Origin of the sequence: Kribbella sp. VKM Ac-2568 (genome assembly GCF_004345365.1) — a bacterium.
GTDB classification, from domain to species: domain Bacteria; phylum Actinomycetota; class Actinomycetes; order Propionibacteriales; family Kribbellaceae; genus Kribbella; species Kribbella orskensis.
In genome coordinates this window covers 1-54641 of sequence record NZ_SLVF01000007.1, presented here as the reverse complement: position 1 = coordinate 54641, position 54641 = coordinate 1, and the positions used below count along the sequence as shown (strand labels likewise).

Below are 54641 nucleotides of genomic sequence, written 5' to 3'. Positions count from 1 at the left end.
ACAAGTACGGCCTCGGGTCGGACGTCGCCTTCCAGGTACTGAAACGCGGCTCGCAGAACGCCAACGTGAAAGTCCGGGAAGTGGCCGCGCAGTTCATCGTGGCCCAGGAGCGCGGAACCCTTCCCGAAGCCCTCACCAGGTACGGCCTGGCACTCCACCACTAGGTGGTTCCGCACCAGGTGACTCCGCTGCGCTTGGTGAACGGTTCGCGCTCTCGTCGGAGCTGGGCTTCGCAACCGGACAAACCCGTCCCTTGCGCACAGGACCGCCACCCAGGCGCCGGAGCTTCCACTGCCGCTCGTCGTAGTCGTAGTACGTGTCGACACCGCCGAAGGTCATCGCTGATCCCTCGCTTCCGCACAACAGTCGACTTTCGCCTACTGCCAGACGAAGCCACCACTCCGGTACCCCGACTTCAGCCCCCTGAAGCCTCGGGAGCTCGAGGCGGGTCAGGCCGGGTCGACGGTGCGGGTGACGACCCAGCGGTGCGGGGAGATCGGGCGCGTGCGGGTGAAGCCGTGGTTCTCGAAGGCGGCCATCGGGCCGGTGTGCAGGAATGAACCGGAGACGGTGCGGTCGTCGGTCTCCTCGGGATAGCCCTCGACCGTGCCGCCGCCGAGGCGGGCGATCTCGACCAGCGCCCCGCCGAGCGCGGCATCCGCGACCCCGCGGCGGCGCAGGCCTTTGCCGGTGAAGAAACAGGTGATGCGCCAGTCCGGCAGGGCCGTGAGGCCCTTCTCGTACAGGCGCCGGCTCTTGACCTCCGGCAACTCCTCGGGGGACCCGAACTGGCACCAGCCCAGACATTCGTCGCCGGCCAGCACCAGCGCGGCGTGGGTGCGGCCCTCGGCGACGCGCTGCTCCTTCTCGGCCCGGTTGTCCGCAGCGGTGCGTCCCTTGCCCAGCTTGACGTGGAAGCCCATGCACCAGCAGCCGCCCCACACGCCGTTGTTCACCTCGACCAACCGCGCGAACGCAGGCCACGTATCCACGTCCAGGGCCCGGACAACGAGCGGTTCGGACGCCTTCTCTGTCGTTTTCGAGTCGCTCACGAACACCTCCTGAGCACGCGTGCGGGACTCTCGGGGTCGACAGTGCAGATCATGCCACGGTCGGACTCTCCGGCAGCCTCGATCATCGGCGGATGAAGACGTGTAGGAGGAACTCCTGGTCGACGTGTTCGATCAGTTGCTCCAGTTCAGGTCGGTCGCGGAGTGCCTGGTGCGCGGCTGTCGCGTCTCGGGGGCCTTCGGGCGGCCAGGGGCACCAGTGCGCGGCGAGCAGGTGGCCGCCCGGTTCCAGCAGTTCCAGGAGGCGATCCAGGCTGGCTTCGAGGTCGGCATCGCTCAGGTAGTAGAGGATCTCGCTCAGGACGATGAGGTCGACCGACTCGTACGTCGGGGTGGTCGGAAGGGCGGTGACGCTCAGTTCAGCGGCCGGTGCTGTGGACTTTGCGCGGAGCACGGCCCCTTCGACCGGGTCGAAGGCGATGACGTGGTCGCTGCGATCGGCCAGGTGCCTGGTCAGTTCGCCGATGCCGCACGCGGGTTCGAGCGTCCGGCGGTAGCGCTCCTTCGGCAGACTCGCCAGGATCACCGCCTGCTTGCGGCGTTCGTACCAGCTGTCGGCGGTGTGCCACGGATCCGCCTGGGCCGCGTAGAGGGAGGCGAACCGCTCGATCGGTGCGGACGTGGTCGCCGGTTCACGGAACAGTACTTCGAACGGCCGGTCGAAGTGGGTGAGCATCGCGCTGTCGACGATCGGGTCCTCGCCGTTGGGACCGGTGGTCAGCTGGGACTCGAAGGTGTTGATGGCGTTCTGCTTACGGATGTGCTGGTCGTCGCCGAGCGGGCAGATCACCGCGTGCTGCCACGGAATGGCTGGGTCGTCCGTGCCCATCCAGTGCCACATCCAGACCGGATAGGACCAGCAGTGCGCCTGCACGGGAGCGGCGGCCAACCCGGCGCGCCCTACGGCGGCATGGTCCGGATGCGGATCGCCGGGCCACGGCACGATGACGCAGTCGGCGTCGCGCAGCGGTACGTCGAGCCGCTCGACCAGCTCGGCCTCGTAGTCCGCGATGCCCGAGTCGGGCAGTCCGAGCAGCAGGACAGCGCCCGGATCGAGGCCCAAGGCAACTATTGCGGCTGTGAGTTCCTCCCGGCGCGTGGCGGCCAGGTCGACGCGTTCGGCTGGGTCAAGCGCCGGGAAGGCGGCTTCGCCATCGCTTGCGACGATCAGCGAGACCTCCGCTCCGGCGGCGTGCAGGACCTGCACGAGTCCGCCGGCACCCAAGGTCTCGTCGTCGGGATGAGCGGCCAGCACCATCACCCTCTGCAACCCGGTGGGATCAAAGGTCGGCAGGTCGCGCGCGTCCAGGAACGTCCGCCAGTCCAGTTCATCCGTTACCGGGCGGGCCATGCGTCGTCCTTCCCTTCGCTGATCAGGCGGCCGAGCGCGGCCAGGTCGCGCTCGGCGTGATGCTGGCGCACGTAGACCTGGAGATCCGCCAGCGCCTGGGCGAAGGCGCGATCGCGGGACAGCGGAGTCGGACCGGTGATCCGCGGAACCTGGTCGATCGTGGCCCGGACCGCGCGTTCGACGGCCGCCCGGAGTATCCAGATCTCCCGCAGGACGTCGGTGTCCGGCGCCTCGTCGATCAACCGGGCGGTTGCCTTGAGCAACGATGCTGTCGCCGCGAGCGTCGCCTCGAGATCACCGAGATGAGCCAGTTGATGCTCGTCGGGGCCCTGGCCCGAACGCAGGTGTTCCACCGCGCGATCCACCAGGCCGCGAGCCCCGCCGTACCAGACCGCGGCCACGCCACCGCCACCCCACCAAAAGCCCGGACGGCCGACGTAGAACCCAGGCGGTCCGACCTTGTCGCCCTCGGCGATCGGCACGCTGTCGAGAACGACGTCAGCGCTGTCCGACGCGTCCATACCGACTGCTTGCCAGGTGTCGGGCTTGCGCTGGATCCGCGAGTCGCGCAGATCCACGTCCACTAGCACCGAATCGCCTGAAGGCGTGAGGGCGGCCACGAGAGCCCGGTCGAGGCTGTGCGCCCCGGAGCAGAACCTGACCGTGCCGGACAACGCATCACCAGTCAGCACCGCGCCGGTGCCGCCTGATCGAGCAGCCCACACGCCGTACAGAGCTCCTGGTACTGCGGTACGGCCTGCCTGGTGCAGGATCGAGATCGCGTCGAGGTGGCCCTCGCCCAGCCGCGCGAGGGTCAGGTCCCGGGAACCGAGCGAAGCCAGTGCGGCCCACCGCTCCACGGTCCGTCCGAGCCCCGGATCCGGAATCTCGAGGGATCCGTTGTCCACCAGCCGCCTCAGCTCACGCGCCACTGCCGCGGCATCTCGAGGGGGAGTCATGTCGCGCCGGTACCCGGGAAGGAAACAGGGCGAGGACGGCTTCGCCTTCGACGATGCGGGTACCGGCGGGCGGCATGAAGGCATTGACTTGGCAGGGAAAGCGGAAGATCGAGTACTCCGAGGTGCCGGATCCGGTGATCCAGGAACCGACCGACGCCATCATCGAGGTCACCTCGACCGGCATCTGCGGCTCGGACCTCCATCTGTACGAGGTGATGGGTCCGTACCTCGAGCCGGGGGACGTGCTGGGGCATGAGCCGATGGGCATCGTGGTCGAGACCGGCGCGGCGGTGACGAACCTGAAGGCGGGGGACCGGGTGGTCATCCCGTTCGGGATCGCGTGCGGCCGGTGCTTCATGTGCGACCGCGGTCTGCAGTCGCAGTGCGAGACGACCCAGGTTCGTGCCGAGGGAATGGGCGCGGCCCTCTTCGGCTACACGAGGCTCTATGGACAGGTTCCGGGTGGACAAGCGGAGTACCTGCGCGTGCCACAGGCGCAGTACGGCCCGATCGTCGTGCCTCCTGGGCCTGCCGACGATCGGTTCGTCTTCCTCTCGGACGTGTTGCCGACCGCTTGGCAGGCAGTCGAGTACGCCGCTGTGCCCGACGGCGGGACCCTGGCCGTCATCGGCCTGGGCCCCATCGGTGACATGGCCGCCAGGATCGGGCTACACCGCGGGTACAGGGTGATCGGCATTGAGCTGGTGCCCGAGCGGCTCAAGCGAGCCCAGGAGCGCGGAGTGGAGATCCTCGAGTACTCCGACCAGGTGGCTGAGCAGGTGCGGGAGCTCACGGACGGTCGTGGAGCGGACTCCGTCATCGATGCCGTCGGCATGGAGGCACACGGATCGCCCAAGGCGCAGGCTGCCCACAAGCTCGTCGGGTTGATGCCGGATGGTGTCGCCGAGAAGATGATGCAGACGATCGGCGTCGACCGGCTTGCCGCGTTCTACCTCGCGATCGAGGTGGTCCGTCGCGGGGGCACGATCTCGCTGAGGGGCGTGTACGGCGGCGCGGCCGATCCGTTGCCGATGCTGACGATGTTCGACAAGCAGATCCAGCTCAGGATGGGGCAGGGCAACGTACGTCGCTGGGTGGACGACCTCCTGCCGCTGTTGACCGATGACGACCCTCTCGGTGTCGGCGGCTTCGCCACTCATCGGCTGCCTTTGTCCCAAGGTCCGGCGGCGTACGAGATGTTCCAGAAGAAGCAGGACGGTGCCGTGAAGGTGCTGCTGACGCCGTGACGCGTGTCGTCGTGCCGGGATCCCACTTGAAGAACCGCAACCGCTGCCGGACGCGGTACGACAGGTCGTCCCGGGGGATCAGGTGACCGTAGAGAGCGCAGCAGCATGGATATCCGGTACCCCGCGGCGGCGCCGGACGCCTGTCCCAGACCCGGCTGACCGCGGCGCGATGTCCGCGTGCTGCGAGTTGGTTGCCAGTAGCAACTTCGGGGCCTCGCCCGCGAACCGGCTGTCGTTCACCGAGCGGACCGGGCCGATGAGGAGTTGCAGACGCTTCAGTCCCCGTGGACCCAGCAGGTGGCGGAGCAGGTCGACGCCTGCTCGGACCGGAGGGAACGGAGTGAGCAGAGCTTGGGTGATCGCCGGGCCGACGCATTCCCAGTCGGAGTACAGGTCCAGCCAAGCCTGTCCATCGCCCGCGGTGTGCGCATCCAAGGCGGCCGCGGTGTCGGCCGGATCAGGGTGGATCAGCGCCCAGCCGCCGGTTCTCAGCGGGTTGCCGACCGGCGAGGGCGCGTTGGACCACTCCAGGCCGTGGGATCTCCAGGCCGCCCCGGTACCCGAGCCCGAAGTGCCCGACCCGGTCGAGCCGTAGACTGGGCCCGAGCCGGATGGCAGGAGTGAAACGGTGAGCCAGAGCGGGGACGACCCAGCGGAGCTGCCGGGTGAGATTGTGCTGTCCACCGCCGGGGAGACCGTGACGGTGACTGTGGCGGGCACCATCGACGTCCGGCTGGTGCTGGCGCTGCGCAAGGTGCTCCACGAGGCAACCAGCTTGGCGCCGGACACGCTGCGACTGCATCTGCTGATCTCCGTCGACGGCGCAGAACTGCTCGCGCGGGTCGTTCGCGAGACGCAAGGCCGCTTCCAGGCCAGTTGGCGCCGGTTCCTGGTCGCGGCGTCCGATCCTGCTGTCGTCAGACTGCTGGCAGGCGCGAGGGTCGAGGCGGTTTTCCAGCCGGGACTCTCTGCCGGCTAGCGCGCTGAGGGACCTTCACAGAACCCGGCGTGATTTCTAACCGTGTAGTTCTCGAATCCCCGGCCATCCGGAGTAACAATGGTTCCGTGGTCGACTGCGCGTGAGTAGAGCCAACTCCCCCCAGGCTCCCCCGCGCGGCCGGCCACCCTGCGGTGTCGGTCGACCGACAGTTGCTGGTTGGCGCGGATCAGTCGCCGGTCTGGTGGTTGGGTGCGTGGACCGGTTTGGACTGTGGAGATGAGCGTTGGCGGAGGTAGATCGAGCCGCCGATGATCGCGGCGACGGCGAGGAACTCGCTCTGCCAGTTCTGGAAGGACTCGAACCAGAACTGCGAAGTACGGATGTACTGCCAGGTAGTGACGGCCTGGCCGCCGTGGAGTTGCTGGTCCTCGCTGTAGGCGCCTGCGCCGGTGACCGCGTGCAGCCAGATGGAGAGGGCGAAGCAGATCCCGAAGGCGATGGCGAGTGAGTTCTCGTAGAGCTTGAGGACCAGCGTGGAGCCGTGCCGGACCGGCCAAGGCGCGTCCGGGTCGTTGCGGTGCTCGCGGGGGTCCTCGTCCTGCGGTGACGGTTCGTCGACCGGCTTCGACTCCGCCGAGCCTTTCTGGACCAGGAAGGCGGTGAGCAGCACGTAGGAGCCCATCTGCAGGAACTCCGACTCCCAGTTCTCGAAGACGGTTTCCCCGAACGACGACGACCCGGCGTACTGCGCCAGGGTCTGCGGTGGTTGCCCGTGCTCGGTCAGTTCGTCGTTCTCGTGCGCGTGTCCGGTGAGCAGTACGCCGATGAAGAAGAGCGCGAACAGGCCGAGGTTGACGAGAAGTAGCGCTCTCAATCTGATCCATCGCACCAGACCATGATCAGCCCCTGATCACCTATGCCTTCGCCAGCCCAGCCGTCGGCGTGGCGTCGCCGGGATCGTTGTCGTCGGCATTCCTAGACTGCTGGGCATGCGGCATCACGATGTGGTGGTCATCGGGGCGGGTTCGGGCAACATGATGGTCGACGACTCGTTCGCCGGGCTGGATGTGGCGATCGTGGAGGAGCGCGCTTTCGGCGGCACCTGTCTGAACGTGGGGTGCATCCCGTCCAAGATGCTTGCGTACACGGCCGAGGTCGCCGAGGTCGTTCGTGGGGCCGGGCCTCTCGGTGTCGATGCCACCTTGCGCGGGATGCGCTGGACCGACGTACGGGATCGGGTGTTCGACCGGGTGGACGCGGATTCGGTTGAGGGGCGCGCGGCTCGGGAGGACAGCGATTTCGTCACTGTCTACTCGGGGCACGCGCGATTCGTGGGCCCGCGCAGTCTGCAGATCGAGCTGGGCGCGGAGTCCGTTGCGGTGGAGGCCGATCAGATCGTGATCGCCGCCGGCGGCCGGCCGACAGTGCCGCCACCTGTGCTGGAATCGTGCCTGCCGTTCGAGACTTCGGACTCGATCATGCGGATCGACGCACCGCCCCGTCGGTTGGCCGTGCTCGGTGGCGGCTACATCGCCGCGGAACTGGCCGAGGTGTTCGCCGCGGCCGGGAGCGACGTGGTCATCATCGAGCAGGCCGAGCAGCTGCTGGGTCCGCAGGACGAGAGCATCACCGGGGAGTACACGGAGTTGGCCCGGCATCGGTTCGAGCTGCACCTTGGGCGTGAGCTCACCCAACTCGAGGGCGAGGCCGGGGCTCTTCGATTGACACTGGACGACGGGACCAGGCTCACGGCGGACACGTTGTTGGTCGCGGTCGGCCGGACTCCGAACAGCGACCGGCTCGACCTCGGCGCCGCAGGCATCAGCACGCACGACGACGGGCGCATCGTGGTGGACGAGTACCAGCGCACGGATGTCGAGGGTGTCTTCGCGCTGGGCGATAGCTGCGCGCCGTACCAGCTGAAGCATGTCGCGAACCGGGAGGCCGAGGTGGTGGCGCACAACCTGCGCCATCCCGACGACCTGATCGCGACGGACCTCGACGTCGTACCGGCGGCGGTCTTCACCAACCCGCAGATCGCGTCCGTCGGCGCGACCGAGCAGGATTGTCGCGAGGCCGGCGCTGACTACGTTGTCGGCACCGCCCGGTACGCCGATGTCGCGTACGGGTGGGCGATGGAGGATCGCACCGGCTTCTGCAAGGTCCTGGCCGAGCGGGGGAGCGGCAGATTGCTCGGGGCACACCTGATGGGTCCGCAGGCGGCGACGCTGATCCAGCCGCTGGTGCTCGCGATGACGCTCGGTATCGACGCTCGAACGCTGGCCAAACGGCCCTACTGGATCCACCCCGCCCTCACCGAAGTCGTCAGCAACGCCCTCCTAGCACTCGACGACTGAGCCGCACTGTCACCGGCCCGCGATCAGGTAGCACAACGTCGTCCCGTGGCGAGCTGGTCGGTGGACCGGTACCCGTCCCGATCCTGGCTGACGCGGAATTTGTGCAGCGGGCGAAACTCCTTGCAGTGCTGGCTTTCGGCTGTTCGTGCCGGCGAAGAATAGTTTCCGTGTTGTCGGTTTCGGGATGGGTACCGGCAGCTCAATTCGGCAGTGGTACGGAAGTGTGCCATCCGCGACGTCAGGTTGCGGGGGGAGAGCGATTGCGCTCTTTTCCTGACGAACTTCCCTCTCATCGACTCCGCGAGCAGCGGGCAACGTTCGCGAGCAGATCGCGAACCCTCATCACCCGGGCTTCGGCACCCATGATCGACGGCTGCCGGGTCCCGTCCATCCTCCTGGAAGGAGACCGTCAGATGACCTCCACGACGAATCACTGGGACGCCGACAGTCCACCCGGACCGCAGCACGGCGCTGGGAACGGTGTGACCGGTACGGCCCGGGAAGAAGCCGGGCAGCTGAAGGAGACTTCCGCCGACGCTGCTCGCCAGGTCGCCGGAACCGTGAAGGAGAAGGCCTCCGACGTGACGTCGGATGTTCGTCAGCAGACCCAGCGACTGGCGGGCCAGACGCGCGACCAGTTGCTGGATCAGGCGAGCCAGCAGAAGGAGCGGGCCACCAAGAGCCTGCGCTCGGTAGGCGACGAGTTGCGCGGGATGGCGGAGCACGGTGACTCCGGGCTGGGCGCCCAGTTGGCGCAGCACGGTGCGAAGTTCACCGACCAGGCCGCCGACTTCCTGCAGCAGCGCGAGCCGGGAGACCTGCTGGACGAGGTTCGCGGCTACGCACGGCGCAAGCCGGGCACGTTCCTGCTGGTTGCAGTGGCCGCGGGCGTTGTGGCCGGCCGCCTCACGCGCGCACTGGCCGCAGGCGCCACCGACGCGCCGAGCGGTACCACGAACGGGCGTAGTACGCGCCGGGAGTCGGTCGCCTATCCGGTCTCCGACGAATACCTCGTCCCGCCGCCGTCAACGGACGCGCCGGGCTCAACCGCGCCGACGGGTGACGCATGGTCCGACGTACGGCCCGGCGCCACGCCCAGGTCAGCGCCGCCGGTGGCTCCGACCACGGCACCGCCGCCGATGCCCACGCCGGTGGCGCCCGATCCCAACCCGGGAACTCCGGTGACGCCAGAGTTCGGGCCCGGATCGGAGCGCTGAGATGACGCTCGACGGATCGCTCCCCGGTAGCAGACCGGACCAGCTGTCGATGGACGAGTCGGTCGGTCAACTGGTCTCCCAGCTGACCACCGATCTGGGGCAACTGACCCGCCAGGAGCTGGCCTTGGCGAAGGCCGAGCTCCAGGCGGAGGCGAAGAAGGCCGGCAAGGGCGCGGGCATGCTCGGCGGCGCCACCCTCGCCGGCTGGATGGTGGCTCTGTTCCTCTCGTTCACGGTGATGTGGGCGCTGGACGAAGCCATGGACCTGATCTGGGCAGCGCTCATCGTCGCCGCCCTCTGGGCGGTTGTCGCGGCCGTGCTCGCGACGAAGGGGCGCAAGGAGCTCCAGGACGTCAACCCCAAACCCGACCAGACGGTCGAATCCCTCAAGGAGGACGCGAAATGGCTGACCCGGAAGAGCTGAAGCGGGACATCGAAGAGACCAGGCGGAACGTCGGCCGTGACGTGGATGCCCTGACGGAGAAGGTCAGCCCGAGCCGCGTCGTCGGCCGGCGGGTCGACCGGGCCCGAGGCGGTGTCCATCGGCTGAAGGACCGCGTGATGGGTTCCGCGGAGTCCGTGGGTGGCTCGGTCACCGACTCGGCAGGCTCGGCGATGTCGTCGGTGCAGGACGCGGGCAGCAAGGTCGGTGACGTTGTCGGTTCAGCACCCGACCTGGCCCGCGCCCGAACCCGCGGTACGCCGCTCGCGGCCGGGCTGATCGCCTTTGCCGCGGGCTGGATGGTGGCCGCGGCCCTTCCCGCGTCGACGCGGGAGCGTGACCTCGCGCAGGAGACCAAGGACAAGGCGATGGATGCCGTCGGCCCGGTGAAGGAGCAGGCGACCCAGGTGATGCAGGAGGTCAAGGACAACCTCCAGGAGCCGACGCAGGAAGCCGTCGAGCACGTCAAGCAGTCGGCCTCCCAGGCGGCCACCGAGGTGGGCGACGAAGGCCGGTACGCGGCCCACCAGGTCGCCGATGAGACCAAGAGCTCGGCGGACCACGTCCGGCAGGCGGGTTCCTCCAGCTGATGAGTGGGGAGCGGCGGCACGCTGTGCCGGGATTGGATGCCGAGAAGCCGACGGAGATTCCCGCGTCGGGCTGGTGGCAGGTCATCAAGCGGGCCTGGTCGGAGGCTAAGGCCGACCAGGTCCCGCTCCTGGCCGCCGGCGTCGCGTTCTTCGGTTTCCTGTCGTTGTTCCCCGCCATCGTCGCGGCGGTGCTGACGTACGGCCTGGTCGCGGATCCGACTCAGATCCGCAGCCAGGTCCAGGACCTGACCGAGGCCATGCCGGCCTCGAGTCGGGACCTGCTGCTTCAGCAGATCGACGCCTTGACGTCGGCGCCGCGGCAGAGCTTGGGTATCGGCCTGGCCATTGCCGTGGCGGCTGCGCTCTGGAGCGCAGCCGGCGGTGTCGGCTATCTGCTGACCGCCGTGAACCTGGCATACGACGAGGACGAGACGCGCGGATTCGTCCGCCGGAAGCTGCTCGCTCTCGGGATGACGCTGGGAGCAATCGTCTTCGTCCTGCTCGCCATCGCCCTGTTCGCGGCCGGCGCGGCGATCGGTGAGGACCTACCCACGCCGCTCCGGTTCCTCCTCGGGGCCCTCCGGCTGGTCCTCGCGGTGGTCCTGATCACGGTCGCGCTCGCGGTCGTCTACCGACTCGGGCCCGATCGGGACGCGCCGCGGCTGCGCTGGGTCTCCATCGGCGCCGGTGTCGCCACGATCATCTGGCTGCTCGCTTCGTTCGGGTTCTCCCTGTACGTCGAGACGTTCGGCAACTACGCCAAGACGTACGGCAGCCTGGCGGCCGTGGTGGTCCTGATGCTGTGGCTCTGGCTGACCGCGTACGCCGTACTGCTCGGCGCCGAGGTCAACGCGGAGGCCGAGCAGCAGACCGCGCGCGACACCACCAAGGGCGAACCCCGCCCCCTCGGCCAACGAAATGCCGTGAAGGCCGACTCGATCCCCGACTGACCAGACGAGTGCGCTCTCCAGCGAGCCGTCAGTTTGATCGCGGATACCTGCTAGCTGGTAGGTCAGAATTCCGGGCAGCGGGACTGTGGCCTGGGGGCTTGCCTCGACGACAGCGCAGGCTCCTCCCGGCGATGCTCGTGCAGTGAGATCATCCTGCCGACCCGAAGACCTCAAGGGCCGCTTCGAAGCCGAGGCGGTGCCGCTGCGTCCCCGACTGTACGTCGCGGCGCTGCGGCTGACGGGCAATCGCGCCGACGCCGAGGATCTGCTGCAGGAGACCTACCTCCGCGCGTACCGCGGCTTCCACCGCTTCCAGCCCGGCACGAATGTGGCCGGCTGGCTGTACCGGATCCTCCGGAACACCTTCATCCAGGGGTATCGCAAGCGCCAGCGCGAACTGCCGACCGTTCCCGAGGACTGGCACCGGAACACCAACGGCGCCCTGCGCAACGTCGAGGAATCCGCCGAAGCCGCAGTGATCGACTCGATCCCCGACGGGCGGCTTCAGGAGGCGCTGTCGGCGCTGCCCGAACGGTACCGGCGGGTGGTCCTGCTCTTCGACGTCGACGGCTATGCCTACAAGGAGATCGCCGAAATCGTCGGCGTCCCACTCGGGACCGTGATGTCACGGCTGCATCGTGGCCGCAAAGCGCTCAGGGAGCGGATCGCGCCCCCAGCAGCAGCCGGTCAACGCCTTTCGCAGGCAGCTTGAAGAGATCCGAAGCCACGTCGTCGCTGGACGTGGGCGATGTGTCAGGAGGCGGACGGTATGGAGCGCGCAGATTGGCTGGATGGTGCTTTCACTTCGACGGAGGCCCGGTTCCTGATGGTCACGGCGATCACGCATCACCAGATCAGCTCGCCGAACTGGGGTGAGCGCGAGGTCTTGAAGTTGCACGCCGAGCTCGCGGAGATCGAGCTCGCCGCCCTCCGGTTGGTCGCCGCCCTCCAAATAATGGCCGGACCCAGCCGACCGGCAACCTGATTCTTCGTGACGTCTGGCGCACCGCGGTGCCGGACCTGGTCGACCGGCACGGGACGCTGAATCCGCCTGCGGGCCCGCGCTTCTGGACGGTTAGAACCGCGGACGGCAGAATCGACGTAGTTTCAGCAGCCGGGGCGACGTCAGCGGCAACCAAGGCCGTCGGCGCTCGGCGAGGGAAGCGATCGGATGGCACGGAGCCGGGTGAGCTCGCCCGTCGTTCGCTGGTCGGGCAGGCTGCTCGTCAGCGTGGCGATGGTCGCTGCGGTGACCGGCGTCATCGCGCTCCTCAGGCCGCACGTCCCCACCCTGAGTCTGCTGGTGCTCTACCTGCTTGCCGTGCTGCCGGTTGCCGTGCTGTGGGGAGCGCGGCTGGCGGCGGTCACCTCGGTTCTCAGCGTCACGGTTTTCGCGCTTCTGCTGCCCCCAGCCGGCTCGATCCTGGTTGCCGACTCACGCAACGCGGTGGCGCTGGGGGTGTTCCTGGTGACCGCGGTCGTCGTATCGGAGCTGGCAGCGCGCTCCCGGCGCGCGGCGGTCGAGTCGGCGCGCTTGACGAAGGAGCAGTCGGCGCTGCGGCGGGTCGCGACACTGGTCGCGCAGTCGGTCGCCCCGTCAGCGGTCTTCGAGGCCGTCACCCGGGAGGTCGGCCTGCTCTCCGGCGCCGATCTGGCCCGGATGGAGCGTTACGAACCGGACGGGACCGTCACCGGAGTCGCTGCGTGGAGCCGGGGCCAAGGTCAGCTGGCCGTCGGGACGCAGTTCGACCTCGGCGGGATGAGTGTTGCCCGCGAGGTACAGCTGACCGGGGAGCCGGTCCGGCTCGAGAGTTTCACCGGCGCCACGGGGACGATCGCCGTCGAGGCGCGTGCGCTGGGCATCCACGCGTCGGTCGGTTGCCCCATCGTCGTGGCCGGGGGGTTGTGGGGCGTGATCGCCGCCTCGACCAAGAACGATGCTCCGTTCCCCCCGAACACGGAGTTGCAGATCGCCAGCTTCACCGAGCTCGTCGCCACTGCCGTCGAGAACGCTGAGTCCCGCGCCGAGCTTCGCCGCCTGGCTGACGAGCAGGCCGCCCTGCGACGGGTGGCCACACTCGTCGCCGGCGGGGCCGCACCGGATCTGGTGTTCGCTGCGATCGCCCAGGAGCTCGGTCAGCTGACCGGCGCCGACGTCACCGGCATCTACCGGTTCGAGTCCGATGGCACGGCGACCACGATGGGCAACCACGGCTTGTCCGAGGACCAGATACCCGTCGGCGCACGGCGGATGTTGGAGGAGCCCGCAGCGATTGCGTCGGTCCAGGCGACTGGCGAGCCCGCGCGGTACGACGTGGACGACGAGATGCTCCAGAGCTTCCCCGAGTTCCTCCGGGAGTGGCGCGTCAGGTCGGTGGTCGCCAGTCCGATCATCGTCGAGGGCCGCTGCTGGGGCGGTATCAGCGTCGCGTCGCGGCAGGGTCCCTTCCCCGCCGCCACGGGACGACGGCTGGTCGAGTTCACCGAGATCGCTGCTACCGCGATTGCGAACACGGAGAGCCGTGCAGAGCTCGTGGCGTCCCGTGGGCGGGTGGTCGCCGCCGGAGACGAGATGCGGCGCAGGCTGGAGCGGGACCTGCATGACGGAGCCCAACAACGGCTGGTGTCGCTGGCGCTCGAGCTCCGCTTCGCCGGGGAGACCGTGCCCCCCGAGCTGCCGGACCTTCGGACCGTTTTCGCCCAGGCGGCTGAGGATCTCACCGAGGTGCTGGAAGAGCTGCGCGAGATCTCCCGTGGCCTGCACCCGGCGGTCCTGGCCGAGGGTGGCCTCGGCCCCGCGATGCGTACACTGGCCCGCCGCTCGCCCGTCGAGGTGGAACTGAAGGTCGAGACCGAGTCCCGGTATCCGATGCCGGTGGAGGTGGCGACGTACTACGTCGTCTCCGAGGCGCTCACCAACACGAGCAAGCACGCCGCCGCATCACGTGCGGAGGTCATCCTCGAGGAGCGAGCTGACAACCTGTGGCTGCGCATCCGCGACGACGGTGTCGGTGGTGCGGAGCCGCAAGGCGGTTCGGGGCTGGTCGGGTTGCACGACAGGGTCGAGGCTCTCGGCGGCTCGATCGACGTCGTCAGCCCCGTCGGCCACGGCACGGTGATCGAGGTCCGTCTACCCATCGATCGGCCGGTGCCGGATCAGGTCGACGGTGGCTATCAGTAGAGCTACGAGCATGAGCGCGGTCGCGGACAGCAGCGCGTCGGACACTGCCGTCGGATAGTCATGGGCCGAGCCCATGAGGACCCGGTAGAAGATCGTGGCCAGTACTGCGGTGCCGATCGCCCCGCCGATCCGTTGGGCGGTCTGCAGCGCACCGCCGGCCGCGCCGGCCATCCGTACGGGCACGTACTGCAGGGTGAGCGTGATGTTGGGCGAGGTGACCAGGCCGCCACCGAGTCCGGCTACCAGCAAGGGCCCGGCGACCACCAACGCGGCGTCATCACCTCCGACGTGCCGCAACAGCAGTGCAGTGGCAACCAGCCCCGCGACTGTCGCAGTCAGGCCGAGCACGGTCAGCACGCGACCGAACCTCGCGACCAGGCGGCCGGCGATCGCCGCGGAAACCGCGACCCCGATCGCGAACGGAGTCACGGCCAGGCCGGAGCGCAGCGGTGAGTAACCGAGCCCGTCCTGGTAGAACAGCGCCAGCACCAGCCAGATGCCGGTGAAGCCGACGAAGTAGACCAGGCCGATGATCGAGCCGGCGGCAAAGCCGGACGTGTGAGCCAGCCGTGGGTCGAGCACTGGCTCCCGCCCCCGGCGTACGGTTCGGAGCTCCCACCAGCCGAAGGTGGCGAGCAACAGTACGGCCGCCACGAGCAGCCACCAGTCCTGGCCCAGACCGCTGCGCTCCGCATTCACCGCCGGGAGCAGCAGGCAGAGCACTCCACCGCCGAGCAGGAGGGACCCGATCAGGTCCAGGTGGGTGTCGCGGCGGCCGGCGGTCGAACTGTTCGGTATCAGCCGTGCGGCGAGCGCCAGGGTGACCAGCCCGATCGGCACGTTGACGTAGAACACCCAGCGCCAGGCGTCGGGCCCGCCGATCAGGGTGATGATCAAACCGCCGACCACGGGGCCGGTTGCGGTGGCCAGTCCGATCGTGGCGCCGAGGATGCCGAACGCCTTGCCCCGTTCAGCTCCCTGGAAGAGTTCCTGGATCAAACCGGAGTTCTGCGGCACCAGCATGCCGCCGGCGACGCCTTGCAGCAGCCGGGCAGCTATCAGCAGACCGATGGTCGGGGCCGCACCGGTCAGCGCGCTGGCGAGGACGAACGCTGTCAGGGCGATCAGGAACATCCGGCGCCGGCCCAGGATGTCGCCGAGCCGGCCGGCCGGTACCAGCGCCAGCCCGAAGGTGAGTGCATAGCCGGAGACCACCCACTGGGCGGTTCCAGCCGAGACACCGAGGCCTCGCTCGATGGACGGCAGGGCCACATTCACGATGCTGACGTCCAGCAGCGCCATGAAAGCGGCGAGCTGGCTGACCCCCAGCACCCGCCAGCGCCGCGGATAGCCGGCCAGGTCTGGTGGTGGCCCCGACCCGGCCGATCCGGTCGGTTGCGCAGAACCCCGTCTGCCCTGGTTCGTTGTGGTCACCTGGCGTGCTCCCTACGTCGCGCGGCCGCTCAGCCGGAGTACTGGTCGATCCGGCGGCGACGTGTGCTGTCCACTGCAACGGTCCCGCTCCGGTGGCCGGTTTTCGTCGTGGCCAGCCGCCATCAGGGTTACCTGCTGCCTGGAATGCAGCCGGCCTGACGTGGGCGATAACCTGTGGCATGGTGATCCAGCCGTCCGACCACAGCGCAACGGGCACCGACGGCGGTGCGACCAGGGCTCGCGTCGTCCTGGCGGAGGACGACGTCCTGCTTCGGGAGGGGCTCGCCAGCCTGCTCGACCGATCGGGCTTCCAGGTCGTGGGGCAGACCGGCGACAGTGCGTGGATCCTTCCGCTGGTCCGCGAGTTGACACCGGATCTGGTCGTCGTGGACATCAGGATGCCGCCGACGAACACCACCGAGGGACTGGACGCCGCCCGGGAGATCCGCAAGGAGTTCCCGGCGACCGGCATCCTGGTGCTGTCCGCTCACGCCGAGGTCGAGCACGCGATGGAACTGCTGGCCACCGGTCAGAAGATCGGCTACCTGCTGAAGAGCCGCGTGACGGATGTGGGCGAGTTCATCGAGACGCTGGAGCGGATCGTCAAGGGTGGTTCGGTGATGGATCCGGCGCTCGTCCAGGAGTTGGTGAGCGCCCGCCGGCGCAACGACCCGCTCGCGGAGCTCAGTCCGCGGGAGCGCGAGGTACTGGCGCTGATGGCAGAGGGAAAGTCCAACGCCGGCATCGGGCGCCGGCTCTGGGTGACCGAGGGCACCGTCGAGAAGCACGTCCGGCACATCCTCGCCAAGTTGAGCCTCCCGGAGACCGACGATGATCATCGCCGGGTGCTCGCGGTAGTCACATTCCTCGAGAGTCGCTGACGGCACGAGGCCGCGTCACGCCGACGAGCCGAGCAGGTCACGCACGGCGCCGGCCGACAGCCTGGCCTTGGGAAGGAAGCCGGCGGCCGGGCTCGCCGCGATCAGCTCGGCGTAGTCCTCCTCGGCGTGAGTGGAGATCAGGATCACCGTCGACGGGGCCAGGCCGGCCTCGCGGGTCAGCCGCCGTACGACGTCGAAGCCGCTCTGCTCGCCGAGGTTGATGTCGACCAGGGTGACGTCCGGCCCGGCTTCCACGGCGTACTGGATCGCCTCGGCGCCATTCGTCGCCACGGCCACGACCAGCAGGCCCTCGCGCTCCAGCAGACCGCGTGCGGCCGCGAGGAAGCGAGGGCTGTCATCGACGATCATGCAGCGCAGCGCCATGACTACAGCCTGGTACGCGTCCGGCCTCAGGGCATTCCTGCTACCAGGATCATCGCCCGCGACCGACCAAGATTCCCGCTGCCAGGCACCAGCGGTACTCGCTGGCAGCAAGCTCCTCGGTGTTGCAGTTCGTGGGTACCGCGGGATCCCCGCTAGTGGGTAGGGGAGATGGACACCTGCCGGGATGATTTGCGGGTCGGGTCGGCCGAGTCTTGCGCAGTATGAAGGCTAATTTGCACGTACTCCGAACCGCCCTGGCGCTGACGGGTGTTGCCGCGGCGATGGCCGGGCTGACCGCCTGTGGCAACAACAACGCCTCCTCGTCGGGCGGCAGCAGTGCCCCGCCCGCGAACACCAAAGTGGGCATCCTGCTGCCCGACACGGCGACGTCGCCGCGCTGGGTCTCCGCCGACCCCACCGAACTCCGCAAGCAGTGCGCGGCGAACAAGCTGACCTGCTACATCGACAACGCCAACGGCAGCGCGACCACTCAGCAGTCTCAGGCGCAGGCCCTGATCAACTCAGGCGTCGGCGTCCTGCTGGTCGTGAACCTGGATTCTGGCTCCGGCAAGGCGATCGAGGCTCTCGCCCAGCAGCACAACGTCGTCACGATCGACTACGACCGGCTGACCGCCGGCGGCACCGCGTCGTACTACGTGTCCTACGACAACGTGAAGGTCGGGGAGGACCAAGGCACTGCGCTGACCCAGGCGTCAGAGGTGAAGGGCAAGCCTGCGGTCAACTACGTCGAGATCGACGGCGCGCCGACCGACAACAACGCCGCCCAGTTCGCTCAGGGCTACAACTCGGTGCTCTCGAAGCAGCCTGGCTGGACCAAGCTTGCCGACCAGACCGGCAACTGGGACGCCGCCACCGCGCAGACCGTGTTCACCACGATGCTGGGCCAGCACCCGAACATCAACGCGGTGATGGTTGCCAACGACACCATGGCGCAGTCGGTCATCAACGTGCTCAAGGCCCAGGGCCTCGCGGGCAAGGTCGCGGTGTCCGGGCAGGACGCCTCCGCCGGCGGACTCGACAACGTCATGGCCGGTACGCAGGCGTTCTCCATCTACAAGCCGGTCGCCGGTGAGGCGGATGTGGCCATCAAGCTCGCCGGTCAGATCCTGGCGGGTCAGAAGCCGACCGCGCCGACGACGGTCAAGGACCCGACCAGCGGCCGCGAGGTCCCGGCGTACCTGGCCAGCCCGACCGTGATCACCAAGGCGAACGTAGCCCTGCCCGTGACCGATGGCTACGTGACCGCCGCGGCCGTCTGCCCCACCGCCGCGCTGCAGCAGCTGTGCTCGGCCAACGGCATCAAGACGCCATGACGTCGGTCCCCACCTTGGAGCTTCGGGGCGTCGACAAGTCGTTCGGTCCGGTCCATGTGTTGTCGTCGGTGAACCTCACCGCGAAAGCGGGCGAGGTGACCGCCCTCGTCGGCGACAACGGGGCGGGCAAGACGACCTTGGTCAAGTGCATCGGCGGCATCTATCGCGTCGACGCGGGGGAGCTGATCTTCGACGGGACGCCCCGCACCGTCAACGGACCACGGGACGCCGCGCTGCTCGGGGTCGAGATCGTCTACCAGGATCTCGCGCTGGCCGACAACCTCGACATCGTCCAGAACATGTTCCTCGGCCGCGAGGAGATCACCCGGGTGCGCACGCTCGACGAGAACTCGATGGAGAAGCTGGCACGACAGGCGCTGGACTCGCTGTCGGTGCGAACCGTCCGATCGGTACGCCAGCACGTGGCGAGCCTGTCCGGCGGCCAGCGCCAGACGGTCGCGATCGCCAAGTCGGTGCTCTGGCAGTCGAAGGTCGTCATCCTGGACGAACCGACGGCCGCGCTCGGCGTCGCCCAGACCGGGCAGGTACTCGACCTGGTCCGCCGGCTGGCCGAGCAGGGTGTCGCGGTGATCCTGGTGTCGCACAACATGAATGACGTGATGAAGGTCGCCGACTCCATCGGCGTACTCTTCCTGGGCCGGATGGCGGCCCAGGTCAGACGCAAGGACGTGACCCAGACGCAGGTGGTCGAGCTGATCACCGCGGGCCGCTCGGGTGACCTGGGGTTGTCGCCCGAAGAATCTTCCGGAGCCGCAGTATGAGCGCGCAGACCGACGACCTCGTCAAGCAGGACGAGCCTGAACCCGACGAGCCGGCCGAGGGACTGGCCGCGCTGGGTGCCTACATCAGGGACTATTTCGCCCGCGTACGAGGCGGCGAGCTCGGCTCGATTCCGGCGCTGGTCGGCCTCGTCGTCATCACCGGGGTCTTCGCCCTGGTGCACCAGGGCTTCCTGAGCGCCTACAACCTCGAGGCGCTGGTGATCCAGGCGGCGCCGATCATCGTGATGGCGATGGGCCTGGTCTTCGTGCTGCTGCTCGGCGAGATCGACCTGTCCGCCGGTACGACGGGTGGCCTGTGCTCGGCCATCACGGCGGTGCTGATTCTGCGGCAAGGGGCCTCGTGGTGGCTGGCGCTGATCGTCGGCCTGGTCACCGGCCTCGTCATCGGATTCGCCATGGGGTGGTTGCGGGCCCGGGTCGGCATCCCGTCGTTCGTGATCACGCTGGCGACGTTCCTTGCCTTCCAGGGCGTCACCCTGATCCTGATCGGCGGCCAGGGGTCGGTGATCCTGCCCGACAACTCGCCGCTGATCAAGCTCGAGAACAGCTTCGTGCCGCTCTGGCTGGGGTGGGTCCTGCTGGCCGTGGTCGTCGTCGGATACGCCGCGACCAAGGTCAACGACGAACTCGGACGCCGGCGCTCCGGAATCTCGAGGGCGCCGTTCACCGTGATCGCTGCGAAGGTCGTCATCCTGGCGGTGCTCGGTGCGGCTTTCACCTACGAGATGGGCGTCAACCGCAACCTGTCCACCAATGCGTTCTTCAACAACAAGGCGCAGGGCATGCCGTGGGTCGTCGTCCTGCTGCTGATCCTGTTCACGGTGTGGAACTTCGTCCTCAGCCGCACGCGGTACGGCCTCCACCTGTACGCCGTCGGCGGTAACGAGGAGGCGTCGCGGCGCGCCGGCATCGTCGTGTCCCGGATCCGGATCTCGGTGTTCGTCATCTGCTCCGGCATGGCGGCCGTCTCCGGCATCATCGCGGCCTCGTTGCTGCAGTCGGTCCAGTCGAACGCCGGTGCGGGCAACACCCTGTTGCTGGCGGTCGGTGCGGCGGTCATCGGCGGCACCTCGCTGTTCGGTGGGCACGGCCGGATCATCGACGCCGTTCTCGGCGGCCTGGTGGTCGCGGTCATCATCAACGGCATGAGCGACCTCATCCAGGGCGCCAACTCGGCGGGCTACGAGTGGGTCGTCACCGGCGCCGTGCTGCTCCTCGCCGCGGGCTTCGACGCGGTTGTCCGCCGGTCGCGGACGACCTGAGCGGGGGACGAGCAGTGGTCGCCCGGCGTGACAGTCAGGCGTCGGGACGGGATGGCGTCGGGCGCAGTTGGTGGTCGGTGTCGATCGGAAGGTCGACCAGCAACGTGGTGCCCGCGCCGACCGGGCTGGTCACCGAGATCGTGCCGTCGAGCGCCTCGACACGGTCCGCCAGCCCGGTCAGGCCTGACCCGCGATCGGGTACGGCGCCGCCCTGGCCGTCGTCTCGTACTGACAGGTGCAGGCGCCCCGCGCTGACCCGGGCGTCGATCCACACTTCCGACGCGCCGGAGTACTTGGCTGCGTTGGCGAGCGCCTCGGAAACGACGTAGTACGCGCAGACCTCGACCGGCCCGGCCAGCCTGGCCGGTACATCCACGGCCACGTCCGACGGGATCGGACTGCGGCGAGCGAGCGACTTGAGGGCCGGACCGAGGCCGCCCTCGGTCAGGATCGCCGGGTGGATGCCCCGGGACAGCTCTCGCAGCTCGTCGAGCGCGGTGGTGAGCTCGTCTGCGGCATTGGCGAGCTGGGCACGCACCTCCGGCTGCTCAGGCGGCACCACCGCCTCTCCTGCCCGCAGCTGCAGCGCGATCGACACGAGCCGCTGTTGAGTGCCGTCGTGCAGGTCGCGCTCGATGCGCTGGCGGGCCCGGTCAGCGGCCGCGACGATCCGGACCCGCGACCTGGCCAGCTCTCGCCGTCCTTGTTCGACTGCCGCGGCCATGGTGTTGAAGCTGCGCTGCAGTACTCCGATCTCACCCACGCCCCGGTCGGGCACCCGGGCTCCCAGATCGCCGGCTGCGAGTCGCCCGGCCATGGCGGCGGTACGGCGTACCGGGCGGAGGATTCTCCAGTTCAGGTACCAGGTGAACAGCGCCACCAGCAGGACCGAGCCGGTCAGGCCCGCGGCCGCGGCGACGATCGCGCGGCGGGCGACGTCGTCCGCCTTGTGCTGGCGTGCCATGGCCAGTTGGTCCTCGACCGCGAGCAGCTGATCGAACTGTGTTCGCATCGCGTCGACCCGCCGCTTGTCCTCCGCGGTCGCCGCGACGACGTTGACCGACGCCCTGTCCCGATGGGCGGCGGCGATCAGCGGTTCGGAGTAGTCCTTGAGATAGGAGGTGCCGGCCTGGGTGAGGCGCTCAGCCTGGGCGTGCTGCTCGGCATTGCCTGCGACGAGCTGCTCCAACGTAGTGGCCTGCTGAGGGAACGCCGTACGTGCCGCCAGCCATGGCTGCAGGTACTGGTCAGACCCGGTGAGCAGGAATCCGCGCTGGCCGGTCTCCAGGTCGACGACAAGCCGCTCCAGCCGGTTGGTTGCCACCAGCACGTCTTCGGACTGCTGCGCCCGGTGTTCCATTCCCCGCAGGTCGGCCACCGACGAGAGCAGTACGGCGAACGTGGCGCCGATGGTCACGGCGAGCAGGCCGCTCGCGATCATCGTGCGACGGGTCAGGCCACGCCTCATCCCGCCGTGCTCAGATTTCTCGAGGTCCGCTGACACCATGCAGGGTCCCTCTGATGGCGGTGCCGGACAAGGCCGTCTTCGGAAGGAACCCGATCGCCGGGCTGGCGGCGATCAGGTCGGCGTAGTCCTCCTCGGAGTGGGTGGAGATCAGGATGATCGGAGCCGGGGCCCCGCCGGCCTGCTCCGCCAGCCGCCTGGCCAGCCTCAACCCGCTCTCGCCGCCGAGGTCGATGTCGACCAGCATGACGTCGGGTCGCAGCTCGGCCGCGAGGCTCAGCGCCTGCGCACCGGTCGACGCCGTACCGATGACCGAGATGCCGTCACGTTCCAGCACCGTCCGCGCGACCTCGAGGAAGCGGGTGCTGTCGTCGACGATCAGGCAGCGAAGCATGTGGTCAGCATTTCAAGCAGGTACGCCGCCCGCATTCCGGCTAGCAGGACACTTGTGACGATCGGTCAGGTCGATCGCACCGGGGTCCGAGCACGGTGGCCGGCCTGCGGAGTGATCGAGGTCTCACGCTCGGAACGGAGGCGGTCGTACGCTCCGCGTCCCCGCAGGTAGCCAGTCGATGCCAGGAACAGGATCGTCGCACCGACGATGAAGACGTCGGCGAGGTTGTAGCGGTAGTGGCTGACAGCAATGAAGTCGATCGCTCCGCGAACGCTGCCGGGAGCAGTCCAGGTGTGCATGCCCAACCGGTCGAGCTGGTTGCTGGCCCATCCGCCGATCTGCAGGGCCGCGGACACGAGTACGGCGGCCGGACGGCGGCGGCGGATCAGCACGAGGAGGGCGGTGGTCAGCGCTCCCAGCCCGAACAGGTCGAGGAACGCGCCTGCGAGTGGGTCCTCGTACCAGTGGCCGACCACGCGGCCGGCGATTTCGCTACCAGGATTGATGATCGGTCCGGCAACATGCCGCCAGCCCCACCATTTGGTTGCCTGGTCGATCAGTATCACTGCCACCAGCAAGGTCATCACGATCCACCGCTGCCTGGACTGGCTCCTGGGTTTCGACACAGTCACAACCCTTCCGTCCAGGCGCCTTTCCGACCTCAATGCCAGCGGCAATCCTCTGTACCGGGTGGCTGGAATCTTGAGGGCCGGAGCTCGAGCAGGCGGCACGTGCCGCGTCCGCGGTGAGCCGTTGCGCGGCCTCCTTGGCGAGCAGGCCCTCGATGACAGCCCCGAGCCGGCCTGCGCGCGGTGACGGCCGGGGCGATTCTTCGACAACGGCGGTCAGGGTCGCCCAGACGTCGGTCTTGGCGAAAGGAGCTCTGCCCTCGAGGACGGCGTACAGCGTCGCGCCGAGCGAGAAGAGGTCAGACGCCGGCGCGGGCTTCTCGCCACGAAGCTGCTCGGGTGAGATGAAGGCGGGGCTACCTTCGAGCACGTCACGGGGAAGGTCGAGCTCGTCGTCCAGGCAGGCGATGCCGAAATCGGTCAGCACCACCCGGCCGTCATCACACAGCTGCACATTGGCAGGTTTGACATCGCGGTGCACGACGCCCGCCTGGTGAACGGCCGTCAGCGCGTCGAGCAGCCGCAGCGCGAGGTCGACCACCCGGTCTATCGGCTGCAGTCCTTCGCCTGCGAGCGTCTCTGCCAGCGTTCGGCCCGAGAGCGGCTCCATCACGATCCAGGGGAGGCTGCCCTCTCGCACGACGTCATGGATTCTGACCACTCCGCGATGGCTGACCTGCGCGGCCGCGCGGGCTTCGTAGAGCGCGCGCGCCCGGGCCGCCCTGCTCGCGTCCTCCGACTCCGCATCGGTCGCGAGGTACTGCTTGAGAGCGACCGGGCGACGCAGCAACTCGTCCTCCGCGAGCCAGACCCTGCCCATGCCGCCGCGCCCCAGGAGTGACTGCAGCCGGTATCGACCTGCGATCAGTCGTCCCGACGGCTGCGCCGACCCACGGAATCTGCCGGAAGTGCTGATGGCCGGCGCGACCGGGACCGTGCTCTCCGTCAGGCTCGTAAGCCGACCGACCTGGCTGACACCTGAATCTCGACCGGGAAGTTCAGCGAGCGCCTTCATCTGGCCAACCTTCCGCGCACCGAGGCATCGTGTCGTCCCGGCGGCCGCCCATCGTCCGTACCTGCTGGCAGGAACCCGCGCTGGGTGTCAGCCGCAATCCTGCTCCGCCCAGTGAACAAGGCCGTCCGATCGAACGTTTTGGAGGCATCGAAGGATCAACAGATCAAGGAGAAACCTCGCATGAAGCGCATCGCCTTGGTGGTCGGTACGGCTGTTCTCGGCCTGTCCACCCTGACGGCCTGCGGAGGTGGCGCCAGTGCCACCCCGGCTCCCCAGAACACCCCCGCGCAAAGCACTCCCAACCCGTCGGCCACCGCCAAGCTGTCCACCACCACCGCCGGGAACTTCGGCAAGATCGTTGTCGACGGCACCGGTCGCACGCTGTACGTCTACGACCTGGACACCTCGCACCCCTCGAAGTCGAACTGCGACGGATCGTGCGCGGCGTTGTGGCCACCGCTGCCGGCCGGCACCGGTACGCCGCAGGTGAGCGGCGTCTCCGCCTCGCTGGTGGGCACCGTGACGCGTTCGGACGGCACCAAGCAGTTGACTCTCGCCGGTTCGCCCCTCTACTACTTCGCCAACGACACCAAGGCCGGTGACGTGAACGGTCAGGCCGTCGACGGAACCTGGTGGGTCATCGGTGCGAACGGCAAGAAGATCACTACCCAGGCCTCCGCCAACAACTCGTCGAGCAACTCCAGCTACTGATTCGACCCCGTGCGGCTCAGCAGGCTGCCTTGGGATCGCCGAGAAGCATTGTTCGAACCAGAGCCGCGGAACCACAGGAGCGATTGCTGAGCGAGCAGCAGCGCAACCCATCCGTTCGCAACCGGCGACGGATGGTCTAGAAGGGAGCGGAACAACATGAGGAAACCTCTGTGGGTCGTCGTCGGTGGTGTGGTGGCATTGCTAGGGCTTCTCTTCACCCTGCAGGGCGCCAACGTCATCGGCGGCAGCGCGATGAGTGGCACCACCTTCTGGGCGGTGGCCGGCCCCATCATCATCGTGATCGGCCTGGCAGTAGCCGCAGCGGGAGCCAGGAAACGAGGCCGATGAGCTGCGCATTCCCGTTGTTCGTCTTCGGCGGAACCTGGCTCGGGTAGGGACCACGGCGGCCAGTGGGGGCGGACTCCCGGGGGGTTGACGCCGACCATTCGGCGCCTTGCCACCCTGGAACCCCGACGTAGCCCACCGCCGATTCTTCGATGACCACCGAACAAACAGAGGTAGGGGCCTACCTGCTCTCAGGCGGCTGTGGTTGTGTCGATCCCGGCGGCGTCGACCCACTCGTGGGCGGTGCCTTTGATGACCAGGTACTTGATGATGTCTTTTCCGTCGGTCAGTACCGCGACCGCGCGCCAGCCGGCTTCGTTGGCTCCGGACATCGCCGTATGGCTCACGGCGAAGGCTTCGGGCAGCGTCACCAGTTGTGTCGAGGGCGTCCCCGTTGCCGTCGGAGCAGCGGCGGATGCCTGAGCGGTTCGGACCATCGCCTCGGCTATCCGGGCGCGGGCCTCGATCGTTGCCACCGCGGCGATCGAACGGCCTCGGACGTCGGAGCCCAGCAGGTACGCGATTCCGAGCACGGCGGCCGCGGTGACGATGCCGGCGGCCAGGAGGACGGCCCGCTGGGTGTCGGGATTCTGGCCGTTCCACCAGACGGCGACCCGCCCCCAGGCCACAGCGACACCCGCGGCCAGGCCCGTCGCCCACCATTTGCTCGCGGCGGTTGCGCCTGCCTCGATCAGCGCGACGCTCGCCGGCGGACCACTGAAGGTGGCGCCGAAACTGTCTGCCTTCTTGTTGTCCGCCGTCGTTCCGAGAAGGTTCATTCCGCGCAGCAGCGCGGCCGTCGGATCCAGAATGTCCTTACCGGTGGCAGACACGGCCTTCGCCGGGATTTGAACGTCACTCATCATTACCCCCCGCTTGATATGAAGCCGGCCCGCGGCGCTCCACCCCTGAATTGCCGTCCGGCTGAGTCTCAATATGAGGCACAAACCACCCGCTGCCAAGACCGGCGAAGACGAGCCCAGCGCCGATCCGCAGGCGTCTGTAGCTTGTCCGTCCATCCGCGGAGGGCAAAAGGAAAGGCAAGGAGGTTACTCACTCCTTGCCACTCCCAAGGTATAGCGCACCAGGGGGCTTGCGGCAAGACCCGGGTCTTGCAGCAGAATCTCCAGCCGAGGCCAGAACCTGCGGAGATCAGGGATCCGCGAAGTATGTGTGCTTTTGCCTTGTCGAATCGGGGGTTTTACATGATTGACGTGATCGTTGCCGGCGGCGGACCGACCGGCATGATGCTGGCGAGCGAGTTGCGGCTGCACGGCGTGCACGTGCTCGTGCTGGAGAAGGACACCGAGCCGACCCCGATCGTCCGCTCGCTCGGCTTGCACGCGCGCAGCATCGAAGTGATGGACCAGCGCGGTCTGCTGGAGCGGTTCCTCGCGCTCGGCACGCAGTACCCGGTCGGCGGCTTCGCCGGCATCCGCAAGCCGGCACCGGACCGGCTGGACACCGCACATGCGTACATCCTCGGCATCCCGCAGACCACCACCGACCGCCTGCTGACCGAGCATGCGATCGAGGCCGGTGCCGAGCTCCGGCGCGGCTGCGAACTGGTCGGGCTGAGCCAGGACGAGGACGGAGTGACCGCCGAGCTGGCCGACCGCACGCAGTTGCGCTCGCGGTACCTCGTCGGCTGCGACGGCGGCCGCAGTACGGTGCGCAAGCTGCTCGGCATCGGCTTCCCCGGTGAGCCCACCACGGTCGAGACCCTGCTGGGCGAGATGGAGCTGACCGCGTCGATGGAGACGCTGACCGCCGCGAACACCGAAGTCCGCAAGACCCAGCTGCGGTTCGGCGTCATGCCCCTCGGGGATGGGGTGTACCGCGTCGGCGTACCCGCCGAGGGGGTGGCCGAGGACCCGAGAGTCCCACCGACCCTCGAGGAGCTCAAGCAGCAGCTGCGGGTGACCGCCGGCAGCGACTTCGGCGCGCACTCACCGCGCTGGCTCTCCCGCTTCGGCGACGCGACCCGGCTGGCCGAGAGCTACCGGACCGGCCGGGTGCTGCTGGCCGGCGACGCGGCCCACATCCACCCGCCGACCGGCGGGCAGGGGCTCAACCTCGGCGTCCAGGACGCGTTCAACCTGGGCTGGAAACTGGCCGCCGAGGTCAACGGCTGGGCACCGGAAGGGCTGCTGGACAGCTACCAGTCCGAACGGCGCCCGGTGGCCGCCGACGTGCTGAACAACACCCGTGCGCAGATGGAGCTGATGTCCACCGAGCCGGGTCCCCAGGCAGCGCGCCGGCTGGTGGAGGAACTGATGGACTTCGAGGACGTGAACCGGTACTTGGTCGAGAAGATCACCGCGATCGGGATCCGCTACGACTTCGGCGAGGGGCATGCGCTGCTCGGCGGACGGCTGCGGGACGTGGAGCTGAAGCGGGGTCGCCTCTACGAGCTGATGCACGGAGGCCGCGGTCTGCTGCTCGACCAGACCGGCCGGCTCTCGGTGGCGGGCTGGGCAGACCGGGTCGACCACGTCGTCGACGTCAGCGAGGAACTGGACCTCCCCGCGGCGCTGCTGCGGCCCGACGGCCACGTGGCCTGGGTCGGCGAGGACCAGCAGGATCTCCTCACCCATCTCCCCAAGTGGTTCGGCCCCGCCGCCACCTGAGCGCAAATGTCAGTCCGCGGTCACCTTGATGATCGTTCGGCCCCGGGTGCGTCCGTCGGGGGTGAAGGCGGCGGGGGCGTCGGTCAGGGGGCGGACGGTGTTGACGAGCGGTGTGAGCCGGCCGCCGTGGAGGCGGGTGGCCAGCTGGGTCAGCTGTTCGCGGTTGGGCTCGACGACGAAGAAGATGGCTCGGCCGTCGTGGGGCTGGATGGTGGGTGGACCGGCGATCGTGACGAGCGTGCCGCCGGGGCGTACCAGCGCGGTGGAGCGGTCGCGGATCTCGCCGCCGATCACGTCGAGCACCACGTCGACCTCGCCGGCGTCCTCCAAGTGTTCGCCATCCAGGTCGAGGAAGGTATGGACGCCTAGATCGGAGGCCGCGTCCTGATCGGAGGCTCGGCCGGTGCCGATGATGTGGGCTCCTGCCTCGCGGGCCAGTTGTGCGGCGATATAGCCGACGGCACCGCCGATCCCGTGGATGAGGACGGTTTGGCCTGCTTTCAGGTGGGCGTGGTCGAACAGGGCCTGCCAAGCCGTCAGGCCGGAGATCGGTAGAGCGGCCGCGGCGACGTGGTCGACGTCGGCGGGGAGCGAGGCCAGGTTGCGGGCCTCCACGGCGGCGTACTCCGCGAGCGAACCGTTGCGGGCCCAGTCGGTCAGTCCGAAGACCCGCTGACCGATCGTGAGACCGGTGGTGCCGTAGCCGAACTCGACGACCACCCCCGACAGTTCGTGGCCGGGGACACTTGGGGTGCGGTCGCGGCCGGCGCGGTCGGTCCACGTCGCTGGCCATTCCAGCTCGCCGCGGGTGAAGCCGGCGGCGTGGACTTGCACGATGACGTCGTTCTCGGCGGCGTGGGGGTAGGGCAGCTCGGTCAGGGACAGTCCGCCGACGCCGGCCTCGCGGTCCCGGACAGTGATGGCACGCATGAAGGTCCTCGCGGTAGTCGTTGTACTGGTTCGACTTCGACGGTACGCACTCGCGGGCCGCCGTGGTTGGGCCACTTGGAGGTGGAGGTGATGGGCCGCTTCTGCGGTGAATGGCCCATGATCGTGGGATCGGAATGGACCAGGGGCGCGGGCCTTCCGCGCCGTACCGTCGAAGCATGATCGTTTTGGACGACCTCGTGATTCCTGACACGGCCGCCTCGTCGGCGGCCTTGGAGATTGCCTCCGCCTACCAGTCCTCCGCCTTGCTGAGCCACTCGCGCCGCGTCTACGTGTGGGCGGCTGCCTACGGCAGGCTGCACGGCATCCCGTACGACGCCGAGCTGCTGTTCGTGGCTGCGATGTTCCACGACATCAGCCTGGTGCCGGAGTTCGACAGTCACTCCGTCTCCTTCGAGGAGGCCGCCGGCCATATCGCCCGGGTGTTCACCGCCGGTGCAGGCTGGCCGCGCGAACGCCGCGAACGCCTCGGCGAAGTCATCGTCAGGCACATGTGGCCCGACGTGGACGTAGCCGGCGATCCCGAAGGTCACCTGATGTCGCGGGCGGCGGCGTTGGACATCGTGGGGAAGAACATCGACGACTTCAGTCCTGCCTTCCGGGCCGAAGTACTCCAGCAGCACCCCCGTCTCGGGCTCGCTGACGAGTTCCTCGCCTGCTTCCAGGCTCAGGCCGAGCGCAAGACCGGCAGCTCCGCCGCACGCGCAGTGCAGTCCGGCCTCAGCACCAGAATGGCCGCCAACCCTCTCGACGCTGCTCAGTACGGCGAGGTCGAGGGTGGTTAGTGGTGGATGGGGGTTTTGACCAGGCTCAGGGGGCGGATCTGGTTGAGGCCGGCGCGGGTGGCGATGATTTCGGCGCAGATGGAGACAGCGGTCTCCTCTGGGGTGCGGGCGCCGAGGTCGAGGCCGATCGGGGCGTGTAGGCGGGTCAGGGCCTCGTCGGTGACACCCTCCGCGCGGAGGCGTGCAAGCCGGTCGCGGTGAGTGCTGCGGCTGCCCATCACGCCGAGGTAGCCGACATCGGTGTCGAGGGCGGCGACGATTGCCGGGACATCGAACTTGGCGTCGTGGGTGAGAATGCAGATCGAGTCCCGGCTGGTGAGGTCCGGGCCGATCCGGGCCAGCAGTCGTTGGGGCCAGTCGACGACGACCTCATCGGCCGCTGGGAAGCGGTTCGGGGTGGCGAAGATCGGCCGCGCATCGCAGACCGTGACGGAGTACTTCAGTAGCTTGGCGGCGTTCGTGAGCGCGGCGGCGAAGTCGACGGCGCCGAAGATGATCATTCGGGGAGGGGCGGCGAAGGACTCGATGAAGACGGTCACCTCGTCGTGCTCCGGCTCGCCGTGCGCTCCATAGTGACGGATTCCGGTGGCTCCGGCGGCCAGGGCGCCGAGAGCGTCGCGGCTGACAGCGTGGTCCAGTCGGGGATCACCCAAGGTCCCGACACATTCGCCCCGATCGGGAACGAGAAGCTTCTTGCCCGCTCCAGGTCCTTCGACGACGGTGGCCAGCGCGATCGGTTGCTCGGCTCGCAGCGCCACCGCCAGTTCGTCGTACAAGGTTGTCACCAGTCGAGTGGTTCGACGAAGACCCGAATGGTGCCGCCGCACGTCAGTCCGACCGAGAACGCCTCGCTGTCGGAGTAACCGAAGGTATGGACCGATCGCGCTCCGGTCTCGAAGACCTCCTCGGCCGCTGTCACCAGCGCACCCTCGATGCAGCCGCCCGAGACCGAGCCGGTCACCTCCAGCCGGTCATTGATCGCCATTGCCGCGCCGGGCCCGCGCGGACCCGAGCCATCCACGTCGACAACCCGGGCGATGACCACTGCGCAGCCATCGGCGCGCCAGCGATCGATGTCGTCCAGCAGATCCCGCATGCGAGCCTCCTCCCGCGGTCGACGGTAGCCGGACCGGGCCACTCGCCGGGGTCTCCGCGATCAGTTGGTGTCCGCTCCGCCTGCGCACCTAAGCGTTGTCTTAGGTAGCCGTTGACACATCGATGGAACAGGCGGTGCGATCAGCACACAACCTCCTGAAGGAGCCCCGTATGCAGGTTCCAGCGCCCTTCGAATACGAACGTGCGACGAGTGTCGATCAGGCCATCGGATTGCTGGAGCGGTTGGGGAGCACGGCTCGGCTGGTCGCCGGCGGCCACAGCCTGCTGCCGATGATGAAGCTCCGGCTGGCCAACTTCGAGTACCTGATCGACATCAACGACCTCCACGGCGAGCTCGGGTACGTCACGGTGGAGCCCGGCCAGGTCAGGGTCGGGGCGCTGACCCGGCACCGCGAGTTGCTCGAGTCGGCGGAGCTGGCGGAGGCCTTCCCGATCTTTCGCGACGCGGAGAAGGTGATCGCCGACCCGGTGGTCCGCAACCGCGGCACGATCGGTGGCTCGCTGTGCCAGGCGGATCCGTCCGAAGACCTCTCAGCCGTCTGTACGACGCTCGACGCGAGCTGCGTGATTCGCGGCCCGTCGGGGGAACGGGTCGTCACGATGGACGAGTTCTACCGGGGGCCGTACGAGACTGCCGTGGGGGAGGACGAGATCTTGATCGAGATCCGTCTGCCGATTCGCCCGGGTGGATCGAGCGCCTATCACAAGGTTGAGCGGCGCGCCGGTGACTGGGCCGTGGTATCGGCGGGTGCAGCGGTGTGGCTCGAGGACGGCGTCATCAGCGATGCCCGCGTCGGGCTGGCCGCGGTCGGGCCGAACACCACCGGCATCCCCGCGATCTCGGAAGCACTGCGGGGCAGTCCTCCATCGGAGGACCTTTACCGCCGTGCGGGAGAGATCGCCGCCGCCAGCTGCGACCCGGTGACGGACATGCGCGGCAGCGCGGAGTACAAGCGGCATCTGGCCGATGAGCTGACCCAGCGGGCGCTGCGGACCGCGGTGGACCGGATCAACAGTGGTCCCCGATCTCTGGAGGAGAGCTGATCATGCAGGTCACGATGACCGTGAACGGCGAGGAAGTGGCCGCCGAGATCGAGGGCCGGACGCTGCTGGTGCATTTCCTCCGCGACCAGCTCCGGCTGACCGGGACGCACTGGGGCTGCGACACCAGCAACTGTGGGACGTGTGTGGTCTGGATGGACGACGAGCCGGTGAAGTCGTGCACCGTGCTCGCGGCGATGGCCGGCGGCCACGAGGTCCGCACCGTCGAGGGGCTCGAAACCGAGGATGGGCTTGACCCGGTCCAGGAGGGGTTCATGCAGTGCCACGGGCTGCAGTGCGGATTCTGTACTCCGGGGATGATGATGACGGCCCGCGCACTGCTGGACCGCAATCCCGATCCGGGCGAGCAGGAGATCCGCGAGGCGATCTCTGGGCAGATCTGCCGCTGTACCGGCTACGCCACGATCGTCCGCTCCGTTCGCTGGGCCGCTACCCACCCGAACGGTGTCGACCAGAACCAGCCCGAGGCAGAGCCGGCCGACCTGGAGGTTCCCGACCCGGCGACCGAGGCAGTTCCGGAACGTGCAGGGAGCATCACATGACCACGCTGGATGCCCGCCCGGTGGACAAGTTCGACGACAACGATCAGAAGCCGATCGGCCACGGACGGATGCTGCGCAAGGAGGATCCGCGCTTCATCCGCGGGCTGGGCAAATACTGCGACGACATCCAGCTGCCCGGCATGCTGCATCTGGCGATCCTGCGGTCGCCGGTGGCCCACGCCCGGATCGTCAGTGTCGACGTCACTGCCGCCCAGGCTCACCCGAAGGTGAAGGCAGTGATCACTGGTGCCGACCTGGCGGAGAAGGGCCTGGCTTGGATGCCGACCCTGTCGAACGACGTCCAGGCGGTACTGGCCACTGACAAGGTCCGCTTCCAGGGCCAGGAGGTCGCCTTCGTCGTCGCCGAGGACCGGTACGCCGCTCGCGACGCGCTCGAGCTGATCGATGTCGACTACGACATCCTCGCCCCGGTCATCGACGCCCGTACTGCGTTGTCTGCCGACGCCGCGGTGATCCGTGACGACCTGGAAGGCAAGACCGACAACCATTGCTTCGACTGGGAGACCGGCGACGAGGCGGCCACCGAGGCGGTGTTCGCCAAGGCCGATGTGGTGGTGAAACAGGACATCGTCTACCCCCGGGTGCATCCGGCGCCGATGGAGACCTGTGGTTGTGTCGCGGACTATGAACGAGTCGACGGCAAGCTGACACTGTGGACCACCAGTCAGGCTCCGCATGCCCATCGCACGGTCTACGCGCTCGTCTCGGGACTTCCGGAGCACAAGATCCGGGTGATCGCGCCGGACCTCGGCGGCGGCTTCGGCAACAAGGTGCCGATCTACCCCGGCTACGTGTGCGCGATCGTCGCGTCACTGGTCCTCGGCAAGCCGGTCAAGTGGATGGAGGACCGGTCGGAGAACCTGGTCAGCACCGGCTTCGCCCGCGACTACATCATGCAGGGTGAGATCGCCGCGACGAAGGACGGGAAGATCCTTGCCATCCGCACCAATGTGCTCGCCGACCACGGGGCGTTCAACGGCACCGCGGCCCCGGTGAAATACCCCGCCGGCTTCTTCGGGGTCTTCACCGGCAGCTACGACCTGGAAGCGGCGTACTGCAAGATGACCGCGGTCTACACCAACAAGGCGCCGGGCGGTGTCGCTTATGCCTGCTCATTCCGGATCACCGAGGCGGTCTACCTGGTTGAGCGAATAGTCGACTGCCTGGCCTACGAGCTCGAGATGGATCCGGCCGAGCTCCGGCTGAAGAACTTCATCAGACCCGAGCAGTTCCCGTACAAGAGCAAGACCGGCTGGGTCTACGACTCCGGCGACTACGCGACGACGATGCGGTTGTCGATGAAGATGGCCGGGTACGACGAGTTGCGGCGGGAGCAGGCCGAGAAGCGTGCGCGGGGCGAGTTGATGGGGATCGGCGTCGCCTTCTTCACCGAGGCGGTCGGCGCGGGGCCTCGCAAGGACATGGACATCCTCGGTCTCGGCATGGCAGACGGCTGCGAGTTGCGGGTCCACCCGACCGGCAAGGCGGTCGTACGGCTGTCGGTGAAGACGCAGGGACAGGGGCATGAGACGACGTTCGCGCAGATCGTCGCCGAGGAGATCGGCATCCCGCCGGCCGACATCGAGGTCGTCCACGGCGACACCGACAACACACCTTTCGGGCTGGGCACCTACGGCAGCCGATCGACGCCGGTGTCAGGAGCGGCCGCGGCCCTGGTCGCGAGGAAGGTGAGGGACAAAGCGAGAATCATTGCCTCCGGCATGCTCGAGGTCTCGGTGGCCGACCTGGAGTGGACCAAGGGTTCCTTCCACGTCAAGGGCGACCCGACGAGCGCGGTGACGATCCAGGACATCGCGATGCGGGCGCACGGCGCTGGTGACTTGCCCGACGGCATCGAAGGTGGGCTCGAGGCCCAGATCTGCTACAACCCGGAGAATCTCACCTACCCGTACGGCGCCTACATCTGCGTGGTCGACATCGATCCCGGGACGGCCGAGGTGAAGGTCCGCCGGTTCATCGCGGTGGATGACTGCGGGACCCGGATCAACCCGATGATCATCGAGGGGCAGGTCCACGGCGGCCTCACCGACGGGGTCGGGATGGCCTTGATGGAGATGATCGCGTTCGACGAGGAAGGCAACTGTCTGGGCGGATCGCTGATGGACTACCTGATCCCGACGGCCCTGGAGGTGCCGGACTGGGAGACGGGCTTCACTGTGACTCCGTCGCCACACCACCCGATCGGCGCCAAGGGCATCGGTGAGTCGGCGACGGTGGGGTCGCCGCCGGCCGTCGTGAACGCGATCGTGGATGCGCTGAAGCCGTACGGCATCCGGCACGCCGACATGCCGCTGACGCCGTCCCGCGTCTGGGACGCCATGCAAGGCCACCCGACCCCACCGGTGTGAGCCGGCGATGACTCAGCGAGTGGCGAGCAGGGTGGCCGAGCTGACCGGCGCCCGGGTGCCGTTCGTCCACGCCGTGGTCGTCCGAGCCGAGAGCCCGACCTCGGCCCGGCCGGGTGACGACGCGATAGTGCTCGCGGACGGCTCGCTAGAGGGCTTCGTCGGCGGTGTCTGCACGGAGGGCTCGGTCCGGTCAGCTGCACTTTCGGCTCTGACCGACGGTCAAGCGGTTCTGCTCCGGATCCTGCCGGAGGATGCAACTGGATTCCCGGATGTCCCCGGGGCCAGGGTCGTCACCAATCCTTGTCTGAGCGGAGGTGCGGTGGAGATCTTCCTGCATCCTGAGATCCCGGCAGCACTGGTGGGAGTCGTGGGGGACACCCCGATCGCCGAAGCGATCGCTACGGTCGGGGCGGCGGCGGGTTTCGCGATCGACCGGTTGGACGGCAAGCCCCCGGCCCCAGGAACCACGGCTGTCGTCATTGCCGGTCTAGGGCGCGACGAACTCGGTCCGATGCGGGCAGCGCTGGATGCCGGGGTCGGCTATGTGGGCCTGGTTGCCAGCGGCAAGAGAGGAGAGGCCGTACTGGCCGAACTCGGCCTGTCCGACGAGGAACGGTCCAGGGTCCGTACTCCGGTCGGCCTCGAGCTGGGCGCCGAGACGGCGGGGGAGATCGCCCTGTCTGTCCTGGCCGAACTGGTCCGGGCGATCCGGGTGGACAACCTGCACCCGACGGCCGACGTAGCTCCTGTCGCGCCTGTCCAGGTGATCGATCCGGTCTGCGGCATGACCGTGGTGGTTACCCCAGAGACTCCCCACCTGGTGGTCGACGGAGTCGAGTACTGGTTCTGTGGAACCGGGTGCCGGGACGCCTACGCAGTACAGGTCGCGGGTTGAGACGCGGTGTTCGTCACAGGCCTGGTTCTCGCGGCGGGTGGCTCGCGACGCTTGGGCGAACCGAAGCAACTGCTGCCGTACGGCGCCAGCACTCTGCTGGATTCGGTCCTCCGAACCGCTCGGGAATGCGACTTCGACCAGTTGATCGTCACGCTGGGCGGAGCCGCCGGCCAAGTGCGTGACCAGGTGGACCTGAGCGGCGCCGAGATCGTGGAGAACACAGCGTTCGGTACAGGTTGCTCGTCGTCCCTCGTGACGGCTCTGGCGGCAGTGGATCCGCGATCGGACGGGATCGTGTTGCTGCTCGGCGATCAGCCGGGAGTCACCGATGCCACCGTCCGGTCACTGGTAGGGCACGCTCGAACCGCGATCGGCGTCAGCCGGTACGACGATGGGCGCGGGCATCCGTTCTGGTTCGGGCGGGAGGTGTTCGGCGACCTGGCCGGCCTCCACGGGGACAAGGGGGTCTGGAAGCTGATCGAGTCCGGCCGCGGTCCGGTCACGGAAGTACGGGCCTCGGGCAACATTCCGCTGGACGTCGACGACTGGGACGGCTACCGGGCTCTGCTGGCGCGGGGGGCGGAGACATGACAGGACTCGCCGGCGGCCCGTTCGCCGACCCCGAGGAGGTGATCAGCCGCCTCGACGCGGTCGATCATCTGGTCGACGAGGGGACCGCGACCGCCCTGTTTCTCGCGTCGACGCTCGGACAGCCGTTGCTGCTCGAGGGAGAGCCCGGTGTCGGCAAGACTGCTTCGGCGATCGCCCTGGCAGCAGCGGTCGAGGCACCTCTGATCCGGCTGCAGTGCTATGAGGGCCTGACGGTGGGGGAGGCCCTCTACGAGTGGAACTACCAGCGTCAGTTGCTGGCGATCCGGCTGGCCGAGTCTCGCCACGAGAAGCTCGCGGACGCGGATCTGTTCACCGAGGAGTTCCTGTCCGAACGGCCGATCCTGCGCGCTGTCCGCGCAACAGGTCCGGTTCCGCCAGTTCTGCTGGTTGACGAGATCGATCGCGCTGACGACGAGTTCGAGGCACTGCTGCTCGAGTTCCTCGGGGAGGCGTCGGTGACGATTCCCGAGCTCGGCACGTTCACCGCGGCGCGCCGGCCGTACGTCGTACTGACGTCGAACCGGAGCCGCGAGCTGCATGATGCGCTCCGGCGGCGCTGCCTGTATCACTGGATCGAGTTCCCGGAGCCCGCACGGGCGGTCAGGATCGTGCGCCGCCGGGTGCCGACGGCGAACCAGGCGCTGATCGCGAGTGCGACCGAGTTCGTCGGCAGAGCTCGTGGGCTGGACCTCGACAAGGCGCCAGGACTGGCCGAGACCATCGACTGGGTGTCGGCGCTCACGGTGCTGGGTGCCTCGTCGCTCGGCCGCGAGGACGGCCTGCGCACGTTGGGCGCGATCGCCAAGACGCCAGACGACCGGGACGCGATCGCCGAACTGTTCGAACCGATCGAAGGGGTCCGATGAAGGTCACCGACGAGTTCACCGTCAGCGTGCCGGTTGAGCAGGCCTGGCGAGTACTGACCGATCTGGAGGGCATCGCCCCCTGTATGCCGGGGGCGCAGCTGACCGGGTTCGACGGCGAGACCTATCAGGGCAAGGTGCGCGTCAAGCTCGGTCCGGTGATCAGCGACTTCTCCGGCACCGCCCGGTTCGCCGAGAAGGACGACCAGGCGTACCGCGCGGTGATCGATGCCCGCGGCAAGGACTCTCGCGGCGCGGGGAATGCGTCCGCGCTGATCAGCGCCGGGTTGCGCGCCGACGGCGACAAGACGGTGGTCAGCATCGACACCGACCTGAAGATCTCCGGCAAGGTCGCCCAGTTCGGCAGCGGCATGATCAAACAGGTGTCCGAGAAACTCCTCGGCCAGTTCGTCGACTGTCTGGAAGCCAAACTCGCCGCAGATGATCTGGGCCGGACCGAAGAGGGACCAACCGCCGCCCCTGGGCAAGCAGCTTCTGTTGTGACGCCACCGGCTGAGACCTCGCCATCGCCGGCAACCGCCGCGCAGGGGGCTGGAGGCGGCAGCGTGACGAACGCGGAGGAGCCTGCCGCGCTTGATCTGATGCAGGTCGCTGGGGGCTCGGTGGCGAAACGTCTGCTGCCTGTGCTGCTCGGCGTCGTCGTTGTGTTGGCGGTGATCGTCTATCTCGTCGCCCGCTGAGTCTGTCCTGCTCCGCGCGATCGACCGCGCGGCCTTCGCCGTGGCTTTGTCCCAGCGGCTTCGTGGCGCCGGCATCGCGGTCGATCTCACCGCCACCGAGACCTTCAGCCGTTCTCTGGCGGTGCTGCCACCGATCGACCGGGGACGGCTCTACTGGCTGAGCCGGATCACCTTGGTGCGCGACGAGCGCGATCTCGCGGCGTACGACGCTGTCTTCGCCGCCGTGTTCGCCGACGCGATGCTCCCGGTGGATCCAAATGCCCGAAGGCAGCCGCGCAGTACCGCCGCCGGCGCGAGCGATGTCAACGTGAAGGTCCCGGCGACTGGTTCCGCTGAGCAGGATGGTGCTGGACTGCCTTGGGTCACCTTGCCCGCGGTGACCGGGTCGGCCGCGGAGACCGACCTGGCACTTGGTATTCCTGAGCGCCTCCCGAGCCGGTTGACCGGTCTGCTCGACACACCCTTCGACGAGCTCGACCCTGCCGAGCTCGCGGCGGTCGGCGCTTGGCTGGAGGAAGCACGAAACCACTGGCCGACCCGCCGCAGCCGCCGCTTGGTACGTCGTACGTCGGGGCGCAGGATCGACCTACGAGCCACTCTCGCCACAGCACGGCGTACCGGGTGGGAGCCGTCCGAGTTGGTCCGCAAAGGACAGCTGGACAAGCCGCGGCGGCTGGTGATGGTTTGCGATGTCAGCCAGTCCATGCAGGCTTTCACCCGGACCTATCTGCATCTGATGCGTGCCGCGACAGTGTCGGCCGACGCCGAGGTGTTCGCGTTCGCCACCACGCTGACCAGACTCACGACAGTGCTGGCCCACCACGACGTGTCGGTCGCCATGCAGCAGGCGACGAACCTGGTCGCGGACCGGTTCGGCGGGACCCGGATCGCCGGGAACCTGCGGACGTTGCTGCGGTCGCGGCATGGGACGGCGGTGCGGGGAGCCGTCGTCATCATCGCCTCGGACGGCTGGGATTCCGATGATCCGGAACAACTCGGTCGAGTGATGGCCAGGTTGTACCGGCGCGCCTATCGGGTGATCTGGATGAACCCCCGTGCGGCGGCTCCCGGCTACCAGCCGCTGGCCGGTGGGATGGCCGCGGCCCGGCCGTACTGCGATGAACTGTTGTCGGGGCACACCCTGCGTGCATTGGAGGAGGTGGTCAGCTCCACAAGGTGACGTGGATCGACGGGCGGAAGTGGCCGACGTTCACGCCTGAGCCGCGGAGCATCGCCTGGGTGGCTCGGGGAGTAGTGATGAAACGGGTCAGCTCCGCGGCCGCGGGGACGAGGGCATGGCTCGGCAGCGTCATCGCGTTCCAGACTCCGGCCGCGGTCAGCCCGCGTCCCGTGAGAATCGTCAAGCGGCCCCCGGCCACATCATTGGCCGCCGCGGACGAGAGCGTCACGGCGATTCCGCCATCGCGTTTGGCCTCGTCGATTGCCGCGGCATGACTCTGGAAGATCTGTTGCCGGCTTTCCGGGATCTGGAGCCGGCGGAGCATCGCTGTCACCACGCCGTCGGTGACCGCGGACGGGCCGAGCAACCAGGTCTGTTCGCGGAGCTGAGCCGGTCGTGCCGGGACTGCCGAAACCGGATGGTTGACCCCGGCAACCGCCACGATCCGGTAGTTCAGGAAGGCGACCCGCCTGATCGAGTCAGGCAACCCACTGGGCACGGGGCCGAGCGCCACATCGACCACGCGATCCGACAGCAGGGCGGCGAATTCGCGTGGGTGGTGCACGCTGAGCTCGACATCAAGGTCGTTGGCACGGCCCGCGAACAACTCGATCAGGCCGGGTGCCGCATGCTCCGCGAAGAGGGTGGAAGCTGCCAGCCGCATCATCCTCCGGCCGCGGCCGGCCTGGCTGACCTCCAGGATGGTCCGGTCCTGCAGTCCGAGCAGCTCAGCGGCGCGGCTCGCCAGACGAAGGCCACCCGGCGTGAACGCGAGGCCGGAGGCGGTGCGGGTGAAGAGTTTGTCGCCGAGTTCCTTGCGCAGTTGACCGACGTGCAAAGAGACCGCCGCCTCGGTGACGCGGAGCTCTGCGGCAGCCGCCTTCACCGACCCGAGCCGGACGACCGCCGAGAAGGCACGAAGCTGAGTAGGAGTCACAGTGCCGTCATCGTAAAGCCGCGCCGCCCCGTTGGATCGCGACACGAAACCCCCTCCGCAGATGCGGGGGAATAGAGTGCAGTCCGCCGCACCTGCGAGTGCTGTACTGCGTGCCTGATTCGGGGGTCCTTGAATCGTGGCGTTGGCGATCCTATGGAGTCAGAGAGGCTTTGGGGTCGAAGTCGTTGGCAAGCACTCGTCGGAACCCGGCCAGCAACGGCCTGGCCTGAATGAGGCCGTCGGCCGCAGCGGCAGGATCATCGCGTTCCAGGGACAGGAGCCAGTAGCGCTGGGCTCTGACAAGGTCTCGGACCGCCTCCGACGCAGCGGCCGAGCCCACGATCTCAACGGTGGAAGCACTGGAGGTCACCCGAGCGAGCAGATCCTTGAGACCAGGAAGTGCGGCGCCGTCGACCAAGGGCGCCATATCTGGCAGCTCGGGTGAGGGTTCTCCGGTTTTCGCGGAGTGCTCGTCAAACAGTGTCTGCAGGTCGACATTCGACTTGAGCGCGCCCAACTCATGGGGTGCCGGCGTGAAGAGATCCAGTCGCGAGTCGAACTCGGTGGCCAGGGCGAGGCAAACGGAGTACGAGGCAAGCATCTGCTTCTGGGCTTCCCGCCGATCTTCGTGGTCGAGCTCCGCGCGTCGGCTGCGGCTCGAAAGGGACTGGCTCAGAGCCACGCCGACGAGTGCGAAGAAACCGGAACTGAGAGCAAGACCTACCTGAGCGCCGGTACCGAGGTCAGCCATTTCATCAATCTAGCCAGGGCAGAGTCAAAGTGGGGGACCTTGCTGGCCGTGTCGCGCGTGCCGATATCAACCCTCCACAGCGCCTCGAGCGGGCTCGAGTTTCGTTACCGGACTCTGTGCCGACGCTGCACACGTCGCAATAGCCGGCGCTACTGTCGCCTCATCACCTGCGGACGGGAGGCACCACCATGGAGATGCTGAGCGGCGAGCAGATCACCGCGGCCGGTCTGACGGATTGGCGGAAGCTTGGTCAGGGGCTGCATGCCCGGTTCGTCAGCAGGGACTTCCGCGCGGGTGCTCAATTCATCAGCGCCATCGCCGACGCCGGGGAAGCCGCGGGGCATCATCCTGAGGTTCGGATGGACACATCTCGGGTGGACCTGAAGCTGATCAGCGACGACGCGATCTACCGCGATGACGCCGGCACCGAGCATCAGGTCGAGTGGGTGACCCAGCAGGACATCGACCTCGCGCGGCGGATCAGTGAGATCGCCGCCGAGCAGTCGCTCGCCGCGGATCCTGGCTCCATCACGGCGATCGAACTGGCGCTGGACACCGCGAACGCCACCAGCCTGGCGCCGGTATGGTCGGCGCTGCTGACCGGCGGGACAGAGGCCCAGGGCCGAGGGACCATCGGCGACGACGTACGCGATGCCACGAACCGGGTACCGATCCTGTGGTTCCAGGACACCGATGCGCACCCGACTCCACGGCAGCGGTTCCACGTCGACGTCCAGGTGCCGTACGACGTCGCCGACCAGCGCATCGCCGCCGCGGTCGCCGCGGGCGCCACCATCGTCGACGCCAGCCGGGCGCCGTGGACCACCATCCTCGCCGACCCAGATGGCAACAAGGCCTGCATAGGCACCTTCCAGCCGTCGGCCGAACAGCAATAACACGGCCCGTTCGTTCAGTGGTCCAGCGCTCGCAGCTCGTCGATGCTTTCGTCGATCAACCGCGCCGACGGACCGAGCCGTGCCCCGATTCCGTTGGGCACGGCTTTGGCGTCGACGTGGGCTGTGGTCCGGGTTGTCGTGCGCGCAACGTCCGGTGGTGGGTCACCGAACGATACCGGTGACAGCAGAACCGTTCCCTCCACAGTCAGGAGTCGCACTCCGAACAGCCGGGCGACCAGCGAGGTGTGTACGACGGCGCCGCCGGCCAGGGTGCTAGTTCCGGCTGGTCTCGTCCAGATAGCTGTCGAGCCCGTTGCTCTCCCCCCGTCGGGAAGGAGGCTTACCGCGTTGCCGGCGCGCCTCGTCGAGCCGCTGCGACGCCCTCTGGACCGATTCGACAATCTGTACATAGCGTTCACGTCCCGCCTTGGCTCCCAGCACGTACCCCACGCCGAACACCGCGAGACTGCGCAGCTTCATTTCTTGTCCTTCTGCCGCCGCGAGGAGACCACCGCGCTGGCCGCGCTCATGCCGATCGCCGCCGCGGCGGCGGCGAGGCCGTTGCGTACAGCCCCACGGCGCATCGCGGTCGTAGCGCCGGTCGCAACCGGCTCGACCAACTTCTCCCACCGGCTCTTCCTGTGCAACAGTCCCATGGTCGTCTCCACTCCTGGCTATCGCCGCTTTGATCCGGTCGAGCGTTTGAGGGCGGTCACCAGCTCGGTCTTGTTCATCGCCGACCTGCCCTTGACGTCCTCGGTGGTGGCAAGGTTCAGCAGGTCCGTCTTGGTCATCTCGCTGAAGTCGACAGTGGTGCGTTGAGTCCGTCCGTTCCGCTTCGGCTGGACGCGGGCGCGAGATCGGACCTTTTCGGCCTCGGCCACTCGTTCGTCGGCGCTCCTGGCTTCGCGATCGGCGTTCGCAGCAAGCTGCGCGGCCTGTCGGTGTGCCTCCTCGGCGGCTGCCTTCGTCGCCTCGGTGGCCTCGTCGGCCAGCCGCCTGGCCTCCGCGAGGCTGGCCGTCGCTTCGGCCATTGTCTGCTTTGCCTTCGACTGCGCGGCCTCCGCCTCCTCGCGTGCCTTCGAGACCCGGTCGTCCGCCTCCGCCTTCGCCCGTTGCACTACGCGGTCGGCGTCTGCCTGTGCAGAAGCACGGGCCCGCTCGACCCGCGCATCGGCCTCACGGCGGGCTTCGGCGACCTTCTCGCTGACCTCCTGAGTCTGCTCCCGCTCGACCTCACGCACGTACTCTCGGCACCGCTCGGCGACCTGACGCGCCTCGTCGCTGCGCGCCTTCGCCTCCTCGGCCTCGTGTACTGCCGCTTCCTCCGCCTGTTGGGCCTCGTCGGCCGCGGCTCTGGCTCGTTGGAGCCTCAGCTCGATCGAGTCGCCCACTGGCAGCACATCCATGACAGAAGCTCCTGCGTGGCGAGCCATGTCCACGAGGCCGCCTCCCGCCGCCTGGGTCGCGCTGCCAGCTGCGTCCTTCGTCGCTTCCAACGGCGTCAATGCCTTCGACAGCAGCCAACTCGTATTCCGGGGTAAGTCCTTCACCCCTGTGCCCCAGGCCTTCACGAGCCTGCCCGCTGCGCCTGTTCCGGCCATGTCCCTGCCTCCCTGATTCTGATCATGCATCTCACGACCACGTACCAGGCCCCCAGCCAATCCGCCGGTACCCGGCGACCGGCGACACAAACACGCGTGGCGATAGCCACCTCACCGTGGTCGGAAGACAACGCAACCGGCCGCCGCTGTTACCCGGGCCGAAAGTGCACTTCCGCCCTGGATGTCGACCGGTGGTCGCTGCCGATCAGCGATGAGTCGGCTGGACGGCTCACGTCGTTGGCGGGTCAGCGCGAATCGTCTTGAGGTCGTGTTCCGACGGTGTCGACGAGTTCCTGGGCGATCTTGTTGAGTCTGACGTTGCGGTGCTGGGACAGCCGGGTGAGAAACGCGAAGGATCTTGCATCGCTGAGCTGGTAGCGCTCCATCACGATGCCGATGGCCTGGCCGATCGTCCGGCGAGTCTTCAGCGCCTCCTGAAGGTTGTGCACTTCGCGGGCATACTCGATCGCGATTGCCGCCTGATGGGCGAACAGCGGGCCGAGCGTGCCGAGATCCTCGAACGCGCCGACCTTGGTGGCGTACAGGTTGAGAGCGCCTTGGGATTTGGGCGCCTCGTACAGGCGAAGCCCCGCCTGGGCTCGGATACCTGCCTTCGATGCCTCCGCGGCGTACTTCGGGAAGCGTTCATCGGCGACCAGATTCGGCGAGATGACGTGCGCCGTGTCCACAGCCGCGTCGTAGCAGGGCCCTTCGCGGAACTCGTACTGCGCGGCGTCGAGATCCCAGAGGAGATCGGCGGTCGGTGCGAATGTCTCCAGCTTGCCGTCGCCGTGCAGCACCGTGATGCTGGCGTACTCCACGTCGGGCAACACTTCGACGGCCGCCGCGGTGATCCGACCGAGCGTATGGTCGAGATCACCAGGAGTCAGCGATTCGACCAGCCTGCGCGCTGTGACGACCAAGCGTTCGTCGTTCATACCCGCCGAGTGCCCACAAGCGGCTCGCCCCAACCGGCGACGGACGCGCACCAAGCTCAGCATGGTCGCGCAACGTGTGTCCGACATCTGCAATTCCGCGTACTGACCGTGACGAATGTTCTCCGGAAAGTAGGGCACCGTGGCCCTCACGGGCGCCGGCTGGCCAATGAGTTGGGTCGACACCCGAGGTTTCCGGTGTTAAGCAGCCAGCACCGGAAGCCGCTTGAGCCACGATGAGCCGCAGCCCCGGCATTACCTGGCTGTGTCGCCTAATTGGTGGCGCGGACTGTGCTAGGCCAGGAAAACAAGGTCGACACCACGAAGGTGCCCTCGGTCACGTGGTGGGAGACCTGGAATTCGAGGTGGACGAAGCCGACATCGTCGGGCGTGAACACATGGGTGCTGTAGCTGCGGTCGCTCCCGACGCGGCGGTTCACCCCAGCTCGCCAGTCCGCTGCAGCGGCGGCGGGGAAGCCCCACTCGGCCGCGTACTCGGCGATGAGCCGCTGGGTGGCATCGGCGTCGAGGCCGGCCGCCGGTGGCTGCACCATCAGCCGGTCGGGATCGCTCACCGGTGTCGAACTCAGCATCACCGCCTCCGCCGCCTGCGTGCGGTACATCCGCCCGCCTGGCAGTAGCACGCTGAGATCAAATGGCCGGCGGTTGGGATTCATCCAGACCCGGCTGTCCGAGTCCGTGTCGAACCCAGCCGAGGCGCGGCCGGGTGGGCTCGTCAGATCGATCGTCCGATTCTCGGTCAAGGCCTCTGTCAGCGGCTTCGTCGGTGGGATCGCGGAGACGCCTCCAGTTCCGCCGGCGCTGACGTCCACGTCCCACCGGGTGAAAGCACCAGTGATGAGGCGGCTGGCGCGTTCGAGGAGCCGCTGGCCGACCGCGCGCTCGGACACCGGCGTGCCGGCCAGCTTGCGTGCCTCATCCGCGTGCTCCCGGACGAAGGCGAGGTACTTCGGCAGCGTGTCGTCCTCGATCAGCTTCCAGCGGTTCGCGAACACGGCGATGTTCCCGTTGGCCAGCGGTGTTCGCACGCTGATCACGGCTCGCGGCAGGTGCGCGACCAGCGCGAACGGGAACCGCTCAGGGAAAGAGTGGACACCGGGTATCGATGGTGCGCCGACGAGCGTCAGCAGATACGTGAACAGCATCCCCTCCGGCCGATCGTGCCGCAGCATCTGGAGGTAGAAACGGTCGATGATGTCGAACTGCTCGCGGAACAGCAGAGTGCGGTTGCCGCGAGCGATCAGCGTCGCATCGTTCATCGTCTGACCGCGGTCGATGTCCCGCCAGGCCTCGAGGGTGGCCACATCGATGATGCGCAGCTGGTAGAGCTCCTGGATCTTGGGCAGACCGCCGGCGACGTACGCCTCGTGCATCGTCGCCTGGTCCTCGAAGATCTTCTTCTGCATCCGGAGGAATGTCGTCGCATAGAAACCCAGATCGGCCACGCTGTACCCGGTCAGGTGTCTCACCGGCCGCCCGAACACAGCCATGGCCAGCTTGCGGGCGGTGTCCGGAAGAAATCCGAGATCCTTGAACCCGGCGTAGAACGACGGGCCGATCAGGCTCGCCATCCCAGCCCACTCGAGGTGCGAGTGCGCCAGGAACAGCTTGCCGTAGTAGTCATACACAGCCTCGACCGTCCGCCGGTTCGCGGCGAAACCACGCGCGGGCCGCCAAGTCGCTCGATCGACCCCCGCGCTCTGGAGCGCACGATCGAGCCAGGCTTCCTTCACCACATGAGCTTCCACAGACATTTCGTCCCCCCGGACCTCACAGCGCCCAAGACTCTCCACTTGCCTCAGATCCTCCTCTCCAGCCGCCAACCTGTGAAGTTCGTAGCTGACAGTGCGGCCGGGCGGAGCGGCTGTGGGTACGGATCCTTTCGTCAGTTCCTCATTTGATCGGGGCGGTTACTCGACGAGGTAGACGGCGTAGGACGCCCCGTTGGGCCGGCGGCCGGCGACGACGGTGAACACACCGAGGTTGAGCCAGTTCAGATCCGGTTGAGCGGTTTCGATCTGTGCGGTGGCGCGGAAGACATACTCCGAGGCGTCGACCTCCGCGCCGGCCGCTAGCCGTGCGAGCACCTCGGGCGGTCCGTGGCGTACGGCGCGCATCTGCAGGTAGAGGTTGGCTCCGGATGTGGCGTGCAGGCCCATCCGGATGTCACCGACGCTGGATCCGTCCGGGTTGATCGTCTGCCAGTCGCCACTGATGCCCGGTACGACGTTCCCGGTCAGTTCCGAGCCGGTGAAGGTGCCGCCGACATGGGGCACGATTCGGCGTCGCCGGCCGTCGGCGGATTGCCCGAGATCGACGGGCGTGCCGATGACGGCGTCGATGTGGAAGACCAGACGAAGCTTCGGGGGTGGTAGTGGTGTGATGGTCATGATCTGAACCTCCGTCTATGCGTTGGATGCCTCCGCCGGTACTGAAAGCGGCGCCGTCCTGCTCGAGCACTGCCAGAGCCGACGGTCAGCCAGTCAAGCAGCTGAGCGTTCCCGAAGTACTGCTCGGCGCTGGATCTGTGCGACTTTCTGGTTCTCAGCAGAGAGGAATCTGGTCCCAGCGATGCCCCGACGGGCCGGCGCCATGGTGGATCTGTACGCAGGCCGAGACGGTGTGGTGATCGCCGGTCCGTGCGGCAAGTTCCATTAACGCATCTATATAGGCCCGCCTATACTTGTGTCGTGGTCGAACACAGTGCCGTTCTCGGTGAGACACTCTTCGCGATAGCCGGCGTCGTGATCCGGCGCCGGGACCGCAGCCTTGGTCTGACCGCCGCGTCGACGCTGGCCACGTTGGAGCGCACCGGCCCGCGGCGGTTGACGGACCTGGCCGTCAACGAGGAAGTGACCCAGCCGTCGATGACGGCTCTGGTGACTCAGCTGGAAGGGCTCGGCCTCGCCGAACGCCGCCGCGAGCCCGCCGACGCTCGGGTTGTGCTGGTCGCCATCACGCGGGCCGGACGGCAGCACCTTCGCGCGATGCGCCACGCCGGCGCGGCGGTGCTCACGGGGTTGATCGACAAGCTCGACCAACAGGAAGCCGAAGCGCTCGATGCGGCGCTGCCGGCGCTGCTCCGCCTGACCGAGCTTGCCGCCGAAAGTCAGGACAGCCACACCGGCTGACCATCCGTATCAATGAGGTGATCGCATGAGCCAAGACGCCGCCGTAGAGCGGACACCGAATCCCGCGAGCCCGGCCGACCCCGCACAGATCATCGTCGCCGGAGTGGATGGTTCGCCGACCAGTTGGGATGCGTTCTCCTGGGCAGCCGGGGCAGCCTCGCGCTCCAACGGCAAACTCATCGTCGTCTACGTGATGCCCTTCACCGACCCGGCGGCCATTTACGGCGTGCCGTACGACTACGCCGGCGCCGAGAACCTCAGAGAAGAGGTTGCCAGCGAGCTCAAGGACGAAGCAGAGCTTCGTGCCCGCGAGATCGGCATCTCGATCAGTTTCGTCACAGACTACGGCGACGCCACCCAGACCCTCACTGACATCGCGCGCAAGGTCCACGCCACTCTTGTCGTGGTCGGCCGGTCCGCGAAGATGCGGCACCATCTCGCCGGCTCTCTCAGCCACCGACTCACCTGCCGCAAGGACGCACCCGTCGTCGTGGTCGTGCCCTGATCGTGGGGGAGCGTCAAGTGAGTTCCCGCGCCAAGTCGCTGTCCCGGTTCGCGGTCGAGGGTGATGACCGACGGTACAAGTGGATGGTCCCCGGCTCGTGATCGTCGCATCGAACGGCGTCTTGATGCATGCTATAGGCAACATTCTTGAGCAGATGGAGGCCGACTATCATGGTGCAGCGAACAGAGGTTCTCCTCACCGACGACCTCGAGGGTACGACCATCTCAGCCGGCAGGGGAGGCACGATCACCTTCGCGCTGGACGGCAAGACCTATGAGATCGACCTCAATACCAAGAACAGCAAGGCACTACGCAAGATCTTGGCGCCGTACGTCGAGGCGGCTCGCCCCGTCCGAACCAGCCGCGGTGTGAAGGTCAGGCGCACGCAGGTAGGCGCAGACGTCAGAACGATCAAGGAGTGGGCCCGCGCCAACGGCTACGAGGTCAACGACCGCGGCCGCGTCCCCAACCACATCCGCGAAGCCTTCGAGGCAGCGAACTAGCCTCCGTCGCTGCCGCAGCGGGTGGCGTACCGGGGTCGGACCGGGACGCAGGGGGCGATTCTTGGCCGCCGCCGGCCGAACGCTAGAACCGCCACCGGGCGGGGGCGCGAGGGTCGGGGTGGTAGCCGCAGTACGTGCCGGTGCGGATGGTGCGGCTGAGATGCTCGCCGAGCTGGGGATGGTGCTCAGTCATCCGGGTGATCGTCTGGCGGATCGCGCGGGTCACGCCGGCTCGAGCACGCTCGGACGCGGATGCGGCTCGTCGATCGCGACCACCAAGGCCGAACGCGTGCGCCAGCTCTCGGAGGAGGAAGTCGCGCTCGGCTTCAGCCTGCGTGGCTTGCTCGGCGTTCCCGATGGCGCGCGCCTGCTCGATGTCGTCGTCGATCTCGGCGAGGCGTCGGCGGTACGCGTCTCTCGCTCGTACGTCCAGCATCTCGCCCGCATCGCCGAGTGCCGGTCCCGGCACTCGGGCACCTTGGCTGCTGTCGACCTGCGCACCGCTGTCAATCTCGGCGCCGACGAGATCCAGCACGTGATATTCCCGGCCCGGATCGGCGAGGAGCCGTGCGAGGTAATGCATACCCTTGAGGTCGCGCATGCGGACGGTCTGCGCTTCGAAGACCACGGTCCAGTAGTCACCTTCGCGACGAAAGGTGTTGACGCTCCTAGCCGGTTCGGTGGGTTCGTCGCGGTGCGCGATGTCATCCGCTGGGAGCGCCGTCGGGGCGGCTTCGATCTCTGCGAGGATCGTGCGCGCCGCTTGGTCCTCCAAGACGGCACGGTGCTCGCTCCCGCTGGCGCGGTGGGCTTCGGCGAGGCCCATGCGTGCGACCGCCGCCTCATAGGGCGCGCCGACTTCGTTCCAGAGCTGTACGGCTTCGGAGAAGGACTGCTCCGCGCCCGTCGCATCGCCGTCGGCGAGCCGCACTCTTCCTCGAGCGAGGGCGGCGCCGGCGAACAACGCCTTGCTCTCGAATCGCCCGGCTACGAGTTCCAGCTCGTCGGCGGCCGATCGAGCCCGTTCGTGGTCTCCGGCCGCGATCTCGATCTCGACCTGTGCCTCGAGCAATGGCGCGCGCTGCAGATCGGTGTTCGGGGGCCGCTCCTTCGACGGCATTCGCAAGGGGTGCTCGAGAGCGTCTCGGATGGAGGCAGCCGCAGTGGCCACGTCGCCTTGAGCCAGACGCACCAGCGCGAGATCCGGTTGAGGATCCCATCCGGCGCGATGAGCGGCCAGCAGGGCTTCCGCCGCGCCGACGATGTCTCCCCTGTGAAGTCGGATCCGTCCGAGCTCGTTAAGTGGCCACCCTAGCTCACGTCGCAGGTAGGGGCGAAGCTCCTCGCAGGCCACGAGCGCCTGACTCTCCGCCTCGTCGCACGACCCGCGTAACCTGAGGATCTCGGCGCGGTGGACCCGGCAGCGTCCGTGCAGGCTGCCGATGGCATTCGTCTCGCACCACCGCTCCATCGCCTCGGTCCATTCCTCGGCCACGTCGTACTGCGCTGCGCCCTGAAGCGCGCAGACGAGTTCGCAGTACACGACGCCTGTCGAGAACGGGTCGAGGTCCCCGGAGATCGTCGCCACCCCGGCTTCGTCGAGCAGCGCCAGACCTTGCCGGACATCGCCGTCCAAGATGAGCGCCCGTGCCTCTGCCACTCGTGCAATGGCGAGCGCCGCCGGGTCACACTTCGAACCGACCTCGATGGCGTTCCGGGCCCACTGCCGAGCGCCGGCGATGTCGCCGGTCAGCATCCGCTCATAGCTGCGGACAACCGCGTACCACGCGTGCGCGGGTGTCTTCTGGAGACCTTCGAGAAGCCGCTCCGCTCGTGCCAGCCAGCCGCGCACCGGTGCCATGAGCGCTGTGTCGAAGAGCAGGTGCATCGCGACGCGAACGGCCGCAGCTGCGGCGGCGACCCGGTCATCCGCCTGCACCCACGCCGCGTGGGCTCGCTCCCACGCCTCGATGGTCACATCGAGATGGCCGGCCGCATAGGCGACCTCCCCAAGCAGCGGTAGATCCGCGGACGCCACGAGGCCCTCCGCGTCCGCCTCCATGAGCAGGTCGAAAGCCTCCTGCCAATCACCCCTGGCTGCAGCATCACGGGCGCGTTCGACCAGACCAGGACCAGCGCCGTCGGTCATCGCACGCCTCCCGAATTCGTGGCCGGTCGGAGGTCGGGGGTCAGCCGGCGCCGATCGTAACCGTGAGGGTTACCGCCGTAACCGGCTTGCTCACGCATCCAGGGTGGGGACCACGGGGTCCCCGAGGCAACGAGGCAGTCCGAGGAGGACTCATGACCAACGCTACCGCCACTTCGAAAGATGAACCGACGTCCATGAACATCAAGGACGTCCCGCGATCGGGCACCGTTCGCACGAACGGGCAGGAGCTGTACTACGAGATTCATGGGGACGGGCCGCCACTCGTCCTGCTGATGGGGATCGGATATGACTCATCGCTGTGGACGCTTCAACAGGTCCCAGCTCTCTCTACCCGGTTCCGTGTCGTCCTCCTCGACAACCGCGATGCCGGCCGCAGCGCCCGAGCCGACCGCCCGTACGCCGTCGCGGACATGGCTGACGACGTGGCCGGTCTGCTCGATGCTCTCGCTATCCACCGCACCCATCTGCTGGGCTTGTCGATGGGAAGCATGATCGGGGTGGAGTTCGCGCTGCGTCATGCGGATCGGCTGGATCGGCTGGTGCTGGCGGGTCCGAATGCGGCGCCCGCTCGAAGCGCCGTCGACCCGATCTCGATCTGGAACTGGGTCAGGGCCAACGACTCCAGCGGAGAGGTGTTCGGCAGTCAGCAGTTCACTTGGCTGTTCTCCTCGGCTTTCCTTCGCAATCAGCAGGCGGTGCAGGAGACGATGGCGATGCTGGCGAGCAATCCGAACCCGGTCGAGCCTGACGCCTACGGGCGACAGGCCCAGGCCTACCTGCAGTTCGACGCCCTCGATCGGCTCGGCGGCATCGAGGCTCCCACTCTGGTGATCGTCGGTGAGCAGGATCTGCTGACACCGCCGTGGGTCGCGCGCGAGGTGGCCGACGGGATCCCGCGAGCCCGGTTCGAGATCATCACAGGCGACGGTTCATCCCATGTGATGCCGCTGGAGCGCCCAGAAGACTTCAATCAGCTGGTGATGAAGTTCCTGGCCGAATGACATCTCACTAGGTCGTCTGTCAGCATCGGGACCCCAGCCGCCAGTTCGGCGGTGATCGGCGCGACTGCCTAGAAACAGCGCAGGCGGCGAAGCATCGCTGCCTCGCCGCCGACACGGTCGGCAATCGTCCTGCACGCAGGTCCCCCCGATTGCCGATGGATGGAGTTGCCTCCGCCCAGCCATCCAATCCTTACATCGTGTGAGCAGGTGGGGTCGTTACAGCACTGTCAGTAGTCAAATTGCGGATGGAGCCAGCCTTGTCGATTCCATGAGCCAATGAGCCGGGAGGGCTCATGCCTTGGACTCGATGCGTGTCTGGGTCGAAGCCGGGCCCGCCTCGGCGCGGTACGGCAGCAGGTAGTGGAGCAGCAGGCCGGACAGTGCCGAGAAGGTCACCGCGCCGTAGGCGCCGAAGATCGTGAACTGGTTGTCCACGCTGATCCCACCAAGTGTGGTGGTGGTCCAGCCCAGCGCCCACAAGACGGGCATCGCGACGGCCCATGCCCAACCCATCGGGGTATGCCGTGGCAGGGCCACGGCTTGCGCCACGCCGAGGACGACGCCGGTGAGGGCGCCCATGAGAGCCAGTTCGCCCAACGAGGTGCCGTAATCGACAGTGGCTGCGCCGAGGAGAAGCCCGATGCCCATGCCGATGGCGGTGGCCGGTATCCATCTGCGCGGATCGAGCCGCTTGCGGCTTACCAGCGTCTGCCCGGCGCCGACGACGATCCCCGTGACAATGCCGCCGAGCAACGCGGCGAGCGGATCGTTGACGCGGCCCGCCACCGCGGCACCGGCAAGACCGGCGATGGGGAAGGCGAGGAACCCGGCGGTCCAGATCAACCAGGTACGTAGGAAGGTCGGTGATGCTGCGGATGCGGTCATGGTGCTCAACTCCTGAGGTCGGCGCAGGCCGACCGGCTTGTACTGCGGGTGCTCGTCGCCAGGCCAGCGAGCATTTGTCTGGTGTTCCTGGCGATCAGCGAATACCGCCGTTCACCCGTCTGAGCAGGAGGACACCGAGCACGAGCAGCCACACCGCCCACAGGTAACTTCCGATGAGTCCGCCCAGCTCCCAGACGGGGAATCCGGAGACCGCGGTGGCGAGGATGTCGCCCTGGTTGACGAAGTACAAGGCACTCGCGAGCAGCCCCAGCCAACCGACCCAGGCCGGCATCACCTTGGAGCGCAGGATGATGACGCTGACCGTCACCGACCAGGCGACGCCAAGGAGTTGTCCGAGGTGCTCGCCCAGCAGCGCTCCGCCGTACTGGTGCTGAGCAGTCCAGGCCGCAGCCACCGCCGTACGAGTGGTCGCATCACCACTCATGTAGGAATCCGCCAAGGCTGGTACGACGAAAACCCAACGGAGAAACCCGATCAGCGACAACAAGACAGACGCAGCCCCCAGGTAGGTGGCCACTCGCAGCGCCGCGTCTCCACGACGAGCCAACGCGGTCGGCAGCAACAGGATCGGCACCGCCAGTACTGCGTACGTCCAGGCGACCGCGAACCAGGTCCACACCAGACTCGCCCCACCTGCCGCGAACTCAGGCAGTACGACATCCGGCGGCTGCCGCAGAATGTCAGGCCAGTCGAAGGTGATCGACAACACCGTCGCCGCGATCATGAAAGCCACGGTGGAAGCGATGAACAGAGCCCCGGTCACTCGAGCAATTCTCTGCCGCGACGCGGTCGGAGAGAGCATTTCCGCGATGGACCGCTGTGTTGCGTCGCTCGTGTGCTGCTGACTGCTGATTATGTCCATGCGAACTGCCCCCAGCACGGACACGAAACCGTGGCAACCCTGACGGATCACTTAGCGCAATTCTGACCGCGCTGACCTCAGCATGTTCCTTTCCAGCAGCCCTGTCCATGCTCGAAGATCTCAACGTTGACAGGGGCTGTCCTCCCGAGGATGGTGAGCAGCACGCGACGTACCGCGCTTGTGGCGGGCGTGTTCTTCCCTGCCGCCGAGGTCACTCCGATCCCAGCGCTGCCGCATCTCACCACCCCACCTCGCTGAGGGTGGAACCCAGTACGAAGACCTAAGTTTCATTGAGCAAGGCCGCTTGGAGATGGTTGTGATGGCAACATCTGTGGTGTACCCGGTGCATGTTGATACTGCGCTGGATCCGAAGTCGTCCAGGTGGTTGTGGCTGGTCAAATGGATCCTCCTGATCCCGCACTACGTCGTTCTGCTGTTCCTGTGGCTCGGTTTCGCGGTCGCCTGGGTGGCTGCGTTCTTCTCGATCCTCTTCACCGGGCGCTATCCGCGAGCGCTCTTCGACTACAACGTCGGGGTACTGCGGTGGTCCTGGCGGGTGACCTATTACGGCTACGGAGCACTCGGAACAGACCGCTACCCGCCGTTCACCCTGCGAGAGGTCGAGGACTACCCGGCGCACTTCTCGGTGGACTACCCGACGCATCTGTCCCGGGGCCTTGTCCTGGTGAAGTGGTGGTTGCTCGCCATCCCGCAATACATCATCGTCGGCATCTTCGTCGGCGGAGGAGTATGGGCCGCCAACCAGTCCGACAACTGGCAGTGGAACGTCCTCGGCAGCAATGGTCTGGTCGGCATCCTGGTGATCATTGCCGCGGTCATCCTCGCTTTCACCGGCTCCTACCCGCGTTCGCTGTTCGACCTGGTCGTCGGGATGAACCGGTGGGCTCTGCGGGTAGCCGGCTACGCGGCGCTGATGACCGACGCCTACCCCCCATTCCGCCTGGACCTCGGCGGAAGCGAACCCGTCGATGTCCCCACCTCGGACCCCGCACCAGCACCGGTCGATCCCATGACGCCGACACCCACCACACCCTGACCCGGCGGCCTGCCAGGTGGAGATCTGCCAGAAGTCACTGATGCGGGTGTTCGACTGGTCGGTGGCGCTCGTGGGCTCCAGGGCGATCACCTCGTGCCAATCCCCACCCCTTGAGGCAGCAGCCGACCCATCCCTTGGACGAGTGGCTTCGAAGTTCCTTGTGGTCGGTCGTGCCGTCCCGCGACTGTCCCTGAGCTATCCATCAAGGAACAGGAGACGTCATGTTGGCACTTCTCGGTATGCCGCAGGGAGCGGAGTGGCTCGTCATCCTCGCGATCGTGATGCTGCTCTTCGGGTCGGCCAAGCTGCCGGCGCTGGTGAGGCAGCTCGGCAGGTCGAAGAGAATCTGGGAGGACGAAGTCGGGGCCCACGGCAACAAGACTGATGGTGAGCTCGGCGCCGATACGCGGCCCGCGGAGCGCAGTACGGACGAGCAACTGTCGGCGGAGCCTCTCCCAGATCACCGCGGCTAGAAGACCCCGATGAGTGTCGAGCAGCTCGATCCGGTGGAGGAGGACGCCGGGCGGATGAGTCTGCGCGAGCACATCACGGAGCTGCGCAATCGGTTGCTCAAGTGTGTGGTTGCGATCGTGCTGGGTGCGGTCGTCGGCTGGATCTTCTACAACTGGGCGCTGGATCTGCTGCAGCAGCCGTTCGACACCAGTGTCAAGGAGTTG

61 protein-coding genes (1 of these 61 running past the window's edge) are annotated in these 54641 nt (G+C 67.7%); 35 read left to right on the top strand and 26 right to left on the bottom strand.

Annotated elements, in window-relative coordinates; all coding sequences use genetic code 11:
* Nucleotides 1-164 carry the final stretch of a GAF and ANTAR domain-containing protein gene (locus EV648_RS21075; RefSeq protein ID WP_132294347.1) on the top strand. It extends 604 nt beyond the left edge of the window, so 164 of the gene's 768 nt are visible here — the last part of the coding sequence; its start codon lies beyond the left edge, outside the window; its stop codon occupies nt 162-164.
* 285 nt (nt 165-449) lie between these two features.
* On the opposite strand, the gene EV648_RS21065 is transcribed toward EV648_RS21075, so the two are convergent.
* The 3 genes from EV648_RS21065 to EV648_RS21055 form a co-directional block, all read right to left on the bottom strand.
* Entirely contained in the window at nt 450-1052 is a 603-nt protein-coding gene (locus EV648_RS21065) for a GNAT family N-acetyltransferase (protein ID WP_199234734.1), read from the bottom strand.
* A gap of 82 nt (nt 1053-1134) precedes the next feature.
* Entirely contained in the window at nt 1135-2421 is a 1287-nt protein-coding gene (locus EV648_RS21060; protein ID WP_132294338.1) for a bifunctional PIG-L family deacetylase/class I SAM-dependent methyltransferase, read from the bottom strand.
* A complete protein-coding gene (locus EV648_RS21055) occupies nt 2406-3380 on the bottom strand; it encodes an acyl-CoA dehydrogenase family protein (protein WP_132294335.1) in 975 nt (324 codons plus the stop codon). Before EV648_RS21055 ends, EV648_RS21060 begins: the two co-directional genes overlap by 16 nt.
* Before the next feature lie 74 nt (nt 3381-3454).
* Here EV648_RS21055 and EV648_RS21050 point away from each other — a divergent pair, with 74 nt between their 5' ends.
* Nucleotides 3455-4627 carry an alcohol dehydrogenase catalytic domain-containing protein gene (locus EV648_RS21050; protein WP_132294332.1) on the top strand — a complete coding sequence of 391 codons (1173 nt, stop codon included), beginning with the start codon at nt 3455-3457 and terminating at the stop codon, nt 4625-4627.
* A gap of 78 nt (nt 4628-4705) precedes the next feature.
* On the opposite strand, the gene EV648_RS21045 is transcribed toward EV648_RS21050, so the two are convergent.
* Entirely contained in the window at nt 4706-5062 is a 357-nt protein-coding gene (locus EV648_RS21045) for a hypothetical protein (protein ID WP_132294329.1), read from the bottom strand.
* 193 nt (nt 5063-5255) lie between these two features.
* On the opposite strand from EV648_RS21045, the gene EV648_RS21040 reads away from it, so the two are divergent.
* Nucleotides 5256-5606 carry a hypothetical protein gene (locus tag EV648_RS21040; RefSeq protein ID WP_132294326.1) on the top strand — a complete coding sequence of 117 codons (351 nt, stop codon included), beginning with the start codon at nt 5256-5258 and terminating at the stop codon, nt 5604-5606.
* A gap of 187 nt (nt 5607-5793) precedes the next feature.
* On the opposite strand, the gene EV648_RS21035 is transcribed toward EV648_RS21040, so the two are convergent.
* Nucleotides 5794-6456, bottom strand: coding sequence for a DUF6766 family protein (locus EV648_RS21035; RefSeq protein WP_132294323.1), 663 nt, complete (start codon nt 6454-6456; stop codon nt 5794-5796).
* A 100-nt stretch (nt 6457-6556) separates the two neighbouring features.
* Here EV648_RS21035 and EV648_RS21030 point away from each other — a divergent pair, with 100 nt between their 5' ends.
* The 8 genes from EV648_RS21030 to EV648_RS20995 all read left to right on the top strand — a co-directional run bounded on the left by EV648_RS21030 (nt 6557) and on the right by EV648_RS20995 (nt 14304).
* Entirely contained in the window at nt 6557-7924 is a 1368-nt protein-coding gene (locus EV648_RS21030) for a mycothione reductase (protein ID WP_132294320.1), read from the top strand.
* Between the two features lie 413 nt (nt 7925-8337).
* Nucleotides 8338-9141 (top strand): hypothetical protein, encoded by an 804-nt coding sequence (locus EV648_RS21025; protein WP_132294317.1) that lies wholly within the window; start codon nt 8338-8340, stop codon nt 9139-9141.
* 1 nt (nt 9142) lies between these two features.
* On the top strand, nt 9143-9565 hold the full coding sequence (locus EV648_RS21020) for a phage holin family protein (RefSeq protein WP_132294314.1): 423 nt from the start codon (nt 9143-9145) through the stop codon (nt 9563-9565).
* Nucleotides 9544-10173, top strand: coding sequence for a DUF3618 domain-containing protein (locus EV648_RS21015; protein WP_132294311.1), 630 nt, complete (start codon nt 9544-9546; stop codon nt 10171-10173). Before EV648_RS21020 ends, EV648_RS21015 begins: the two co-directional genes overlap by 22 nt.
* Nucleotides 10173-11123, top strand: a complete 951-nt coding sequence (locus EV648_RS21010; protein WP_132294308.1) for a YihY/virulence factor BrkB family protein — start codon at nt 10173-10175, stop codon at nt 11121-11123. Before EV648_RS21015 ends, EV648_RS21010 begins: the two co-directional genes overlap by 1 nt.
* 142 nt (nt 11124-11265) lie before the next feature.
* Nucleotides 11266-11835 carry a sigma-70 family RNA polymerase sigma factor gene (locus tag EV648_RS21005; protein WP_132294305.1) on the top strand — a complete coding sequence of 190 codons (570 nt, stop codon included), beginning with the start codon at nt 11266-11268 and terminating at the stop codon, nt 11833-11835.
* Between the two features lie 57 nt (nt 11836-11892).
* The gene (locus EV648_RS21000; RefSeq protein ID WP_132294302.1) at nt 11893-12108 is read left to right on the top strand and encodes a hypothetical protein; all 216 of its coding nucleotides are present in this window, start codon (nt 11893-11895) and stop codon (nt 12106-12108) included.
* 201 nt (nt 12109-12309) lie between these two features.
* Nucleotides 12310-14304 (top strand): GAF domain-containing protein, encoded by a 1995-nt coding sequence (locus EV648_RS20995; RefSeq protein ID WP_158294031.1) that lies wholly within the window; start codon nt 12310-12312, stop codon nt 14302-14304.
* Here the strand turns inward: EV648_RS20995 and EV648_RS20990 are convergent.
* The gene (locus EV648_RS20990) at nt 14254-15738 is read right to left on the bottom strand and encodes an MFS transporter (protein WP_132294296.1); all 1485 of its coding nucleotides are present in this window, start codon (nt 15736-15738) and stop codon (nt 14254-14256) included. The two genes, EV648_RS20995 and EV648_RS20990, sit on opposite strands and share 51 nt — an antisense overlap.
* A 179-nt stretch (nt 15739-15917) precedes the next feature.
* On the opposite strand from EV648_RS20990, the gene EV648_RS20985 reads away from it, so the two are divergent.
* Nucleotides 15918-16619: a response regulator transcription factor gene (locus EV648_RS20985; RefSeq protein ID WP_132294293.1), complete on the top strand. Its 702-nt coding sequence runs from the start codon at nt 15918-15920 to the stop codon at nt 16617-16619.
* Between the two features lie 15 nt (nt 16620-16634).
* Here EV648_RS20985 and EV648_RS20980 read toward each other — a convergent pair whose 3' ends face one another.
* Nucleotides 16635-17003: a response regulator transcription factor gene (locus EV648_RS20980; protein ID WP_132294290.1), complete on the bottom strand. Its 369-nt coding sequence runs from the start codon at nt 17001-17003 to the stop codon at nt 16635-16637.
* Between the two features lie 221 nt (nt 17004-17224).
* Between EV648_RS20980 and EV648_RS20975 the strand changes: the two genes are divergently transcribed.
* Genes EV648_RS20975 through EV648_RS20965 form a run of 3 tightly spaced genes read left to right on the top strand, consistent with a single transcriptional unit; the run spans nt 17225 to nt 20402 of the window.
* Entirely contained in the window at nt 17225-18337 is a 1113-nt protein-coding gene (locus tag EV648_RS20975; RefSeq protein ID WP_132294287.1) for a sugar ABC transporter substrate-binding protein, read from the top strand.
* Nucleotides 18334-19119 carry an ATP-binding cassette domain-containing protein gene (locus EV648_RS20970; RefSeq protein ID WP_132294284.1) on the top strand — a complete coding sequence of 262 codons (786 nt, stop codon included), beginning with the start codon at nt 18334-18336 and terminating at the stop codon, nt 19117-19119. Before EV648_RS20975 ends, EV648_RS20970 begins: the two co-directional genes overlap by 4 nt.
* Entirely contained in the window at nt 19116-20402 is a 1287-nt protein-coding gene (locus EV648_RS20965) for a sugar ABC transporter permease (RefSeq protein WP_132294281.1), read from the top strand. The genes EV648_RS20970 and EV648_RS20965 overlap by 4 nt, the downstream gene beginning before the upstream one ends.
* A gap of 34 nt (nt 20403-20436) precedes the next feature.
* On the opposite strand, the gene EV648_RS20960 is transcribed toward EV648_RS20965, so the two are convergent.
* From EV648_RS20960 to EV648_RS20945, 4 genes are all read right to left on the bottom strand, one after another.
* Nucleotides 20437-21909 (bottom strand): CHASE3 domain-containing protein, encoded by a 1473-nt coding sequence (locus EV648_RS20960; RefSeq protein ID WP_132294278.1) that lies wholly within the window; start codon nt 21907-21909, stop codon nt 20437-20439.
* A complete protein-coding gene (locus EV648_RS20955) occupies nt 21881-22261 on the bottom strand; it encodes a response regulator (protein WP_132294275.1) in 381 nt (126 codons plus the stop codon). The genes EV648_RS20960 and EV648_RS20955 overlap by 29 nt, the downstream gene beginning before the upstream one ends.
* A 65-nt stretch (nt 22262-22326) precedes the next feature.
* Nucleotides 22327-22845 (bottom strand): signal peptidase II, encoded by a 519-nt coding sequence (locus EV648_RS20950; RefSeq protein ID WP_132294272.1) that lies wholly within the window; start codon nt 22843-22845, stop codon nt 22327-22329.
* Complete coding sequence (locus EV648_RS20945) at nt 22754-23905, bottom strand: serine/threonine-protein kinase (RefSeq protein WP_132294269.1); 1152 nt, start codon at nt 23903-23905, stop codon at nt 22754-22756. Before EV648_RS20945 ends, EV648_RS20950 begins: the two co-directional genes overlap by 92 nt.
* 180 nt (nt 23906-24085) lie before the next feature.
* On the opposite strand from EV648_RS20945, the gene EV648_RS20940 reads away from it, so the two are divergent.
* Both EV648_RS20940 and EV648_RS20935 read left to right on the top strand, forming a co-directional pair.
* On the top strand, nt 24086-24616 hold the full coding sequence (locus EV648_RS20940; protein ID WP_132294266.1) for a hypothetical protein: 531 nt from the start codon (nt 24086-24088) through the stop codon (nt 24614-24616).
* Nucleotides 24617-24772: 156 nt separating this feature from the next.
* A complete protein-coding gene (locus EV648_RS20935; RefSeq protein ID WP_132294263.1) occupies nt 24773-24964 on the top strand; it encodes a hypothetical protein in 192 nt (63 codons plus the stop codon).
* 188 nt (nt 24965-25152) lie between these two features.
* Here the strand turns inward: EV648_RS20935 and EV648_RS20930 are convergent, their stop codons facing one another.
* Nucleotides 25153-25824, bottom strand: a complete 672-nt coding sequence (locus EV648_RS20930) for a hypothetical protein (protein ID WP_132294260.1) — start codon at nt 25822-25824, stop codon at nt 25153-25155.
* Nucleotides 25825-26166: 342 nt separating this feature from the next.
* On the opposite strand from EV648_RS20930, the gene rox reads away from it, so the two are divergent.
* Complete coding sequence (gene rox, locus EV648_RS20925; protein WP_132294257.1) at nt 26167-27591, top strand: rifampin monooxygenase; 1425 nt, start codon at nt 26167-26169, stop codon at nt 27589-27591.
* Nucleotides 27592-27600: 9 nt separating this feature from the next.
* Here rox and EV648_RS20920 read toward each other — a convergent pair whose 3' ends face one another.
* The gene (locus tag EV648_RS20920; protein ID WP_132294255.1) at nt 27601-28521 is read right to left on the bottom strand and encodes an NADP-dependent oxidoreductase; all 921 of its coding nucleotides are present in this window, start codon (nt 28519-28521) and stop codon (nt 27601-27603) included.
* A gap of 176 nt (nt 28522-28697) precedes the next feature.
* Between EV648_RS20920 and EV648_RS20915 the strand changes: the two genes are divergently transcribed.
* Nucleotides 28698-29324 (top strand): HD domain-containing protein, encoded by a 627-nt coding sequence (locus EV648_RS20915; protein WP_199234733.1) that lies wholly within the window; start codon nt 28698-28700, stop codon nt 29322-29324.
* Here the strand turns inward: EV648_RS20915 and EV648_RS20910 are convergent.
* Nucleotides 29321-30109, bottom strand: coding sequence for an XdhC family protein (locus EV648_RS20910; RefSeq protein WP_241995434.1), 789 nt, complete (start codon nt 30107-30109; stop codon nt 29321-29323). The genes EV648_RS20915 and EV648_RS20910 overlap by 4 nt on opposite strands.
* On the bottom strand, nt 30106-30420 hold the full coding sequence (locus EV648_RS44175; protein WP_241995433.1) for an XdhC family protein: 315 nt from the start codon (nt 30418-30420) through the stop codon (nt 30106-30108). Before EV648_RS44175 ends, EV648_RS20910 begins: the two co-directional genes overlap by 4 nt.
* 170 nt (nt 30421-30590) lie before the next feature.
* Here EV648_RS44175 and EV648_RS20905 point away from each other — a divergent pair, with 170 nt between their 5' ends.
* From EV648_RS20905 to EV648_RS20870, 8 genes are read left to right on the top strand one after another with little or no spacing between them, the layout of a single operon-like run.
* Entirely contained in the window at nt 30591-31484 is an 894-nt protein-coding gene (locus tag EV648_RS20905) for a xanthine dehydrogenase family protein subunit M (protein WP_132294252.1), read from the top strand.
* Nucleotides 31485-31486: 2 nt separating this feature from the next.
* Nucleotides 31487-32044 (top strand): (2Fe-2S)-binding protein, encoded by a 558-nt coding sequence (locus tag EV648_RS20900; RefSeq protein ID WP_132294249.1) that lies wholly within the window; start codon nt 31487-31489, stop codon nt 32042-32044.
* On the top strand, nt 32041-34434 hold the full coding sequence (locus EV648_RS20895; RefSeq protein WP_132294246.1) for an aerobic carbon-monoxide dehydrogenase large subunit: 2394 nt from the start codon (nt 32041-32043) through the stop codon (nt 34432-34434). The genes EV648_RS20900 and EV648_RS20895 overlap by 4 nt, the downstream gene beginning before the upstream one ends.
* 7 nt (nt 34435-34441) lie before the next feature.
* Complete coding sequence (locus EV648_RS20890) at nt 34442-35329, top strand: XdhC family protein (RefSeq protein WP_132294243.1); 888 nt, start codon at nt 34442-34444, stop codon at nt 35327-35329.
* Between the two features lie 6 nt (nt 35330-35335).
* Nucleotides 35336-35920 carry an NTP transferase domain-containing protein gene (locus EV648_RS20885; RefSeq protein ID WP_132294240.1) on the top strand — a complete coding sequence of 195 codons (585 nt, stop codon included), beginning with the start codon at nt 35336-35338 and terminating at the stop codon, nt 35918-35920.
* Nucleotides 35917-36807, top strand: coding sequence for a MoxR family ATPase (locus tag EV648_RS20880; RefSeq protein ID WP_132294237.1), 891 nt, complete (start codon nt 35917-35919; stop codon nt 36805-36807). Before EV648_RS20885 ends, EV648_RS20880 begins: the two co-directional genes overlap by 4 nt.
* Nucleotides 36804-37505 carry an SRPBCC family protein gene (locus EV648_RS20875; protein WP_132294234.1) on the top strand — a complete coding sequence of 234 codons (702 nt, stop codon included), beginning with the start codon at nt 36804-36806 and terminating at the stop codon, nt 37503-37505. Before EV648_RS20880 ends, EV648_RS20875 begins: the two co-directional genes overlap by 4 nt.
* 40 nt (nt 37506-37545) lie before the next feature.
* A complete protein-coding gene (locus tag EV648_RS20870) occupies nt 37546-38685 on the top strand; it encodes a VWA domain-containing protein (RefSeq protein WP_199234732.1) in 1140 nt (379 codons plus the stop codon).
* Here EV648_RS20870 and EV648_RS20865 read toward each other — a convergent pair.
* Both EV648_RS20865 and EV648_RS20860 read right to left on the bottom strand, forming a co-directional pair.
* Nucleotides 38669-39622 carry a LysR family transcriptional regulator gene (locus tag EV648_RS20865; protein ID WP_132294228.1) on the bottom strand — a complete coding sequence of 318 codons (954 nt, stop codon included), beginning with the start codon at nt 39620-39622 and terminating at the stop codon, nt 38669-38671. The genes EV648_RS20870 and EV648_RS20865 overlap by 17 nt on opposite strands.
* A 151-nt stretch (nt 39623-39773) precedes the next feature.
* Nucleotides 39774-40373: a hypothetical protein gene (locus tag EV648_RS20860; RefSeq protein ID WP_132294225.1), complete on the bottom strand. Its 600-nt coding sequence runs from the start codon at nt 40371-40373 to the stop codon at nt 39774-39776.
* 188 nt (nt 40374-40561) lie between these two features.
* On the opposite strand from EV648_RS20860, the gene EV648_RS20855 reads away from it, so the two are divergent.
* Nucleotides 40562-41269 carry a VOC family protein gene (locus tag EV648_RS20855; protein WP_132294222.1) on the top strand — a complete coding sequence of 236 codons (708 nt, stop codon included), beginning with the start codon at nt 40562-40564 and terminating at the stop codon, nt 41267-41269.
* 273 nt (nt 41270-41542) lie between these two features.
* Here EV648_RS20855 and EV648_RS20850 read toward each other — a convergent pair whose 3' ends face one another.
* The 6 genes from EV648_RS20850 to EV648_RS20825 all read right to left on the bottom strand — a co-directional run bounded on the left by EV648_RS20850 (nt 41543) and on the right by EV648_RS20825 (nt 46219).
* The gene (locus EV648_RS20850; protein WP_132187538.1) at nt 41543-41749 is read right to left on the bottom strand and encodes a hypothetical protein; all 207 of its coding nucleotides are present in this window, start codon (nt 41747-41749) and stop codon (nt 41543-41545) included.
* On the bottom strand, nt 41746-41925 hold the full coding sequence (locus tag EV648_RS20845) for a hypothetical protein (protein WP_132187539.1): 180 nt from the start codon (nt 41923-41925) through the stop codon (nt 41746-41748). The genes EV648_RS20850 and EV648_RS20845 overlap by 4 nt, the downstream gene beginning before the upstream one ends.
* An 18-nt stretch (nt 41926-41943) precedes the next feature.
* Nucleotides 41944-42678 (bottom strand): hypothetical protein, encoded by a 735-nt coding sequence (locus EV648_RS20840; protein ID WP_132187540.1) that lies wholly within the window; start codon nt 42676-42678, stop codon nt 41944-41946.
* Between the two features lie 440 nt (nt 42679-43118).
* The gene (locus EV648_RS20835) at nt 43119-43994 is read right to left on the bottom strand and encodes a GAF and ANTAR domain-containing protein (protein WP_158294029.1); all 876 of its coding nucleotides are present in this window, start codon (nt 43992-43994) and stop codon (nt 43119-43121) included.
* Between the two features lie 86 nt (nt 43995-44080).
* Nucleotides 44081-45583 (bottom strand): hypothetical protein, encoded by a 1503-nt coding sequence (locus EV648_RS20830; RefSeq protein ID WP_132294216.1) that lies wholly within the window; start codon nt 45581-45583, stop codon nt 44081-44083.
* A gap of 156 nt (nt 45584-45739) precedes the next feature.
* The gene (locus EV648_RS20825) at nt 45740-46219 is read right to left on the bottom strand and encodes a DUF3237 family protein (protein WP_132294213.1); all 480 of its coding nucleotides are present in this window, start codon (nt 46217-46219) and stop codon (nt 45740-45742) included.
* A 300-nt stretch (nt 46220-46519) separates the two neighbouring features.
* On the opposite strand from EV648_RS20825, the gene EV648_RS20820 reads away from it, so the two are divergent.
* The 3 genes from EV648_RS20820 to EV648_RS20810 all read left to right on the top strand — a co-directional run bounded on the left by EV648_RS20820 (nt 46520) and on the right by EV648_RS20810 (nt 47968).
* Nucleotides 46520-46960 (top strand): MarR family winged helix-turn-helix transcriptional regulator, encoded by a 441-nt coding sequence (locus EV648_RS20820; RefSeq protein ID WP_241995432.1) that lies wholly within the window; start codon nt 46520-46522, stop codon nt 46958-46960.
* A 25-nt stretch (nt 46961-46985) separates the two neighbouring features.
* Nucleotides 46986-47465, top strand: a complete 480-nt coding sequence (locus EV648_RS20815; protein WP_132294210.1) for a universal stress protein — start codon at nt 46986-46988, stop codon at nt 47463-47465.
* 170 nt (nt 47466-47635) lie between these two features.
* Nucleotides 47636-47968 carry an Lsr2 family protein gene (locus EV648_RS20810; protein ID WP_132294207.1) on the top strand — a complete coding sequence of 111 codons (333 nt, stop codon included), beginning with the start codon at nt 47636-47638 and terminating at the stop codon, nt 47966-47968.
* 82 nt (nt 47969-48050) lie between these two features.
* On the opposite strand, the gene EV648_RS20805 is transcribed toward EV648_RS20810, so the two are convergent.
* The gene (locus tag EV648_RS20805) at nt 48051-50117 is read right to left on the bottom strand and encodes a transcriptional regulator (protein WP_132294204.1); all 2067 of its coding nucleotides are present in this window, start codon (nt 50115-50117) and stop codon (nt 48051-48053) included.
* A gap of 152 nt (nt 50118-50269) precedes the next feature.
* Here EV648_RS20805 and EV648_RS20800 point away from each other — a divergent pair, with 152 nt between their 5' ends.
* Entirely contained in the window at nt 50270-51139 is an 870-nt protein-coding gene (locus EV648_RS20800; RefSeq protein ID WP_132294201.1) for an alpha/beta fold hydrolase, read from the top strand.
* A 291-nt stretch (nt 51140-51430) separates the two neighbouring features.
* Here the strand turns inward: EV648_RS20800 and EV648_RS20795 are convergent, their stop codons facing one another.
* Together EV648_RS20795 and EV648_RS20790 are read right to left on the bottom strand one after the other, a co-directional pair.
* Complete coding sequence (locus EV648_RS20795) at nt 51431-52033, bottom strand: hypothetical protein (protein WP_132294198.1); 603 nt, start codon at nt 52031-52033, stop codon at nt 51431-51433.
* An 85-nt stretch (nt 52034-52118) separates the two neighbouring features.
* Nucleotides 52119-52808 carry a DUF4386 domain-containing protein gene (locus EV648_RS20790; RefSeq protein WP_199234731.1) on the bottom strand — a complete coding sequence of 230 codons (690 nt, stop codon included), beginning with the start codon at nt 52806-52808 and terminating at the stop codon, nt 52119-52121.
* Between the two features lie 418 nt (nt 52809-53226).
* Here EV648_RS20790 and EV648_RS20785 point away from each other — a divergent pair, with 418 nt between their 5' ends.
* The 3 genes from EV648_RS20785 to EV648_RS20775 form a co-directional block, all read left to right on the top strand.
* Complete coding sequence (locus EV648_RS20785; RefSeq protein ID WP_132294192.1) at nt 53227-53964, top strand: DUF4389 domain-containing protein; 738 nt, start codon at nt 53227-53229, stop codon at nt 53962-53964.
* 221 nt (nt 53965-54185) lie between these two features.
* Nucleotides 54186-54437 carry a twin-arginine translocase TatA/TatE family subunit gene (locus EV648_RS20780; RefSeq protein ID WP_132294189.1) on the top strand — a complete coding sequence of 84 codons (252 nt, stop codon included), beginning with the start codon at nt 54186-54188 and terminating at the stop codon, nt 54435-54437.
* A gap of 9 nt (nt 54438-54446) precedes the next feature.
* On the top strand, nt 54447-54641 hold a 195-nt coding region (locus EV648_RS20775; protein ID WP_241995431.1), incomplete at its 3' end, for a twin-arginine translocase subunit TatC.

Coding starts and splice junctions, on each gene's coding strand:
- EV648_RS21060 (WP_132294338.1), bottom strand. CDS start 2,421: ATGGCCCGCCCGGTAACGGATGAACTGGACTGGCGGACGTTCCTGGAC.
- EV648_RS21055 (WP_132294335.1), bottom strand. CDS start 3,380: ATGACTCCCCCTCGAGATGCCGCGGCAGTGGCGCGTGAGCTGAGGCGG.
- EV648_RS21050 (WP_132294332.1), top strand. CDS start 3,455: ATGAAGGCATTGACTTGGCAGGGAAAGCGGAAGATCGAGTACTCCGAG.
- EV648_RS21030 (WP_132294320.1), top strand. CDS start 6,557: ATGCGGCATCACGATGTGGTGGTCATCGGGGCGGGTTCGGGCAACATG.
- EV648_RS21025 (WP_132294317.1), top strand. CDS start 8,338: ATGACCTCCACGACGAATCACTGGGACGCCGACAGTCCACCCGGACCG.
- EV648_RS21020 (WP_132294314.1), top strand. CDS start 9,143: ATGACGCTCGACGGATCGCTCCCCGGTAGCAGACCGGACCAGCTGTCG.
- EV648_RS21015 (WP_132294311.1), top strand. CDS start 9,544: ATGGCTGACCCGGAAGAGCTGAAGCGGGACATCGAAGAGACCAGGCGG.
- EV648_RS21010 (WP_132294308.1), top strand. CDS start 10,173: ATGAGTGGGGAGCGGCGGCACGCTGTGCCGGGATTGGATGCCGAGAAG.
- EV648_RS21000 (WP_132294302.1), top strand. CDS start 11,893: ATGGAGCGCGCAGATTGGCTGGATGGTGCTTTCACTTCGACGGAGGCC.
- EV648_RS20985 (WP_132294293.1), top strand. CDS start 15,918: ATGGTGATCCAGCCGTCCGACCACAGCGCAACGGGCACCGACGGCGGT.
- EV648_RS20980 (WP_132294290.1), bottom strand. CDS start 17,003: ATGGCGCTGCGCTGCATGATCGTCGATGACAGCCCTCGCTTCCTCGCG.
- EV648_RS20975 (WP_132294287.1), top strand. CDS start 17,225: ATGAAGGCTAATTTGCACGTACTCCGAACCGCCCTGGCGCTGACGGGT.
- EV648_RS20970 (WP_132294284.1), top strand. CDS start 18,334: ATGACGTCGGTCCCCACCTTGGAGCTTCGGGGCGTCGACAAGTCGTTC.
- EV648_RS20965 (WP_132294281.1), top strand. CDS start 19,116: ATGAGCGCGCAGACCGACGACCTCGTCAAGCAGGACGAGCCTGAACCC.
- EV648_RS20960 (WP_132294278.1), bottom strand. CDS start 21,909: ATGGTGTCAGCGGACCTCGAGAAATCTGAGCACGGCGGGATGAGGCGT.
- EV648_RS20955 (WP_132294275.1), bottom strand. CDS start 22,261: ATGCTTCGCTGCCTGATCGTCGACGACAGCACCCGCTTCCTCGAGGTC.
- EV648_RS20950 (WP_132294272.1), bottom strand. CDS start 22,845: ATGACCTTGCTGGTGGCAGTGATACTGATCGACCAGGCAACCAAATGG.
- EV648_RS20945 (WP_132294269.1), bottom strand. CDS start 23,905: ATGAAGGCGCTCGCTGAACTTCCCGGTCGAGATTCAGGTGTCAGCCAG.
- EV648_RS20940 (WP_132294266.1), top strand. CDS start 24,086: ATGAAGCGCATCGCCTTGGTGGTCGGTACGGCTGTTCTCGGCCTGTCC.
- EV648_RS20935 (WP_132294263.1), top strand. CDS start 24,773: ATGAGGAAACCTCTGTGGGTCGTCGTCGGTGGTGTGGTGGCATTGCTA.
- EV648_RS20930 (WP_132294260.1), bottom strand. CDS start 25,824: ATGAGTGACGTTCAAATCCCGGCGAAGGCCGTGTCTGCCACCGGTAAG.
- rox (WP_132294257.1), top strand. CDS start 26,167: ATGATTGACGTGATCGTTGCCGGCGGCGGACCGACCGGCATGATGCTG.
- EV648_RS20920 (WP_132294255.1), bottom strand. CDS start 28,521: ATGCGTGCCATCACTGTCCGGGACCGCGAGGCCGGCGTCGGCGGACTG.
- EV648_RS20915 (WP_199234733.1), top strand. CDS start 28,698: ATGATCGTTTTGGACGACCTCGTGATTCCTGACACGGCCGCCTCGTCG.
- EV648_RS44175 (WP_241995433.1), bottom strand. CDS start 30,420: ATGCGGGATCTGCTGGACGACATCGATCGCTGGCGCGCCGATGGCTGC.
- EV648_RS20905 (WP_132294252.1), top strand. CDS start 30,591: ATGCAGGTTCCAGCGCCCTTCGAATACGAACGTGCGACGAGTGTCGAT.
- EV648_RS20900 (WP_132294249.1), top strand. CDS start 31,487: ATGCAGGTCACGATGACCGTGAACGGCGAGGAAGTGGCCGCCGAGATC.
- EV648_RS20895 (WP_132294246.1), top strand. CDS start 32,041: ATGACCACGCTGGATGCCCGCCCGGTGGACAAGTTCGACGACAACGAT.
- EV648_RS20890 (WP_132294243.1), top strand. CDS start 34,442: ATGACTCAGCGAGTGGCGAGCAGGGTGGCCGAGCTGACCGGCGCCCGG.
- EV648_RS20880 (WP_132294237.1), top strand. CDS start 35,917: ATGACAGGACTCGCCGGCGGCCCGTTCGCCGACCCCGAGGAGGTGATC.
- EV648_RS20875 (WP_132294234.1), top strand. CDS start 36,804: ATGAAGGTCACCGACGAGTTCACCGTCAGCGTGCCGGTTGAGCAGGCC.
- EV648_RS20860 (WP_132294225.1), bottom strand. CDS start 40,373: ATGGCTGACCTCGGTACCGGCGCTCAGGTAGGTCTTGCTCTCAGTTCC.
- EV648_RS20855 (WP_132294222.1), top strand. CDS start 40,562: ATGGAGATGCTGAGCGGCGAGCAGATCACCGCGGCCGGTCTGACGGAT.
- EV648_RS20850 (WP_132187538.1), bottom strand. CDS start 41,749: ATGAAGCTGCGCAGTCTCGCGGTGTTCGGCGTGGGGTACGTGCTGGGA.
- EV648_RS20845 (WP_132187539.1), bottom strand. CDS start 41,925: ATGGGACTGTTGCACAGGAAGAGCCGGTGGGAGAAGTTGGTCGAGCCG.
- EV648_RS20840 (WP_132187540.1), bottom strand. CDS start 42,678: ATGGATGTGCTGCCAGTGGGCGACTCGATCGAGCTGAGGCTCCAACGA.
- EV648_RS20830 (WP_132294216.1), bottom strand. CDS start 45,583: ATGTCTGTGGAAGCTCATGTGGTGAAGGAAGCCTGGCTCGATCGTGCG.
- EV648_RS20825 (WP_132294213.1), bottom strand. CDS start 46,219: ATGACCATCACACCACTACCACCCCCGAAGCTTCGTCTGGTCTTCCAC.
- EV648_RS20815 (WP_132294210.1), top strand. CDS start 46,986: ATGAGCCAAGACGCCGCCGTAGAGCGGACACCGAATCCCGCGAGCCCG.
- EV648_RS20810 (WP_132294207.1), top strand. CDS start 47,636: ATGGTGCAGCGAACAGAGGTTCTCCTCACCGACGACCTCGAGGGTACG.
- EV648_RS20805 (WP_132294204.1), bottom strand. CDS start 50,117: ATGACCGACGGCGCTGGTCCTGGTCTGGTCGAACGCGCCCGTGATGCT.
- EV648_RS20800 (WP_132294201.1), top strand. CDS start 50,270: ATGACCAACGCTACCGCCACTTCGAAAGATGAACCGACGTCCATGAAC.
- EV648_RS20785 (WP_132294192.1), top strand. CDS start 53,227: ATGGCAACATCTGTGGTGTACCCGGTGCATGTTGATACTGCGCTGGAT.
- EV648_RS20780 (WP_132294189.1), top strand. CDS start 54,186: ATGTTGGCACTTCTCGGTATGCCGCAGGGAGCGGAGTGGCTCGTCATC.